This window comes from Neisseria flavescens, assembly GCF_001618065.1.
GTDB classification, from domain to species: Bacteria; Pseudomonadota; Gammaproteobacteria; order Burkholderiales; family Neisseriaceae; genus Neisseria; species Neisseria flavescens_A.
Genome location: NZ_LAEI01000041.1, coordinates 172,530 through 230,200, shown reverse-complemented (window position 1 = coordinate 230,200; position 57,671 = coordinate 172,530). Strand labels below are relative to the sequence as shown.

The following is a 57,671-nucleotide window of genomic DNA, read 5'->3' as shown; positions in this document are numbered from 1 at the left end:
AGGCTGTTAATCGTTTCCGATGCTGTTAAAGAACATTTCAGACGGCATGAAAAAAGGCCGTACTGAAAACAAAAGATGGCGCATTATACCTGATTCCCGTACAAACAGAAAACAAAACATGACTTCCGAAAAACCCGCCCTGCCCGCTTATCTGGACAACATCCGCATCATCCTCACGCGCACCAGCCATCCTGCCAATATCGGCTCCGCCGCGCGCGCCATGAAAACGATGGGCCTGCACAAACTGACCATCGTCGCCCCCAATCTGATGGCAACGCCGATGACGGAAAATCCTCCCGTATTTGATCCGGAGCATCCGCAATCGTTTAAATTACCGGAAGAAAGTTTCATCCTCGCATCCGGTGCGGCAGACGTTTTGGAAAATGCCACCATTGCCGCTTCTTTGGACGAAGCCCTTGCCGACACCACCATCGCCTGCGCCCTGACCAGCCGCCGCCGCGAAATCACCGCGCCGCTGCAAACCCCGCGCGATTTGGTGCCCGAATTACTGCAGGCCGCCAACCGCGGCGAGAAAGTGGCACTGGTCTTCGGTAACGAAACTTTCGGCTTGAGCATCGAAGAAGTCCAGGCCTGCAACCGACTGATGACCATCAACGGCAATCCCGACTATTTCTCGCTCAACCTCGCCCAAGCCGTGCAGGTCGTGTGCTACGAAATCTTCAGTCAAACCGATTCGCCCATGACCCATCTGCAACAGGAAGACCACGCCGCGACCCACGAGCAAATCAAAGGCATGGTTGCCCACATGGAAAGCGTGATGAACGACATCGGCTTTTTCAACCGCCGCAACGGCGAGCGCCTGATGCGCCGTATGCAGAGCCTGTTCGGACGCGCCAACACGCAAACCGAAGACATCGATATCCTGCGCGGTTTTTTCAATACCGTCAGCCACCGTATCCATAAAAAAGACTAATTAAGGCCGTCTGAAAACGTTTCCAGCTTTTCAGACGGCATGACTGATATTCGGATAAGCATGAATTACGCCCTAGACGCATTATGGTGGAAACTCACCAGCCAACCCGTCCGCGACCTCGCCTCGCTGCTGACTGCGCCGCCTTTGTGGCAAAGCGGCTACGAATTGAGCGTGCGCGAACTATTGGGGGAACACGGTTTCCGCTACCTTTTGGCATTGGATGCCGATCCCTCGCCGCTGACGGATTACCTTGCCCAACGCGCCCCATTCAGCCATCGTCTCGGCATTTATGCCGAAGAGCTGCTGGCATTTTGGTTTGCCAACGCGCCACACGCCGAACTGCACGCATACAATCTGCCCGTTTTTTCAGACGGCCAAACCTTAGGCGCAGCAGATTTTGTCGCTTCCCTCAACCAACAGCCCTACCATATCGAGCTGGCGTGTAAATACTACGGCGGAGACCAAGTGCAAAACCTACGCGGCCTCAACACTAAAGACACGCTGACGGACAAAGTTGCCAAACTGGTGCAGCAATCCCAGCTGCTGCATACGCCGCAAGGCAAAGCAGCCTTAACCGCACAAGGCCTGCCGGAAAATCTGCTTCCTGCTTCCATCGTGCGCGGCATCAGCTTTTTTCCGCAAGGTTTCCATGCTTTTGAGCCGCCACTTAATCCATACGGCTGGCGCGGCATCTATATTCAAGATTGGGCGGAATATGGGTTTGAACGCCAAGAATCGCGCTATCACCTGCTCGACCGCATGGCCTACCTCGCGCCTGCGCGTGTTGCCGAAACCGAAACATTGAACGAAACCGAAATCCGCCGTATCGACCAAGGCTTGATTGCCGTTTTGGAATTACGGCCGGACGGCTTTTGGCACGAAATCGAACGCATCATGAAGGCCGTCTGAAACCATTTACCAACTTTAAGAGAACCCATTACATTATGAACGCCGCACAACTCGACCATACCGCCAAAGTTTTGGCTGAAATGCTGACTTTCAAACAGCCTTCCGATGCCGTCCTCTCCGCCTATTTCCGCGAACACAAAAAGCTCGGCCGCCAAGACCGCCACGAAATTGCCGAAACCGCCTTTGCCGCGCTGCGACACTATCAAAAAATCAGTACCGCCCTGCGCCGTCCGCACGCGCAGCCGCGCAAAGCCGCACTTGCCGCACTGGTTCTCGGCAGAAGCACCAATATCAGCCAAATCAAAGACCTGCTTGATGAAGAAGAAACAGAGTTTCTCGGCAATTTGAAAGCCCGCAAAACCGAGTTTTCAGACGGCCTGAATACCGCCGCAGAATTGCCGCAATGGCTGGTGGAACAACTGCAACAGCATTGGAGCGAAGAAGAAATCCTCGCCTTCGGCCGCAGCATCAACCAACCTGCCCCGCTCGACATCCGCGTCAATACCTTGAAAGGCAAACGAGATAAAGTGCTGCCGCTGTTGCAAGCCGAAAGTGCCGATGCAGAGGCAACGCCTTATTCACCTTGGGGCATCCGCCTGAAAAACAAAATCGCGCTTAACAAACATGAGCTGTTTTTGGACGGCACGCTGGAAGTCCAAGACGAAGGCAGCCAGCTGCTTGCCTTATTGGTAGGCGCAAAACGTGGCGAAATCATTGTCGATTTCTGTGCCGGCGCCGGCGGTAAAACCTTGGCTGTCGGTGCGCAAATGGCCAATAAAGGCAGAATCTACGCCTTCGACATTGCCGAAAAACGCCTTGCCAACCTCAAACCGCGCATGACCCGCGCCGGACTGACCAACATCCACCCCGAACGTATCAGCAGCGAACACGATGCCCGTATCGCCCGACTGGCAGGCAAAGCCGACCGCGTGTTGGTGGACGCGCCCTGCTCCGGTTTGGGTACTTTACGCCGCAATCCCGACCTCAAATACCGCCAATCCGCCGAGACCGTGGCTAACCTTTTGAAACAGCAACACAGCATCCTCGATGCCGCCTCCAAACTGGTAAAACCGCAAGGCCGCTTGGTGTACGCCACCTGCAGCGTGTTACCGGAAGAAAACGAGCTGCAAGTCGAACGTTTCCTGTCCGAACATCCCGAATTTGAACTCGTCAACTGCGCCGAACTGCTGCAAAGCCTGAAGGTTGATTTGGATACCGGAAAATACCTGCGTCTCAACTCCGGAGAACACCAAACCGACGGCTTCTTTGCCGCTGTATTGCAGCGTAAGGATTAAGGTTGAAAAAGGCCGTCTGAAATCCTTTCAGACGGCCTTTTTGATAGATTTTTTACATTAAAATCATTAGATACGATAGTCGCGCTCTGCAATAATATACTTTAAGGCATGTATCTTGACCTTTTATCAGAATATTGTGAAAAGCTGGAAAAAATGCTCTATGCTTTGTAAATGTATGTGTTCTCGTTCAAAATTCGCCCGGTCATGCCTCAGGTGATACCCGATACGGACAACGATAATATATAAATTATTTGGTTAAAAATCATGTCGCATATTTATTCTTCCCCCACAAAGCCCCGTTTATTGTCATCGGCCATTGTCGTCGCCTGCTGTCTGCTGCCGTTTCAGACGGCCTCTGCATACAGCCTGCAAGACATCCTCAGGGACGCTTTAATCAACGACCCGATTGTGCGTGAAGCCAAAGCCACTCAAGAAGCAGCGCAAAGCACAACCAAAGCCACGCGTGCGCGCCATTATCCTGTCGTTACCCTGACCGGCACGAAAGTGCTGGCGCAACACAATAAATACAACAGCAACGATATGGATGACGGTATCGGTGTGCGCGGCAGCGTGAACATTTACTCATGGGGTGCGATTGAAGCCGCCGTCCGCCGCGACCGCAGCCGCGAAGAATACTATCAACACAAATACACCGAAAGCCAAGAGCAGCTGGGCAGCGATATTGGCCGCCTCTACCTGAGCGCATTGCGTGCAAAAGAAACCCTGCTCCTCAACGAGCAGACTTTGGCGCGCCACAACAACCTCTTAAAAGACTTGGATACCATCGTCAAATATGATGCCGGCCGCCGTTCCGAACTGATTGAAGCGCGCGCGCGCCAACTGCAAGTGGCAAACATCATCGCCCAACAACGCCGCACCATGGATTTGGCACTGAGCCGCCTGTCCCGCTATACCTCGCGCCAGCTGACTGCCAACGATTTGGAAGATCCGTTTAAAAACGACACGGCGAAATCCATCAGCGAACGCTTCAACAACCCCAACCGCAACAACAATCCGTCCTATCAGGCGCAATTGGCCGAGCGCGACAGCGTCCGTGCCGATTTGGACGCTTCCAAAGCCGAACGCCTGCCTGCCCTTAATTTAGAAGGCAGTGCAACGCGTAACACCAGACAGCTTTATTTAAACGTTGCATGGAATGTGTTGGATATTGCTGCACGACACAATGTAGAACGCAATGCCAAATCATTGATTGCCGCAGAAGCCAAGTCCGAACAAATCCTGCGCGACATGAACGAACGCATTCAAACATCCGCCATCGATATGCAGGAAAGCGAACAGCGTACCGCGCTGACGGCGCAACACATTGCCGCCCAAAAAGAAGTCATCAAAGTGTACGAATTGCAGTTTAAAATCGCCCGACGTACGCTGACCGACGTTTTGAGCGCATACAGCGAGTTATCCTCCATCGAGCAGGATTATGTTGCCGCCCGCAACGATTTCCGCGATGCGGCGCTCGACTATTTAAATACCCAGGCCAAGATCTCCGCCTGGGTCGGTTTGGCACAAAAATAAAGCCATATCCGCCGGTTAAACCAAAAACATTACGCGAAAAAATATGAAAGCCATCATTGAACACATTGTTTTAGTGACCCGCCTTTTGGGTGCGCCCGTATCCGAAGCCGCTTTGTCCGCCGAAGTCGTGCGCGACAAAAAGCTCAAGGTCAACTATCACTCGCTGGTCGAAGTCCTGCGCAGCCACGGCTTTGAAAACACCTTATCCAAACGCAATCTGGAAGACATCCCCTCGCTTGCCGTGCCGGTCATGATTATCCTGCACAACGAAGAAGCTGCGGTCATCACCCAAATCGAAGGCTCAGGACAAGAGCGCAAATACCATATCCGCCAGGTTGACGGTTTGGAACAAGAACTCAGTCATGAGCAGCTCTCCGGCCTGTATTTGGGCTACTGCTGGTTTATCAAACCAAAAATGGCTACCGATATGCGCTCGGAGCTGCCTGAATACCATTTGCCCAAAGCATGGTTTTGGAAAGTCATTTGGCGTTTCCGCAGCTACTACTACCAAGTCATCTTGGCCACCATCATCATCAACTTCCTTGCACTCGTCAGCTCCCTGTATGTGATGAACGTGTACGACCGCGTGATTCCCAACCAAGCCTATGAAACCTTGTGGGTTTTGAGCATCGGCGTGGTCTTGGCAATTTTGTTTGAGTTTGCCGCCAAGATGATTCGCGGTCATTTGACCGATATTGCCGGCAAAAAAGCCGACCTGATCATCAGCTCCGCCCTGTTCCGCCGCGTGATGGCATTACGTCTGGCAGACCGTCCAGCTTCTTCCGGTTCATACGCCAGCAACCTGCGCGAATTTGAAGCCGTGCGCGAGTTTATGACCAGTGCCAGCTTGTTGACTATTGTCGACTTGCCTTTCCTGTTGCTGTTTATCTTCGTGATTTCCATGGTCGGCGGCAAACTGGCACTTGTTCCCCTGACCATCATTCCGATTGTCGTGATTGTCGGTTTTGTCGTACAACGCCCGCTCTCTCGCCACATCAACGAATCGATGAAAGAAGGTTCGCAACGCTCCGGCCTTGCCGTTGAAGCCATCGAAGGCATCGAAACCCTGAAAACCAACAACGCCACATCTTGGGCGCAACAACGTTGGGATGAATACACCGCCAAAACTTCCGCTTCTTCCATCAAAGTCAAAGACACCAGCAACTTCATGGTCAACTTCGCCGTTGCTATGCAGCAGCTCAATACCGTCTTCTTGGTCGTTGTCGGTACCTATTTGATTCACGCCGACAACCATGCAGAACGCATCACCATGGGTGCATTGATTGCCTCCGTGATTCTGTCCGGCCGCGCCTTGGCGCCATTGGCACAAATCGCCGGTTTGGCCACCCGCTTCCAACAGGCCAAACTTGCCCTCAAAGGCGTAAACGACATCGTTACCCGCCCTATAGAGCGCAATCCGGAACGCAAATACATTACTTTGGACAATGTTCAAGGCAGTATTACCTTTGAAAACGTATCGTTCAAATATCAAGCCGACAACAACAGCGCCGTCGAAGATTTGCGCCTAACCATCAAACCGGGCGAAAAAGTCGGTATTTTGGGCCGTATCGGCAGCGGTAAAAGTACCATGCTCAAACTGGCCAGCGGTCTGTACGACACTGAAAAAGGCAACGTTACCCTTGACGGCGTCGATATGCGCCAGCTGGATCCCAACTTCCTGCGCGATCAAGTTCTGCTGTTAAGCCAATCGCCACGCCTGTTCCTTGGTACATTACGTGAAAATATGGACTTGGCGCGTACCGGCAGTTACTCTACCGACCAAGACTTACTGACTGCGCTCAACCGCTTCGGCCTCGACAAAATCATCCGCAACCATCCGCGTGGTTTGGATATGCCTCTGGGTGAAGACGGTTTGGGCTTGTCCGGCGGTCAAAAACAAATCATCGCCTTGGCGCGCATGACCTTGCGCAACCCGAAAGTCGTCTTGCTGGACGAGCCGACCACCAGCCTGGACCAAGCCACTGAGCGTATGGCGCTCAATGCCATTGCACAATGGGGCCGCAACCGCACCATGCTTTTGGTGACGCACCGTCCGCAAGTGCTGCAAATCGTCAACCGCATCATTGTGATGGACAATGGTAAAGTCGTGATGGACGGCCCGCGTGACTTGGTATTGCAAAAACTCATGCAAAACGAACAGGCCAAAGCAGCCAACGTCAAACAACAACAGCAACAAGCTGCTGCAGTCAAACAGCAGCAACAACAAGCTGCCGCCGCCCCTCAATCAGCAGCACAATAAAGCAAAAGGCCGTCTGAAACCTACTTACTCTTTCAGACGGCCTGCCCTAATGGTTAAAATCCACCAAACACAATAAAGATACACGATTATGAGCCGCGAAAACAACGTCAAATCCAAAGACCTACACCTCATCAACGACCTCAATGCCGCCCTTCAAAAAGAAAAACACAGCGGCCAATTTTGGGTCATCATCCTATTCTTCCTTTTCCTGGTTGTCTTCGTCGTCTGGGCATACAACAGTCCTGTCGAAGAAGTGACCCGCGGCAACGGCAATATCATTCCCAGCAGCCGTGAGCAAGTCATCCAAAGCCTCGACCCCGGCATCGTAACCGAAATCATGGTTAAAGAAGGCGACATGGTCGAGAAAGATCAGATTCTGATGAAACTCGACGACACGCGCAGCTCCGCCGTTTTACGAGAAAGCGAAGCCAAAGTCGAAAACCTCGAAGCCACCGTTGCCCGACTTAAAGCCGAGGCCTACGGCACCAAGCTCTCCTTCCCTGACAGCGTGGGCCCTGAGCTTCGCCGTCGCGAAATCGCCGCCTACAAAGCACGCCGTCAAGCCATGACCGACGCCGTCAGCGGCCTCTCCCAAAGCAAGGCCGCGCTTGACCGCGAAATCGCCATTACCGCACCTATGGTTGCCGAAGGCGTGGTTTCCGAAGTCGAACTTTTAAGAATGCGCCGTGATTCTGCAGATTTGGCCACCCAAATCTCCGAACGCCGCAACCGCTACAAAGCCGATGCCAACAACGAACTCTTGCAAGCCGAATCTGAGCTGGCGCAATCCAAAGAAAACGTTGCCATGCGTGCCGACCCGGTTGAACGCTCGCAAATCCGCGCGCCTATGCGCGGCATCGTCAAAGGCATAAAAGTCACCACCATCGGCGGCGTTGTGAACGCAGGCGAAGACATCATGCAAATCGTCCCGGTTGACGACAAACTGCTGGTCGAAGCCTATATCCGTCCGCAAGACATCGCCTTTATCCGCGCAGGCCAACCTGCATTGGTTAAAGTCAGCGCCTACGACTACTCCATCTACGGCGGTTTGGAAGGCAAAGTTACCCTCGTTGGTGCCGATACCGTCAGCAACTCCATGCAAAACCGTGCCAACGACCTGAAACTCGACCCGAACCAAGTCTATTACCGTGTTCTCGTCCAAACCGAAAACAACTCCCTGAAAGACAAAAACGGCAAACCTATGCCGATTATTCCGGGCATGGTTGCAACGGTGGACATCAAAACCGGTGAAAAAACCATCTTCCAATACCTGATCAAACCGATTACTCGTATGAAACAAGCGTTGAGCGAACGCTAGATAAAACGATAAAAGGCCGTCTGAACGTTTTCAGACGGCCTTTGGTTTATGTTTTAAATGCCTGTTTATCCGGCAGATAAATTACTTCTCCTTAAAAATAGCTCCGACAAACGTCCTTATATATTGCGTTCCATCAGGGGCGCATATTCTTAATTCTTGTAAAGCCCCTTAACTCTAGCCAGTGAAGGGGCTTAATCATGTTTATTTTCTATACCGTCAATCCCGAACCCTTATCTTTCCCGAAAGCATACATCTTGAAAGTGTTCAGGGATAAAGACAACGAATCCCAATGCATCAAAACAGTTTGTTTCCCTATCCGCAATCCGACTTTGAAACAAAAAACCGAAAACGAAGCGTATGAATGCGGCAGATTGTTTGTAAAAGAATTGATGGATAAGGAATGCAACCGTGAAAGCCTTGGAATATAAAGCCGTGGCGGTAGGCGCAGACATGGCGGCCGCGCCAGCGGACGGCAAGGCTGCGACAACCGCCGAAGGCTGCCCCCCTAGGCTAATAGGGGGGGAGCAAAATAAAACCCCTAATCCGAAGGGTGCGGAAAAATCGGATAACCAAGACTTTGAGTTTGAATATTTCAGCCATTTCGTATCCGATGGAAAAGGCAAATTCATCGAAATACCTTTAAGACGTGGCAGGGATGACGGCGCATTTATTGACCAAATCACTTTCACGATTCACGAAGACAGTTTACCGAAAGTAACAGGCAAAGGATTGGTTTCAGATACAGAATTTGTTGTGAAGTATAGCGAGCTTTTAGAAGAAATTTTAGGTTTTGGCATTACCCAAAAACTACCGTTTAAAGGCAAGTTTTTCTATAAAAGCTGTTACCAACTTGGTCCGGATAACGTCGAATATGGCAAGGTTCATTACGGCGGTCAGCGTGAAACAATGTTGGTTGAATTGAATGGTACAGGTTGTCAGGCTGCTATACCCGGTTGGGAAAACCGACTGTATGAGTTTTTAAGTAAGTGCATACGTCCAAAAATTACCCGTGTTGACGTCGCCCATGATTTCTTTAACGGCGAATACACACCCGATCAGGCATTACTTGATCATGATAACGGTCATTTTGACGTTCATAACATGAGGCCAAAAAGCGAATGTAGAGGTACTGCATGGCGCAATGATGATGGTAGCGGCAAAACCTTTTATGTAGGTAAACGCGGCAATTCAAAATTCACTCGCGTTTATGAGAAAGGAAAACAATTTGGCGATGTCAACAGTCCATGGGTCAGGTTTGAAACTGAATTTCGGGCAGGCGATATAGAAATTCCCTTAGATGTTTTGCTTTATTCCGGTTCGTATCTTGGCGGTGCTTATCCGATATGTACGGCGATATTCAAAACAGAAGCCAAGCGGATGGATGCCAAGACAGAAACAGTAAATTTATCTTTCGATCATAAACTGTTCCATGCGCGTAATCAGGTTGGAAAAATGGTTAATTTCCTCCGCGATATAGGCTGGGATGATACAAAAATTGTCGATGAACTTGTAAAAGGCATTGAAGGTTATCCCAAAGGTTTACAACCTGAACAATACGACTGTAGAGATCAGACACAAAAGATTCAGTATATACACGAAGAGCAAAAAGCAATTGATGATTTGAACATGCAAACATTACTTGATGATTTGCTTGATGAGAAAGAAACCGCATTCCCACAAGACAGGGAAAAACACACATTAAAGACATCGAACTCGAAGAGAAAATTATTTCAAATTTTTTAAACAAGTAAAGGAAATTCAAAATGTTTGAGCAAAGCCAAGTAATCACATATTCAGCAACCCTCTTGGGAGCAAAACAATTTAAAGGCGAAATCGACGGTAACAAAATCGATTCTTGCACAGTTTTGGTAGCCAGCCCAATGCCGGCAAACGGCAATGCCGTAGGTTTTACCGCAGCAAGCATGAAATTTGGCGATAGCCATAATTTCGACAAGCTGAAAAATCTCAAATTCCCATGCGCGGTTGATGTAACCGTTGCCATGGAATCAACAGGTAAAGGCCTTGTTCCTAAATTGCTTGATTTCCAAGTTAAAGGCGCAACGCCCAAAGCCTAAGAAAGGCTGAATCATGAGTAAGTATCAGCAAAAATTTATTGTTCAAGAACTTGAAAATCATGAATTCATCTATCCCGATCCATTCGGCGATATTGGTTTCACGCCTAACATTAAATCTGCCGGTCAATATGAAAGCTATGAAGATGCTTTCAATTCGGCGATTGAAGAAATCGGCGGAGAATTTTTAATTTTCAGTTTTTATACAAAAGAAGATTAAGTTTAAGAGGCTCGGCGGGCGGTCTCTAAAACCTTCACATAGCCCGCAAACACATTTTTTTAAACATTTCGTTAAGGAAAACATCATGAAATTGATGAACACTTGCCGTAAATACGGCGCAAAACTGGCCGTTGTTGCCGCTGCTCCTTTGGCTTTCGCTACTCAAGCATGGGCCGAAGTACCTGAAAGCGTTAAAACCGACTTGGCTACTGCAAAGACTGACGCATTATCCGTTGCGGCTATCGTACTGGGTATTATCGCTTCAATCTTCGCTATCCAGCTGATCCGCCGCGTATTGCGCTAATTTGTAGCATGTTTCAGACGACCCCTTAAAGGTCGTCTGAATACTAATTGACATGAGTATTTAATAATGGGCTACCAAGTCGGAAATAATTGTTACGCAACCCGTCAGGATGCCGAAAACGTCTATTTCAGTTTAGTGCCTCCCAAAATTGGCGATGATGGAAAGCTTTATCAGCTTAATTTTACAAAGTTTGGCTGGAAATATGGGGAACAGATTTTAAAAGCTGAATTGCCAGAATGTAACCCGATAGACAGCATGAAAGACGGTTCGTATATAGGCTGGTCAGTAGTTGCCATCATGGCAGCAGTTTGGGGTATCAGGTTGATATGGCAGAAATTGAGGTAGCACCATGATGGATTTTTATTTTTATCTTGGTGTGTTTGTTCCGGTCGTAGTGGGCTGGATGATTTTTAAATGACGTGGCTATATAATCTAACTTTCAGCAATCATTACGAAAGTTAGCATTATGAAACCGTTTATTACAGAAGCCCAATTGGCACTTTTTAAATATCAAGCAGGCGGAAAATATTTTAATTGCCCAATGTCGTATATAGCTCAGCAGGAATTTTTAGAGTTCTCAAGAAATAATTGTACTGAAGATTTAATTTTTTATTTTTCTCATTTTTGGAATCGTGAAATAAAAAAAGATATTTGGGAAATTTCTTTTTCTGATAATTCCTCGCTTTTAATTAGAAAAGTTTTTAAAAATGGGAAAATTATATTTCAATCAAAATCAACTGATTCGACTGATAATTCTGATTTTGATGTCATTTTTAGTTAAAAATTCTTACGCAGAATGGAAAGCTGGCCCTCCATTTCCCGGATCTAATGGAACTGTCCGTCCATTATATGATTCGTCTAAAGTTAATTTAAATCCTAATACTATGTATAAGACAGATACAGGTCATTATGGGTTTAAAACAACTATAAGCCAAACTATAGAACATGTTCCGACTGGTGCAACGCGCGCTGGCGTACCTACAATTTTTGAAGCCCAAGTATCCCGAAAAGCCGTCCTATCAGGCGCATTTAACTTGGTAAAAAGAGGCGCAGCATTAGGAACACGTTTAAGCGGTTGGGGTACTGCTGCATATTTTGCCTACGAAGCATATCAAGCTGTTAAATCACCACTAGATTCTGAAGGATATGAATATAAAAAAGAAAGTAATGAATTTTATAAATTATTTAATGATTCATTGTGTTATTCGAACTCAAGAACACATATTGATTCTTGCATAGGGGTTGATTCATCTGTTATTAAAGCTTTAGAAAAAAGTGGAGATTCTCAAAAATCTGCACGAAATCTATTAGAAATGCAAGTTTCTACCGAATTTCAAAAAATTCTTCCCAATATAATCGAAAAGACACCTGCATATAAAGGAGCTTTTTTTAAAACCTGTGAATTTTTCGATCCTGGCGTATCTTGTTTAATTAGTACAGGTACTAGATTTTATTATGCGCCCAAACATGGCTTTAGAAGCGAAGTTTTGACAGAAGAAAAATTCCTACAAATCGCTACCCCTTCAATAGATAGCAACCCTACGCCATTCGTAGAAGGCACAGGCAAACCTGAATATAAAGAAAAAGTATCAGTCCCTGCCGGAACAGTAGTAACCATTGGCCCTGTCACTCCCGAAAATGGCAAGCCTGTGCAAATTACCATTACTTTCGGCCAAGATTCAAATGGCAATACAACGGCAAATGTTGCAACAACACAGCGTCCTGATTTGACACCGGGCGGATCTGAAGCACCCAATACAAAGCCTGATCCAGATCCTGCGCCTAATCCTGATGGAAAGCCTGATAAAAAGCCGGATGATAAACCCGATTCCGATGATAAGCCTGATAAACGTCCAGATGATAAACCTGATCCGGATGATGATCCATCTAATAAAGACAAAAGAAAAGAAGATAAAAAAGATGACAAGAAAGAAGAATCCAAAGGGTTACTCTGTAATATTTTCCCTGACATATTAGCTTGTTCAGAAAAAGGCGATGTAGAGGAACAAGAAGAACCTTTCAAAATTCCTCATACAAATAACGATACAACATTTAGCCCTGATTTCTTCCTACCCGATAATGGTGTTTGCCCTGCTCCAAGAACTGCAACCTATTTGGGCATAACCATGGAATTTAAATATGACATGATTTGTAATTTTGCCGAAATGATCCGATTCCTTGTGATTGGTATCGCTGCGGTAGCAGCAGCATATATCATGTTTTCAAGTAGAAAGGATTAAAGCATGAAAGCTGCGTTTTTCGCCATATTACAAAGACTATTAACCTATATTGTTGCAAAAGTATTTATTGCCCTTGGCATTAGTTTTGTAACTTATACAGGTTTTACAGTTGGATTAGGTTTTATAAAAGATTACGTAAAAAATCAGTTCAACTCAATGCCATCAGACATACTTCAAATTGTCATGATGGCAGGTTTCGGCCATGCATTAGGCCTGATATTTGGTGCATTTGCATTTAACGTTGCCATGCAAAGTATTAGCAAACTGTCATTTATTCCAGGGGGAAAAGCTAAATGATTATTTTACAAACTGGAGTACCGGGTAGCGGAAAAACTAGCTCTGTCGTCAATATGCTGATGACAGACGAAAGCTACACACATTTTACTGATAAAGACGGTGTAAAGAAAAAACGCCCTCTCTTTGTTAACGGTATTCCTGAATTGAAGATAGAACATGAAGAACTTACAGATGAACAAATTAAAGAAAAGCCATTTCAAGATTTTCTCCCTTATGGCTCTCTTGTCATCATAGACGAAGCACAGCGTTTAATGGGGACTAGATCCGCCGCTTCAAAAGTACCTCCATTTATAGAAGCTTTGGCATTACATCGACACCATGGTTTAGATATCGTGTTAATAACGCAACATCCAAGTTTTCTTGATAGTTTCGTAAGAAAGCTTGTTCAAAGGCATATGCACGTTTCCATTAAGCCAGTGGGACGTAAGCTTTACGAATGGAATGAATGTGTAGATCAGCCTGATAGCAGTGTGAATATTGCTAGGGCAATCGAAAGAACGTTTGTAGTTCCTAAAAAGTCTTTCGGAATGTACAAATCTGCTGAAGTACACACCAAGCCTAAAAGACGTATCCCAAAAAGTCTTATATTTGTAGCCTTGTTTTTACCTTTATTAATTGGTTTTGCCGTTTATACCATCAATGGAATGAGTAAACGATTTAACCAAGAGGAAAAACAACAGACAGCGGCATTGACTTCATCAGATACAACGGATGAAGTCACAACACCGGAAAATAGTACACCGCCTCAACAGACTATGAATAGTAGTTTAAAGCCTGAAGATTTTGTACCTGTTTTAGCTGAAAAACCTGAAAGCAAGCCCATTTATAACAACGTCCGACAGGTCAAAACATTTGAGTACCCTGTTGGCTGTGTCGATGGCGGCAAAAGCGGATGTACCTGTTACTCAAGCCAGGGCACACAGCTGAAAGAAATCACAAAAGCCATGTGCAAAGACTATGTCAAAAACGGCTTGCCATTTAACCCATACAAGGACGAACAACAGGAAGCACAACAGCAACAGACCGCCTATGAGCCTGAAAAAGGGAAAGTGCTTACAATGGGCGGTAAAAGCCCTCAAAACCTGATGTATGACGGCTATGTTGAAGCAGGCGAAACAACAGGATTCCAAAACGGTGCAAAGGTCGGCAGTTAAGAGATATTTATTTAATTGTTGATGTAGCCTAAGCGGAATCAACGGTTAAATAAATATCAATGGGGTGCGGGAACACCCGCCTTTTTGATATTGGGTAAATTAAATTGAAACCTGTAAATCGTTTTAATTAAGACGGTTTACAGGTTTTTGTTTAAGCGCAAAACAAAAGCCTAGACGGTTTAGGCAGTAAAACGTCCAGAGTTAAAAACTGACGAAAAGATATGCCGAACCGTCTAATTACCTTAAAGATTGAATATCATCATAGCCGTTGAAGGCTGAATAAATAAGGAAAATGAAATGAACGTAATAGGGCTGGACATATCGAAAGATACCATAGACGCAACCTTGATTACAGTCAAAGGAGGACAAGACTATATAAAAATAGCCAACAATACAGAAGGATTTGAGAATCTGATTAATTGGATAAAAACAAAACGAATTAGAAAAATTGCCATAAGTATGGAAGCAACAGGCATTTATTACGAACAGGCGGCAGAATATTTGAATGCACTCTATACTGTCTACGTCATCAACCCTCTAAAAATAAAAGAATACGCAAAAAGTCAGTTTAGCCATACCAAAACAGACAAAGCAGATTCAAAACTTATCGCTGAATTTGCAAACCGACACTTAGACAAACTGACACCGTTTAGGCCGTCTGAAAATCCCATACTCTATAAGCTGGTTAATCTGCTGCAACAACTTAAAGAACAGCAAAAAGAAACACAAAACAGATTGCATACCGCAAAAGACATCTACATAAAATCAACCCATGAAGCAATCATAGAACTGCTTGAAGAAAAAATAGATCAGACATCAAAGCGGATAGAAGGCATGATAAAACAGAAAGAAAGTCTAAATATCGAATATCAAAACCTTCAAACCATACCGGCAATAGGAAAAGAAACCGCAGTGATTCTACTGAGACACCTGACAGATAAAAATTTTGAAACAGCGAATAAATTTGTAGCCTTTGCCGGTTTAAGTCCAAAAATTGAACAATCGGGGACAAGTGTCAATAAAAAAGGCAGATTGAGCCGATACGGACACCGACAATTAAAACGCGCCTTGTTTATGCCTGCTCTTGTTGCCTACCGCATGAATGCATTTCCTCAACTTGTCAGAAATTTAGAAGCGGCAAAAAAGCCTAAGATGATAATCATCGTTGCACTAATGCGGAAATTGGCAAAAATCGCCTTTTATATACACAAGACTAAAAAGCCGTTTGATAAAGCGCGACATCAGACTGTTTAACGAATTTATACAAAACAAAACGGCTGTAAAAACAGCCGTTCCTTGTCGTTTCCGTTGAAAATGCAATAACTAAATACCTATTAAAAACAGAAACATAAGAAATTAACTTATTTTAATAATTGACAGGTCAATATATCATCTTTTCGGATTGCCGCGCTCAACTTGATAGAGTTGCGCGTGCTGCTCCTGCGCAAAATTTCCTACCTGTCCGGCATGATGCTCCGCCAACTTTTGCGCCAATAACATGACCGCCAATTTTTTATTGGCATGCTGGCTGCGTTCGCTCTCAACCCGCACAGAAATGCCGCTTTCTTTATGGGTAGCGCGGACGGCACTTTCGGTTTTATTGACGTGTTGCCCACCCTTGCCGCCAGAACGGCAGGTTTGAAACTCGATTCCGTTTTCAGACGGCATTTCATACATCTGCGGCATATCGGGTAAACGGAAAACGCCTATATACCAATTTTTGCGTGGATGTTTCGGGCGGATAGGGCTGGGGCATATCCATTGGAGCGTTCCCTGCCAAGCTTGCGCCAAACTTTCGGCTTTCTGCCCTTCCAATTTGAGCGTCGCCGACAAAATACCGTGCTTATCAGAGGTTTCGGTAACAAGTTCGGCATCAATGCCTTTTGCTTGAGCTTCGGCAAGCAGCTTGCCCAAAACGAAACGGGCAAATATACGGCACTCTGCGGGCCCTTGCGCGGTGGAAATTTGTAGATAAATCGCTGGTGTATTCTGTTTCATCTTTACGCTCCACACTCGCCGCCGGTTTTATAAGTTAAAACAGGCTTGAACCGCGCGACCAATTCAATCAAACCAGCGTTTTTCATGGCAGTAATAACGCTGTCGATGCTTTTATAAGCCTGCGGCGCTTCTTCAAAAATCAGTGCCTTATCCTGACAAACGACTACGCTGCCAAATTCGGTCTGGCGCAGGCTGTCGGCAGTATATTTGTGCGACAGCCTGCCTTTACATTCGCCGCGCTGCCATTTCCGACCTGCGCCGTGAGCCAATGTGTTCAACGAAATTTGGCAGTCTTCGGCAGGTCGGACCAGATAGCTGTAATCGCCGCGCGAGCCGGGTATCATGACCAAGCCTTTATCGGTGGGCGTTGCGCCTTTTCGGTGCAGCCAACCGGTTGTGCCGTCAATCTCGGTTTGTTCCAAAAAATTATGATGGACATCGAGCAGGCATGTTCCTTCTGAGCGCCAACGGTCGAGCATTCTGGCTGCAATCAAACGGCGGTTAAGGCTGGCAAATTCCAGGGCTGCTTGGTGTTCGGCAAGATAGGCTGCCGCCGCTTCGCCCTCTTCCGCCAAACCTTGATGCCCAAAGGCGGCAATATGGAGTTGCAAAATCTGCTGACCCAATCCTCGCGAACCGCTATGCACCAACAGTTGCAGATGGTTTTCATCAAAATCTGTCGGAAGCAAATCGGTGCGATATACGGTATCAACGGTTTGCAACTCGGCAAAATGGTTGCCACCGCCAATCGTGCCTACGGCAAGGCCGTCTGAAAATTGGCGCATATCAACAGCGTCGCCTAATAAATCGACCTGTTCGTCTTTGTCCAACGGCATATCGATATTGCCCAGCTGTTTGGCGAGTTTGGCCGGTTTGAGTTTGGCTGCACGCAAATCGGTCTGCCAAAACGCCATACCGCAACCGATGTCGTTCCCAATCAGGGCAGGATAAAAATGACGGTCGCTGAAAAATGCCGCACCAACCGGATAACCGCGCCCTGCGTGTAAATCCGGCATTCCGGCAACGCGCAGCATATGCGGTAATCGGGCGGTGGTTTCGAGCTGAGCGACAGCGTTGCCTTCAATCCATGTATTTGAATCGGCAATAATTTGAACATGATGGGGATAATTGCCCATGTGTTTATGCTTTCTTTAAAACGGATAGAAACCGTCAACAGATGACAATAGGTATCCACCGTCTGCGAAATGTTCAGACGGCCTGGTTTCTAGCCGATAATCGTAGGGAAAGCAGCCCGAAGCGGGCGACATGGAATGCGAAAAGCGTTATCCGAAAGTCAGACCGACGCTTGGGCTGCAAAGAATGTGATTGAGCGGATTGAAGTATTGCATGTCATGGCTTGCTCCTTTCTTTGCATGAAAATATTAAAAACGTTCGGATTATAGAGTGTTCATTTCCAATCATGCAAACTTACTGACATTAATCTGCCAATAATGTTGCATAAATGGCAACTTATTGAGAACATAATTTAGGCCGTCTGAAAACTTTTCAGACGGCCTTTGATACCCAATAATCCTTACAAAACAACGGTCGGATAAGAGCCGACAACTTTCACGAAGGAAGCGCGTTCACCCAAAAGCTGCAAGGCTTTTTGGACATTTTCATCGCTTTGATGGCCTTCGATATCAATGAAGAACAGGTATTCCCACAAAACCGATTTGCTTGGACGGCTTTCAAATTTGGTCATGGAAATGCCCAACTCGGTGAAAGGTTGCAGCAAAGAAGTAACGGCACCGGCACGGTTGGGTGCGGAGACGACCAAAGAGGTTTTGTCGTTGCCGCTGCGGCCGGTTTCTTGATGACCCATCACCAAGAAGCGCGTGGTGTTGTTCGGTTCGTCTTCGATACACTCGGCGGCAAAGCTCAACTGATAAATTTCCGCGGCAATACGTCCGGCAATGGCGGCCACATTCGGGCTGTCAGATTCGGCAACCAGACGCGCTGCTTCTGCATTGCTGGCTACTGCGATACGTTCCGCATTGGGCAGGTTGCGGCCAAGCCAGTCGTTGCATTGTGCCAAGGCTTGGGCATGGGCGAAAACTTTGGTAATGCCGCCAATTTCGTGGCTGTCTTTACGCAACAGGTTGTGATGGATGCGGACAACCACTTCGCCGCAGGCTTTCAAAGCGGTTACAGCCAACAAGTCCAAAGTGCGCCCCACTGAGCCTTCGGTCGAATTTTCTACCGGCGCCACCAAATAATCGGCTTGGCGCGTTTCAACTTGTTTGAAGCAGTTGTCGATGGTGGTACACGCCATGGTGTGTGCGGCGTGGCCGAAATGTTTAATGGCGGCTTGCTGGGTAAATGTCCCCTTCGGGCCCAAATAGGCAATCGTCAGCGGACGCTCTACCGCCAAACATTCGCTCATAATCTCGCGAAACAGCCGGGTGACCGATTCGTCCGGCAAAGGGCCGCGGTTCAAATCCTGAATCCGGCGCAAAACGGCCACTTCCCGTTCAGGACGGTACACTGCGCCTGTCCCTTTCAATTCGCCGATAGCATGCGCATGACCAGCGCGCTCGTTGAGCAAACGGAGGATTTCCGCATCAATGCTGTCGATGGCATTGCGGTGCGGCAATAATTGTTCGTCTATGGATAAAGGCATAAGCTGTCTCGCAATTTTGTGAGGGATATTTTCATTTTAACATTAAAGGCCGTCTGAATTCCGTTTTCAGACGGCCTCAACACTATCTTTATCTAACTTTATCGTCTATCAGGTTTGCAAACGCCGCCAATTCCATCATAATTAAGCCTTTTGAACGACAAGGCCTATTCCATGCACTCAAACGGACTGTACACCCGTTTTCTGCCCGATGAAGAAGCAACCCTGAAACTGGGTGAAGAATGGAGCAAGCAGCTTTCCGCTCCGCTGACCATCTATCTTGAAGGCGGGCTGGGTGCAGGCAAAACCACGCTGACACGCGGGATTTTGCGCGGACTGGGGCATACGGGCGCAGTCAAAAGCCCGACTTACACCATTGTCGAATCTTATCCGCTGGATACATTCACCCTCCACCATTTCGACCTCTACCGCTTTACCATGCCCGAGGAATGGGAAGATGCCGGTTTGGACGAATTGTTTGCGCCCGACAGCATCTGCCTCATCGAATGGCCGCAGCAAGGTGGAGAATTCACGCCTCCGGCAGACATTACCATTACATTGACGTACACCGATAAGGGCAGAACCTGCACCTTTTCCGCCCACACAAACCAAGGCCGAAAAAGTTTAGAATCATGGTCAAATTAACTAGAAGACACATTCTCCGTCAAGGCACAGGACTATTTCTCACCCTCACGCCCGTTGGTGACGCATTGGCCAAACCGGCCTCTCCTGCGCAATTTCTTGCCGTCCGCATTTGGCCGGCGAACGCCTACACACGCGTTACCCTTGAGAGCAACCACTCGATGAAATACCAACATTTTATGTTGGACAACCCCAGCCGGTTGGTTGTGGATATTCAAGGAGCGGAAATCAACAGCGTCCTGCAAGGCATTTCCAGCAAAGTGCTGTCTAACGACCCTTTTATCCGCAGCATTCGTGCTGGTCAAAATACGCCCAATACCGTGCGTATCGTCATCGACCTCAAACAAAGCACCCATCCGCAAGTCTTTGCACTCGCCCCCGTCGGCAACTTCAGAAACCGCTTGGTTATCGACCTTTATCCGCACGGCGCAGATGCCAACGACCCGATGATGGCCTTGCTCAACGGCAATGTTCCCAAACAACGTCAAAATACCAATATCGCATACGACGCCCCTGCCCCTAAAAACAATCGCGGCAGCGGTGGCAACCGCCGTCCCGTGATTATGATCGACCCCGGTCACGGTGGCGAAGACCCCGGCGCAATCGGCCCGAGCGGCCTCAAAGAAAAAAACGTCGTACTCTCCATTGCCCGCGAAACCAAAAAACGCCTCGAAGCCTTGGGTTACAACGTATTTATGACACGCAACGAAGACATCTTTATCCCATTGGGCGTACGCGTTGCCAAAGGCCGTGCGCGCAATGCCGACGTATTCGTATCCATCCACGCCGATGCCTTTACCAGCCCGTCCGCTCGCGGTACCGGCGTATATATGCTCAATACCAAAGGCGCGACCAGCTCGGCGGCAAAATTCCTTGCCCAAACCCAAAACAACGCCGACGCCATCGGCGGCGTACAAACCAGCGGCAACCCTAATGTCGACAACGCTATTTTAGACATGACCCAAACCGCGACCCTGCGCGACAGCCGCAAGCTCGGCCATTCCGTCTTGACCGAATTGGGCAAACTCAACCAATTACACAAAGGCCGCGTTGACGAAGCCAACTTCGCTGTCCTCCGTGCGCCAGATGTTCCGTCTATTTTGGTGGAAACCGCCTTCCTCTCCAACCCTACCGAAGAGCGGCTGCTCGGCAGCGAATCATTCCGCCAACAATGCGCCCAAGCCATTGCCACCGGTATTCAAAAATACATCAATACCGCCGTTTTACGACGCGGATAATGGCTTTATGAAATAAAGGCCGTCTGAAAAATTTTCAGACGGCCTTATCTTTTCAAGCAATCTATTTAACCGCATTTCCCTATCGCAGCCGGATAGACGGACACCTTCGTCTGAGTCAATGCAAACAGGTTTTCCAACTGCATTTGCGCCTGACGATTGGCATGTTCCAAAATCTCAGCCTTACACGCGCTTTGCAATACCTGCCGTCTCGCCTCTTCCTGCACCGTCTTAAATACCGACTTATCCATAGGCAGCAAATTAAACGAGCCGGTCTGAATATCGTACACTTCGATATTTTCCAAATCCACGCTCAAGATTTCCACCGCCGGCAGGCTGATCAATACCTTGTCGTCCACAATATTAACATTGTCTGCGCCTAATTTGTCCAAATCCAAACCGGCCAACACCTTACCGCGCACAATAAAAATACCGCTTTGCGAATCCTGCCACAGCCTGCGCCAATCCCCTTTTTTCTCCGTACGGATAATCGTATCGATATAAAATGCCGTACTTTCCAAGCGGTTCATCTGCTTAATCTGCATCAAAACCCCCTCACGGGACAAAACCTGATGTTCTTCGTTCTGACCATGCAGGGCATAAAACCAGCCGCCTGCAGCCGTCAGCGCACACAACACCAGCACGACCAATCCGCGCCCAAACATTTTCATTTCAAACATCCCCCGTTAAAATAATCATCAAAACATTCCCCATATTCTCCCAAAACCATCAATTTCAAGCCATATTCAGGCCGTCTGAAACAATAAATTTCATTACCAAAAAGTAATAAAAAAATCCCCGCAAACAAAGTTTGCCTTTTGGTAAAGACAAGACTACAATCCATTACACACAATTCAACTTCATCCCATCATGAATACCACCGACCTGCGCCGCCACAACCTGCGGCAATGGATAACACAACACCACAACGGCCAGCAGACCAAGTTTGCCCAAGCCATCGCCATCAACCAAGGCGAGCTGTCCGCCCTGCTGAAAAATAAATCTTTCGGCGAGAAAAAAGCCCGAAAAATCGAGCAGGCAGCCAATATGCCTGACATGTGGCTGGATCAAGACCACCAAGACCGCCACGCCCCCACCATCAGCCAAGAAAGAAATACCATGTCCCACATCTCCACCATCCCCGAAATCTTAGCAGACATCAAAGCCGGCAAAATGGTCATCATCACCGATGCTGAAGACCGCGAAAACGAAGGCGACTTGCTGATGGCCGCCCAATTCGTTACCCCCGAAGCCATCAACTTCATGATCAAAAACGCACGCGGCCTGGTCTGCCTGCCGATGGACGGCGAAATGGTCGAAAAACTCGGCCTGCCCATGATGACCCAGAAAAACGGTGCACAATACGGCACCAACTTTACCGTCTCCATCGAAGCCGCCCACGGCATTACCACCGGCATTTCCGCCGCCGACCGCGCCCTGACCATTCAAACCGCCGTTTCCCCATCCGCCAAACCTGAAGACATCGTCCAACCCGGCCACATCTTCCCACTGCGCGCCCAAAAAGGCGGCGTACTCGTCCGCGCCGGACACACCGAAGCCGGCGTCGATCTGGCACAAATGAACGGACTCATCCCCGCCGCCGTCATCTGCGAAATCATCAACGACGACGGCACCATGGCGCGCATGCCCGAACTGATGAAGTTCGCCGAAGAACACAATCTCAAAATCGGCACCATTACCGACCTCATCGAATACCGCAGCCGTACCGAAAGCCTGCTCGAAGACATGGGCAACTCACCCGTACAAACCCCATGGGGCGAGTTCCAACAACACGTTTACGTCGACAAACTCTCCGGCGAAACCCACCTCGCCCTCGTCAAAGGCACACCTTCCGCCGACGAAGAAACCCTCGTCCGCGTCCACGAGCCCTTCAGCGTGATGGACTTCATCCAAGCCAATCCGCGCCATTCATGGTCACTGCCTAAAGCCCTTGAGCGCATCCAACAAGCCGAAAGCGGCGTAGTCATCCTCCTGCACCGTACCGAAGACGGCGCCACCCTGCTCGACCGCACCCTGCCCAAAGGCGCAAACCAAGCCTACAAATGGGACAGCAAAAGCTACGGCATAGGCGCACAAATCCTCGCCGGCCTCAACGTCAAAAAACTGCGCGTCCTCGGCCAGCCGTCATCCTTCACCGGCCTCACCGGCTTCGGCCTCGAAGTCGTCGGCTTTGAAGAAGCTGAAAAATAATCTTGCTTGATTAACTCTCAAAGCAAATGAAACAAAAGGCCGTCTGAAAGTTTTCAGACGGCCTTTTCATATCTCTATTTATCTGAATATTATCCAAACAAAATTATGATAAAAACAGCTATTTATTAGATTATTTCAATAATGATAAGAATAATCAATTATTATATAAATATTAATAATATTTAAAAATTTTATATTTTTTATATAAAAGAGTATTTTAACCTCTTATATTAAGTTCTTAACAAAGAGAAACTATGTCTGCTTTTACTCCCAAACCCAAAATAATCATTCTCAGCCTTGCCAGCGCATTCAGCACATTAACCGTTGCCAATGTCATCGAAACCTCAGCTCAACCCGAACAATACCAAGAATTGGATACCGTTGTTGTCAGTGGCAAACGTACCAACGACCAAAAAAGGCGCGGACGATGTGTATTCAAAAACGTCTCCAACGCCTATGTTGGCAAAGAATACCTCGAACGCTACCGCGTCCAATCCGCCGGCGACGTACTCAAAGGCCTAAACGGCGTGTACAACATGAACACCCGCACCGCCGGCGGCGCGATTACGCCCAATATACGCGGCATCACCGGCAAGGGCCGTATCCCCGTAACACTAGACGGCACGGAGCAGACGGTCGATGTCTGGCTCAACAACTACGGTGTGGGCGACCGCAACTACCTCGACCCCGCCCTGTTCCGCAGCATCGCAGTGGAAAAAAGCCCCGCCATGACGCGCGGCGTGAAATCAGGCGTGGGCGGTGCGATGTCCATCCGTACCATCGAACCCGCCGACATCATCCCCGAAGGCAAAAACTGGGGAATCGAAGTCAAAACCGAGTTTTCCGGCAACACCGTGGCGCAGAAAAACGACTTGCGCCAATTCTTAGGCCGCGACTACCGCACCCTCTCGCCTATAGGCGCAACGGCGGACGGGGTATCGGGTATGCCCGATGTATTGACCGGCTATACCGGCAAACCTTCCCCCACCGCCCTGTTGTTGGACGAAGGCATAGCGGGTACGAAGTATGCGGGTGGCAAAAGCCACACCAACTTCAAAGACGACAGGCAGTTGATGTTGTCCGCCGCCTTCAAAACCGACATTACAGACGGCCTTGCCGCATACAGCCACCGCCAAAAGGGCAACTACTACGCGGGTAAACGCGGCTATCAAAGCTACCTCAACAACCCCATTTACGGTGCGGATGCCTGTTACGACCAGTATCCTGACAAATCATGGCGGGAAAAAGACATGCTCTGCAAATCTTCCGCCAGCCTGGTGCCGAATATGGCCGTCCTGTTCCGGCCGGGCGAAGAAATTATGAACAGCCACACCGACACCAAAACCCTGCTGCTGAAAAACAACTGGTATCTGCCGGGCAACCAAAAAATCAGCCTGCAATATATGGACAACAAAATCGGCTTCGGCGAAATCAACCCCCTGATAACGGCATGGATACTCGGTTTCGCCGAACAATCCCTAGACGAACCTGCGCAGCAGGCACCAGGGATAGGGACGAAAATCGACAGCAAAACCTACAAAATCGGCTACGAATGGAAGCCGCAAAACAACAAATGGATAGACCTTCAAGCCGATATGTGGCGGGTGAAGACCGACAGCAACCGCCATCAGAGCGGCGGCCCCGTCGTCGGCGTCATTACGCCCGACTATGAGTACGACCTTTGGTATTGGTGCAACATACGCAAACAGCCCTCGCCTAACCTGCGGGGGGAAAGCTGCGAAAGCGCGATGGCGTCGAACACCTACGGCTCGGCGCGAACCCACGAAGAAGTGCTGCGCATGATAGAAGACACGCCCGACAAAATCGCCCGCAAGCTGGCAGAACACGATGAAAACAACCGTGCGATTACTGACCGCTGGATGGGGCATACGGGCGGCTACTACGCCATCACGCCCGCCGACAAAAATGTGCTGACCGACCAGACCAACCAAATCGGCAAGCTGATGAATCTGGCCGAACTGAAGCAAAAGCTGAATCAGGAACGCTACTACATCGAACATCCCGACCGCATCATCGTTCCCGGCGCGCGGCAGCGTACCGACGTCGTCCGCAACGGCTTCAACCTCAGCAACCGCTTCCGCCTTTCCGACAAACTCAGCCTCACCCTTGCCGCCGACTACCAGCGCGAAACGCTGGAAGAACGCACCGATACCGCCGACAGCAATGATTTGATGAATACTTTCGGCGTACTGACCCGCATGGCGGCCTTGGGCGGCCCGCAGTCGGCGAAAAAGCGCGAATGGGGCGCGAACCTGGTCTTCGATTGGAAACCGACTTCCCGCCTGAACATACAGGCGGGCGTGCGCTATCAGAACTTCAAAGGACGCAATATCGAACTGGCGCGGCAGCGTGCCGCACGCAACCCCTGGTATCAGTACGGCCTGGGTTCGGACAGCTATGTTACCGGCCTGATGATGCCGTATTTTGAATTGGCGGATGAAGAAGATATTGCCAACCAGCAGCGGATGTTGCAGCTTTATGATCCCGATAGGATCGGGGGTCAGGTTGCAGAATATCAAGCCCTTAACCGCCGTTTTAAGGAAAAAAATGGTTACGATTTTGATCCGCATGATACTCTCGTTGGTCAGGATACTCGGTTTTACGCCAAATCTGATGGAAATTTTGTTCAGTATGCGGACGGCAATAAAAATACCGATGTACTATATGTACTGCGCCGCAAACAGATCATTCCAATGAATGCAGGAAAATTTGCCCCCGACAAAGTACAAATTACGCCGGAAATGTACCGCGAGAGAGTAAACAACCCGCAAGGAAAACGCGGCAGCTACCGCCGTTATATTCCCGGATCACATATAGGCATAACACCCGGTTCGGTAAGCGAAACAACGGACCGTATGGCCAATGAAAACCAACTACCATCAAAAACCGGCAATGATCAAGCACTGGAATTCAATAGCGACCTAAACCGTACCGCTTGGATCCGGCATCAATTCAGCGAAGCCGAACGCTGGCGCATGCCGCAGGAGCAGCACGCGTATTCCTGGTCGCCCATGCTGTCGGTCAGCTACGATATTGCCGACAACCACCGCCTCTTCGCCCGCTATGCCCGCATGAGCCGCTTTCCCAGCCTCTACGAACTGACCGCCGCCACCGGCAGCGGCGGTCTGTACGGCAGCGAGACCGTGGCCGAATACAGCCTGAAGCCGGAAAAAAGCACCAACTGGGAAGTAGGCTACAATTTCAATTTCGCCCCGCATTTCGCCAAACTGCGCCAAGGCGACCTCCGCCTCACCTACTACAGCAATAAAATCAAAAACCAAATCGACACCTCGAATATGGACGGCGGCATGATCCAATACGACAAGGCAATCAGCAAGGGGGTAGAACTGCAAATCCGCCTAGACAATGGTCGCTTCTTCGCCTCCTTCGGCGGCACTTACCGTTTGAAACATATGGTATGCGACAAGGGCATCGCCTTCAAATTCGACTATTACCTGCAACGCGTACCCGAATGCCTTGAAGGCGGCTTCGGCCTCAGCCGCTTCTTCCAGTCCCTGCAGCCCAAATATTCGCTTACCCTTGATGTAGGCACGCGCTTCTTCAACGAAAAACTGGAATTGGGCATGCGCGCCATCCACCACAGCAAGGCGGAGCGGAAAAACTACGATAAGCTGATTGCCGACGGCGCGGGGCAGGTGTATGAGCGTAACGGCAAACCCTACGGCTGGCACGCCGCCACCCTGCTTGATGCCTATGCCCGCTACCGCATAGGGAAACATATAGACTTGAATTTCGGCGTTACCAACCTCGCCAACCGCTATTATCTAGACCCGATGTCCAGCACCCCTGTCCCGGCCCGGGCAGGACGGTTACCTTCGGCATCAAGGGCAGGTTTTAAGGCTTGACTGTATCCTATGCAGCCGATGGGCAGGAATCTGCCCGTCGGCTACAGCCTGTTACCGTTACTATAATATTTGTATTTCTTAGATGATAATGCAATGATATTAAAAATAAAATATTGACAAATGCAATCCGCACTTTATATTTGATAATGAGTTTTAATTAGATTTATATTTTTATTTATATTAATATGCGCCCTATCGGTAACACCCGATACACCTTGCCGCTCGAGACAAAACAGCGGTATCCATCATATTTTTCTTTAAAGGAAAAATCATGAAAGCATCGCAATTAACCCTCGCCGTCCTTCTGACCGCAGCCTTCGGCTCTGCTGCTCATGCGGCTAATGTGGAAGGTGGTTCAAGCAATCCAAACTTAATCGAACCCAAAACATCAGATTCTCTACCCTTCGGTGCAGGTGCGGCCGGTATCAAAGTCAGCACAGGCAACGGCCTGTCCAAATCCATCAACCTCCAAGCCGGCCCCGCGCAGCGCATCCGCAACAAATACGGCAATGCGCCCATCAACGGCGGTAATCAGAACGCCAATGTAAACGGCACGGCCAATCCGAAATATCTGCAACCCGGCGACATCAACCCGATTGCGGGCTGGTTCTCGAAAACCAAACTCGCCCAAGTGTGGTATGAAAAACGCGCCAACAACACCGAAGTGTTCAGCGTACGCCAAATGGCCGACCCAAAATTACCGATTGCGCCGAAATTCGGCGGCATGACTTTTGCCAAAGTGCCGACTGCGGCAACCAACGTCTTCTTCGGCGAATGGGCGCCGCGCAAAGGCAACAGCAATCAGATTGCCAACAGCACGGATTTGAATATGAACGACGGCAACCGCACGGTTTGGTTTGTGGGTGAGAATCCGACCAAAAACACCAGAAACTTGGCTGCGGCTACCTATAACGTTGTCGGTATCAACAAGCACACGCCGGGCAAAAACGATTTCTATACCGGTGAAATCAAAGCCACATTCGGTACGGGCGACAAAGGTTCTATGAGCGGCGCGCTGAAACGCGCAGGCGATAAGGATTTGAGCTTTAATGGTGTTGAAATTACCAACTCCGCTGGTACGTTTAAAAGCGGTGCGGGTAATCATGAAAAAATCCAAGGCCAATTCTACGGCAATGGCGCGGCAGCTATGGCGGGCTATGCCGAACGCGGCAACGGCAAAGGCGACGATGTAGCCTTCGGCGGCGCGAAAAAATAACCTTGCCCGCTTACGCGATTAGGGAATGCCGGTGTTTTCGGCGTTTGGCCGTACGTTCCCGCAATCAGGAAAACCGCCGTTTTTTAACAAAAGCCGCAGTAGGCATAAATATACTGCGGCTGACTTGTTTCCGAAGTGCCGTGCAAACCTGCATTGCCTTGCGGAATTTCTGTTTTTACTTCTTTCAGACGGCCTCCCCGCCCAAAGGACCCCATCCCATGAACCACCGCCTCTGCCTGCTTTTCCTGCCGCTCTGTACGGTCTGCCTTGCCGCCCCGTCCGACGATGCCGCAGACGAACGCCGCCGCCTGCTGGACGAGGGCAGCCGCCAAACGCAGCAATACCGCGAAAGCGGCTGGCTGGACACGGAACAGGCACGCGGTGAAGTGGGGGAAAACGACGGCTACATCATGATAGACGGTACAGTCTATCAAGTCGGCGATACGGCGGAAGAACTGGAAAGCGCGATTTACCACGCCCTCAACGCGCGGCAGTGGCACAAGGTGCGCCAGTTCGCTGCCCGCTACGCCAAACTGCCCCGGCACAAACCCGCGCTGATTCATTTGGCCGATGCGCTGCAAAAACGGGACGAAGGGGATTTCCACGCGGCGGGGAATAGTTTTCAGACGGCCTTGGAAGCCGAACCCGACAACCCCCGCCTGCTGCTCGAAGCGGGGCGATTTTATGCCGAAGACAACCAAAACAAAGAGTCCGCCGCCGCGTTTGAGAAAGTTCTGAAAACAGATATTCCTGCTGAAACCCGCCCCATCGTGGAAAACTATCTGTCCGAACTGGGCAAACGCCGCCGCTGGCACGGCCAAATCAGCCTCGGCTACGGCTACAATAGCAATGTAAACCAAGGCAACGGCATCAACCAATGCGTGTGGGAAATCTCAGGCATGTGCCTGATGGAGCGCACCCTGCCCGCACCAACGGATTCGACCTTCTCATCCTATAGCGCGACCTCCGAAAAAACCATCCCGCTCAAAGGGCATCACGGTGTACAGGTGCGCGGTGTGCTGTACGGCAACCGCTACACGGAAAAAGACAAAAGTTCGGCGGCCATGCCGGATTACGGCTATCACAACGGTTCGCTTTACGCGGGATACGCCTATGCCGACGCACGCTCCTCCTTTTCCCTGCTGCCCTATTTCGAATACGACTTCCGCAACCGCCACACCCACTACCGCGCATGGGGCACGGATGTCAACTGGTCACGCACACTCTCCCCACGCTGGCGTATTAACTCACATGCCGGAGCAAAAAAGACCGGATATAGTGGACAAAACAAAGATTATTTTGCCAACTATAAGCAATACGAACTGGGCGTAGGGGCAGAATTTTCTCTCACACCCCAAAGCGGCCTGTTCGCCAACTTTGATGCAACACGCAAAGCTTATCCCGAAAAATCTTCTTCCAGCAAGGAATATACGACACGGCTGGGCGCATATAGTTTTTTTTCAAGCGGTACTTACCTCAATACCATCCTGCTTCACCGCCTCAGTCTTTATGACGCGGCAAGTTTTGTCAGCGACAACAGACGGCGACGCGACAATCAATACATCATGATAGCCGCTGTAGGCTTTCCGCAGTGGAACCTTAAAGGTGTGTATCCTGAATTTCGTTTTAGACGCTCAATCTCCCATAGCAATACAGCACATTACCGCTACCATCAAAATGAATGGCTACTAAATTTTAAATACCGATTTTAAATTGAGTCATTTAGCAATACCCTAAAACAGCGATACAACCATACTGTTTTACTCCTTTCTATTTCATGCCGTCTGAAAAAAAGCCGATACACCTTCCTGATGTATCGGCTTTCGCTATCTGCTCAACGCTTAATTTCTGCCGGGCAATTCTTTTTCGCTCAATGGTTTAATGTACCAAATATCGCGGCAGTAGTCGGCGATGGAGCGGTCAGATGAGAAGAAGCCCATGTTGGCGATGTTAATCAAGGCTGATTTGCGCCATGCGGATACGTTGCGGTAGTGTTCGTCCGCTTTGTATTGCGTGTCGATGTAGCTGCGGAAATCGGCCATCAGCTGATAAAAGTCGCCGTATGGTTGCAACACGTCGTTGTAGCGGTTTGGCTCTTCCGGAGAGAAAGTACCTTGGCTGATTTGGTTGACGACGCGGCGCAGGTCGCTGTCTCGCTCGATATAGCTCAACGGGTCGTAACCGTTGCGGCGGATTTCTTCGACTTGTTCTACGGTGTTACCGAAGATAAAGCAGTTGTCCGCGCCGACTTTTTCCAAAATTTCGACGTTCGCTCCGTCCAGTGTACCCATGCAGATTGCGCCGTTGAGGGCAAATTTCATGTTGCTGGTACCGGATGCTTCTGTACCTGCCAGTGAAATTTGTTCGTGCAAATCGGCGGCTGGGATGATGATTTGGGCAAGGCTGACGCTGTAATTCGGGATGTAAACGACTTTAATCAGGTCGCGGATACGGGGGTCGTTGTTGATGACTTTGGCAACGTCGTTAATCAATCGGATGATTTTCTTCGCCATGTAATAGGCAGAAGCGGCTTTACCGGCAAAGATGAACACGCGCGGCTGCCAATCGAAATCCGGGTTTTCCAAGATTTTGTTGTAGCGGTCGACGATGTGCATCACGTTCAATGCTTGACGTTTGTACTCGTGGATACGTTTGATTTGGATGTCGAAAAGTGCATCGGTATTAACCTTGATGCCCAGCTCGGTTTCGATGTATTTGGCGAGGCGCTCTTTGGCGGCTTTTTTCACTTCGCCGAATTCTGCCTGTACGGAAGGATCGTCCACTTTGTCGTTGAGCTTGGTCAGGTTATCCAAATGCAGACGCCAGTCTTCGTCGCCTAGATGTTTGTCCAAAAATTTGGTCAAACCCGGATTGGCGATGTTGATCCAGCGGCGCGGGGTTACGCCGTTGGTTACGTTGGTAAAGCGTTCCGGGAACACTTTGGCAAAGTCGGCAAAGATGGATGTGGTCATCAAATCGGAGTGGATTTTGGCCACGCCGTTGACTTTGTGCGAACCGATCACGGCAAGCCATGCCATGCGGACGCGACGGCCGTGGGTTTCGTCAATAATGGATACGCGGCGGACAAAGTCGTCGTCGAAGTTGCCGATGGCGCGTAAGGCATTGAGGAAGTAGGCGTTGATTTCAAAGATGATGTCCAAGTGGCGTGGCAGCAGACGGCCCATCAGGTCAACCTGCCAAGTTTCCAAGGCTTCGCTCATCAATGTGTGGTTGGTGTAAGAGAAAATCTTACAACACATATTCCATGCTTCAGTCCATGCAATGCCCTCTTCGTCAATCAGGATGCGCATCAATTCTGGAATAGCGAGCACCGGATGGGTGTCGTTCAAGTGGATGGCGACTTCGTCTGCCAAAGTGTGGATGCTTGGGAAACGGCATTTGTGGCGGGCAACAATGTCTTGAACAGAAGCGGAAACCAAGAAGTATTCTTGTTTCAGGCGCAATTCGCGGCCGGAATCGGTAGAGTCGTTCGGATACAGAACGCGTGAGATGTTTTCGTCACTGTTTTGTGCGCGAACGGCAGAGGCATAATCGCCTCGGTTGAAGTCGGCAAGGTCAAACAGGTTGCCTGCGTGTGCGGTCCACAAACGCAATGGGTTGGCACATTCACCGCCATAGCCCGGAATGATTTCATCGTATGCCCAAGCGGAAATTTCTTCGCTCGGCTGCCATTCTTTTTTGTCGCCCAAGTTCAACACTTGACCGCCGAAACGGACGGAATATTGTTTGTTCGGACGGGCAAATTGCCATGCCAAATCTTGGTCGAGCCACAAATCAGGTTTTTCAACTTGTTGGCCATCCACGATTTCTTGTTTGAACATACCGTATTGGTAACGGATACCGTAGCCCATGGCCGGAATGCGCAGGGTTGCCAAAGAGTCGAGGAAGCAGGCGGCCAGACGGCCCAAACCGCCATTACCCAAACCCGGATCTTCTTCTTGTTCGCATACATCGGCAAATTCTTTGCCCAGTTGCTTGAAGGCTTCTTCAAACTCGGCATAAACGCCTTCGTTAATCAGCGCGTTGACAAACGAACGTCCAAGCAGGAATTCCATAGACAGGTAATAAACCATGCGTTTGCTGTTATCGATGTGGGCGCGGCGTGTTTTGAGGAAATCTTCCGCAATCAGGTCACGCGCGGCAAGCATGGCGGCGTTGAGCCATTGGTGTGAAGTTGCCTCCTTCGGATCTACGCCCAAGATGAAAATCAGCTTGTAAACGATGGACTTGCGGATGGTTTCGGCGTCCGGTTTAGGCATTACATAATCGTAACCGGAGATGGGGAGTTTTTTCTTAGCCATGGAAGCCTTTCTCTAGCGTGAGGCACTGGACAACGCGCCTGATGGTTTTATTAAAAACAACGAAACTCGGTTTTCAGACGGCCTGACAACGGCAACAGGCCGTCTGAAAGGAATGGTGCGTAGATTTGTTACAAACTAAGGAGATTATAGCGGAAAGATTCAAAAAAAAGGATATATTTTTCTTTATAAAACATTCAATTAACAATTAAACCATTCATCATCTTATCGGCATTTTCAATTTATACTACCAAGCTAAAAATGAACAAATATCGACAAAATATCAAAGAGTTAATCAATCAATAGTTTAATTCTCATTTAATTTGTTTTATGTAAAATCCAAATCCCCATATGCTCAACAACACATTTTCCTGATTCTTCGTAATTAAATTTCTCAGATGGTACGCAAGAAATTTCCCAATTGCCTTGAGGCAGGTTAAATAACTGACGACTACGTTTGGCATTGACCAACAGCAGCCATTTATCGTCCAAAACAATCTGAATCGCCTTGCTGCCCCTGTTGTGCCAACAATATTCCGTCATCGGGCTGCCATCAGCATTGAGCCATTGCACACGCTCTTTTTCCCACCAGCAATCATCTGTCAGCAACTTGATTTGACTTCGGACGCGTATCAGCTCTTGAGTGTAATTCTGCAACATATGGGACTCATTTTGCCAATCCAACCATGTAATCGGATTATCTTGGCAGTAGCTGTTGTTGTTGCCGTGCTGACTGTTGCCAAACTCATCGCCGGCCAAAAGCATGGGCGTACCGTTGGATAAAAATAAGGAGGCAAGCAGCGCTTTGGAAGTGTATTCGCGGTTGAGCAAAACTTCTTCATCATCAGTTTCGCCTTCTACGCCGTGGTTGTAGCTGATGTTTTCATTATGCCCGTCGCGGTTGTTTTCGCCGTTCGCTTCGTTGTGTTTCTCGTTGTAGCTGACCAAATCGCGCAGAGTGAAGCCGTCGTGTGCAGTGATGAAGTTGATGCTGGCGGATGGGTGGCGGCCGCTGTGGTTGAAAATATCGGACGACCCGGCCAAGCGTTCGGCAAATGCGCCCAAATTGCCGCTTTCCCATGACCAAAACGCGCGCATATCATCGCGGAAACGGCCGTTCCATTCGGCAAAAGGTTGCGGGAAATTGCCCAAGTGATAACCGCCCTCGCCGATGTCCCATGCTTCGACAATCAGCTTCAAACCAGCCAAAACCGGGTCTTGATACAGGACTTGGAAAAAACGGCCGTACGATTGGAAATCGGGCTCGCGTCCCAATACGGTTCCCAAATCGAAACGGAAGCCGTCGATATGAAACTCTTCCGCCCAATAGCGCAGGCTATCTGCCGCCCAACGGGTAACATCGCGCCGGACAATATTGAGCGTATTGCCGCAACCCGACCAGTTTTCATAATTGCCGTAAGGGGTGTGCCAATACCATAACGTGTTGTCGATACCGCGCTGACACAGCATCGGGCCTTTGTCGTCCTGCTCTGCCGTATGGTTGTACACGACATCTAAAATCACTTCCAAACCTGCCTGATGCAGGGCTTTGACCGCTTGTTTAAACTCCGCCGCCGCACGCTCGGGATTATCGGCATAAGACGGCTCAACAGCAAAATGGGAATAAGTGTTGTAGCCCCAATAATTGCTCAAGCCCATTTGCTGAAGATGGTATTCGTCCAGATGATAATGAATCGGCAGCAGCTCGACCGTCGTCACCCCCAACTCTTGCAGATAGGCCAAAACCCGTTTATCACTCAAGGCTTTATAAGTGCCTGCATATTTCAAATCGGGGAACTGCTTGGTAAACCCTTTGACATGGGCTTCATAAATAACGGTTTTGCCCCACGGTATTTCCGGTCTACAATCTTTGGCCCAATTAAATCGGCTGCGTCCGATCACGACGCTTTTCGGAGCAACGGCGGCATTGTCGCGTTCATCTTCCGGCCTGAACCATGCCATTTCTTCGGCGGTACGGTAACTTGGTTTGCCGTCAATTTTTTTGGAATACGGGTCAATCAGCAATTTGTTGGGATTAAAACATGAGCCGTATTCTGCGTTTTCACGTCCATACACGCGGAAACCGTATCGCTGTCCTGCCTTAACATCCGGCACAAATCCGTAAAATACCGAACCACGCCGCGAAGGCATCTCCAAACGGGTTTCTTTATCCTTATCAAACAGACACAATTCGACCTTTTCGGCATTGATGGAAAACAAGGTGAAATTCGCGCCCTTGCTTGTCAGGGTCGCGCCCATGGGATAAGGCTTGCCTTCCTCGATATGCCATGATTTGGCAGTCATAGAATGATTCCTTGGTATGTATTTGGTTTCGTGTCCAATATAAGGCCGTCTGAAAATCTTTCAGACGGCCTTGAGTCATATTGATATCACTATCTTTTAATTTTCAGCTGATTAGGCAGGCATGATACCCACCCTCAAAGTTGATTTACGCTTCTTCTTTGACTACCGCCTGATACAGGTACACGGTTGCCAACGGCGGTACGGTAACAGACAGGGAATTTGGTTTACCATGCGACCAAACTTCATCTGTCTCCACCGTTGCACCGGCAGAAACGCCGCTGCCTTTGTAATGCAGGTCGTCTGAATTGAGGATTTCGCGGTATTCGCCGGCAGAATTTACGCCAAATCGATAGCCTTCACGTACTACTGGCGTGAAGTTGCTGATGACGATAACGCGGTTGCCTTCACGGTCGCGGCGCTCGAAAACGAATACGGAATTGTCGCCGTCATCGGCAACCAGCCATTCAAATCCTTCAGGCCATTGGTCTAATTGGTAAAGCGGCGCGTTGTCTTTATAGACATGGTTCAATTCGCGCACAAAGTCTTGTACGCCTTTGTGCCAGCCGCCTTCTTGCTCCAGCAAGAACCAATCCAGTCCTTCGTTGTAGTTCCACTCGCGGCCTTGTGCAAACTCGCTGCCCATAAACAAGAGTTTTTTGCCGGGGAAGCCGTACATAAAGCCGTAGTAGGCACGCAGGTTGGCAAATTGTTGCCAGCAGTCGCCGGGCATACGTCCGAGCAGCGAGCGTTTGCCGTGCACAACTTCATCGTGAGAAAGCGGCAGGACAAAGTTTTCGCTGTACTGGTACATCATGCCGAAGGTCATTTTGTTGTGGTGGTATTTGCGGTTGATGGGGTCTTCCATCATGTAACGCAAAGTATCGTTCATCCAGCCCATATTCCATTTGAAGCTGAAGTTCAAACCTTCTTGGCGGGTCACATTGGCAAATGAAGTAGATTCTTCGGCAATTTCGGTCGCAGCCGGAACTTCTTCTTTCAACATGGTGTTGGTATCGCGCAGGAAAGCGATGGCTTCAAGGTTTTCATGGCCGCCGTATTGGTTCGGAATCCACTCGCCATCTTTGCGCGAATAGTTGCGGTAAATCATCGAAGCCACCGCGTCAACGCGGATACCGTCAAAGCCAAAACGTTCTATCCAATACAGGGCGTTGCCTTGCAGGAAGTTTTTCACTTCGTTTCTGCCGAAGTTGTAAATCAGGGTGTTCCAGTCTTGGTGGTAGCCTTCGCGCGGGTCGGCGTGTTCGTACAGCGCAGTGCCGTCAAACTTGGCCAGGCCGTGGTCGTCGGTTGGGAAATGGCCGACTACCCAGTCGAGGATAACGCTGATACCCTCGTCGTGTGCGGCTTTAATCAATGCGCGCAATTCTTCCGGCGAACCGAAACGGCTGGTCGGCGCATACAAACCGGTTGCCTGATAGCCCCATGAGCCGTCAAACGGATATTCGGACACGGGCAGGAACTCGATATGGGTAAAGCCCATGTCTTTGACGTATGCCACCAGTTCTTTGGCCAGCTCTTCATAAGTCAGCCAGAAATTGTTTTCCGGATTGCGTTTCCACGAACCCAAATGCACTTCATAAATGCTGATCGGCGCATCAATGGCATTGGCGCGAGCGCGGAAGGCCGGTTCTTCCACTTCGTCAGGCAAACCGCGCACGATAGATGCCGTGGTCGGACGCAGTTCCGCACCGAAAGCATACGGGTCGGCTTTTTCGCGCACATCGCCGTTGGCATCGCGGATTTCAAATTTGTAGAGGGCATTGAGTTTGACGGCAGGAATAAAGATGTCCCAAATGCCGTTGTCGCGGTGGAAACGCATCACATGGCGGCGACCGTCCCAGTTATTGAACTCGCCGATAACGGAAACGCGTTGCGCATTGGGCGCCCATACGGCAAAGCGTACGCCCTTCACGCCGTCCAACTCGGCAAAATGCGCGCCTAAAGTCTCATAAGGACGCAGGTGCTTGCCTTCGGCCAACAGCCAGGAATCCATGTCTTGCAACGCAGAGCTGAAATGATAAGGGTCTTCTTCAATCACTGGCTCGGTGTCTTCGGTGTAACGGATACGCAAAGCGTAATCGGGCGCATCATCGGGCAAGACGGCCACAAAGAAACCGCGTTCATCAATTTTTTCAGACGGCACGATGAGTTCGCCGCTGTGGCGGTTCACAATATCCACGCTTACTGCGCCGGGAATTAAAACGCGCACCACTTCATCGCCCTCTGCAAGGCGGTGTCGTCCCAGATAAGCGAACACATCGCTATGGGTGGCAAGAAACAGGCTTTCGACCGTATCGCGCTCGATTTGGTCAAGTTCATGATAAGTCTTGATTTGGCTGTTTGTTTTCATGCGTACCTCGTCAATAATGGCAAGTTGGCCGCCCATGAGGCGGTGTTGTAGGAAATCTTCCAAAGAAACCGGCATTTTTTGCGCCCAGTTCGGATAGCCTTCAGTTACACCCGGGACATTCAGATTGTCGATGACGCCCAGCAGGTTTTCCAACTGTACGGCGTAAAGTTTGCTGCGGCTCAATGCGCCGTATTTATGCAAAGCCGCCAGCAAGGTTTCATCGGCTTTTGCCGGCATTTGTACATCCGCACCCAGACAGCCGGTTTCTTTCAATTTGTCCAGCAAATCGGCTTTATCGTGTTCGCGCTCGTCCAAGGCCGTCTGAAAAGCGGCTGCATCTGGCAAAGTACCGAGTTTGAACATCGTATCCAAATCTTTGCCTATCCAATAACCTGCCAAAGGAGCGACATCGTGGGTACTGATGACCGTAATCGCCTGCTCGGGGTATTCTTCAGGTAATTGAAAACCGTTCCAGCCCTTGCTGAAATACATCACTTTGTAGGAGAACACTTGATAGCGGTGAAGCAGATAACGCGCTTGATCGGGCACCGTCCCCAAATCCTCGCCGATGATGACGCAACGGTTGCGCTGGCTTTCCAAAGCCAATATGGCAAAAGTCACTTCGGCATCGTAATGCACATATGCGCCGAAATCCGCTGTTTTATCGTTTAAAACCCACCACAAACGACACAATGACATCACATGGTCAATCCGCAACACGCCATACAGGCGCATGTTTTCGCGCAACAAATGGGCAAACTTTTCATAGCTCGTATGTTTCAACATCGACGGATTAAGCGGCGGCAAATTCCAATTCTGCCCTGTCGGCCCTAAAGGATCGGGCGGCGCACCGACCGATACGTCCATACAATAATCTTGACGGTTTAACCAAGTATCCGCGCTGCCTCGCGCCACGCCGACTGCCAAATCGCCGTAAATGCCGAGTTTGACACCGTATTCGGCAGCGGCTTGGTTGACTTCGTGCAACTGCTCCGCGCAAAGCCATTGCAGCCACATATAAAAACGGATTTCACGTTCATGGCTGCGCGCGAATTTTTCTACTGCTTCGCCATCAGGCTGATGAAATTCAGACGGCCATGACTGCCAACCCACTTGTCCGGGACGGCTGTAATACTGGTCCAAAGCCTCAAACAAACCGAAGCCCTGCAAAGCCTTGCCTTTTTCTAATACAAAAGCTTCAAATGCAGCGCGCTCATTTTCTGCGACTTCGCAGGTATCTTGTTCAAACGCGTTAAACGCCATGTGCAACGCATCACGCTTGCATGCCCAAACCGCCGTATAAGTCACCGTTTCCGTAACACGCAAAGCGGCAATGCGCTGACGGATTTTCGGTTGTGCCAGCCAATTTTTCAGTTGCTCGTTATAAGTAAACGCGCCGACTTTCTCGATATCCAAATAAATCGGATTGAGCCATTCGCGCGAAGAAGGGCTATAAGGGCTGGCAAAGGCAGGCTTACTGGTAAACAAGGCGTGCAAAGGGTTGATACCAACAAAATCCAGCTTTTTCTCCGCCGCGTATTTCATCAGGTTCAGCAAATCGGTAAAGTCGCCTATGCCCCAGTTGCGCTCGGAACGCAGGCTATACAAATGCATGGTCAAACCATTCATCCGACCGCCATTGGCAAGCAGTTTGGGTTGGTAAACCGATTCAGGTGCAACAATCAGGCGTACAAGGCGACATTTGCCGCCGGTCTCGGCCGACAAAGTGTAATAACCGCAAGCCAGTTGGGGCAGCTTAATCCAAAGCGTATCGTTGTCGCCCGGATATAAAGTCAAGGTCTGGCACTCATCCGCCTCATCAATCAATACGACCGCTTCCGCACCATGAAATTCAGACGGCATCTGTAAAGATTCTTCGCCGTTTTCATGCGCGACCATCGTATTCAGATAAAGGCCGTCTGAATCCGGTTTGCTTTTGTCCAGAACAGCAACGATCGATTCCAAAACTTCAGGTTTGGTCGCATGATATGTCCCGTTGATGTCGTGGTAACCTAAATCAATACCGGCCTCTACAGCCTGCTGCTCCAATATTTCACTCATTGCATTCTGCCTGTTTTACCAATATCTGAATCTTAATACAGATTCTGCCGCACCGTGATATGTAATTCATTGTAGTATCAAACAAACCCCATATTTCCCCGCTTGATTTGACCTGAGCCAAAATTTGCCGTTTATCCGTCTTATAAAAACTTAAAGGCCGTCTGAAAAGGAGAATTTCATTCCTTTTCAGACGGCCTTTATCATGCTTTAAGCCTGATTAGTGATGGTGGTGACCGTGCGGACCATGTACGTGACCGTGGGCAATTTCTTCCTCAGTCGCATCGCGCACGCCCTCAACAGTCGCTTTGAACAATACTTTCATACCGGCCAAAGGATGGTTGCCGTCCACCACGGCTTTGCCGTCGGCAACATCGGTTACACGATAAATCAATACATCTCCTGTTTCCGGATCATCGGCTTCAAACATCATGCCGACTTCAACTTCAACAGGGAACACACTTACATCTTCAATGCGCACCAACTCAGGATCTTGCTCGCCGAAAGCATCATCAGGGGACAAAGCCACTTCAACGGTATCGCCTACATTTTTACCGTGCAACGCTTCTTCCACCAAAGGGAAAATACCGTCATAACCCCCATGCAGGTAAGCAATCGGCTCTTCGGTTTTGTCCAACAGTTGGTTGTTGGCATCGTACATTTCATAATGCAGGGAAACTACGGAATTTTTAACAATAGACATCATGCCGTCCTTAATCAATATTTAAAAGTTACGCTACGGTTATTCTATCATAGTCGCAACCAAACAATCGGCTTGCTTTAATAAATACCTTGTGCAAATACGATAAAAAGATAAAAGCCTATATAAAAAAGCAAAATCAAATGATTTCAATACGCAGAAGTTGCTTTTTCACAACACAAAGTGATTAAATTACAAAAAACTTCCCCAAAGCAAAAACATTCCGAACCCTTAAAACCAATAACAAATAAAAATATACAACCCATTGAATACAATACATTTTTAAAATCTTCATTAATAATGAATATTTTCAGATGATTTTTCGCGCGCCAATATGATTTACATTATTTTCACTATTTTCGTATTGATTTTAGCCGGCAAACGGTTACGCAACGTTGCATTGACCTATCCCGTGGGGCATAATATTGAAAAATTCAGCAATGAATTTCTACTGTATAGGCCGTCTGACGGCTATTTTTAGTTTAAATCGATTTAAAAAAGGTTCTTAAAAATGAAAAAATCTCTGTTCGCTGCTGCTTTGTTGTCTTTAGCTTTGGCCGCTTGTGGCGGTGCTGATAAAGCTGCTGAAACTGCTGCTTCTGCCGCTTCTGCTGCTTCCGAAGCCGCTGCTTCTGCTACTGAAGCTGCTGCATCTGCTACTGAAGCTACCGCTTCTGCTGCTACTGAAGCTACTGAAGCTGCTGCTTCTGCTACTGAAGCTGCTGCTTCTGCTACTGAAGCCGCTGCTTCTGCTGCTTCTGAAGCTGCTAAATAATATTCTTTTGAATAATAAAAAAGCAGGATACCATTGCGTATCCTGCTTTTTTTACATTCCTTCATCTTCCCTTCCCAATATTTCCGTCTGACTGCCATGCACCTTCACGACCGTTTTGCTGAGTTTCTTTCCGCCTCTGAAATCATCGAAGCCACTCCGGCCTTGTTAAACGACCAACGCCGCCGCTTTGTTTCTTCGCCGGATATTGTCTTACAGCCGAACTCTGTCGAAAACGTGCAGAAAATCATGCGTTTCTGCTTTGAGAACCGTATCCGCGTCACCCCGCAGGGCGGCAATACCGGATTATGCGGCGCAACGGTAACCACCGAGGGAGTACTGCTCAACCTCTCCAAGCTCAACCGCATCCGCGATATCAATCTTGCCGACAACAGCATGACGGTTGAAGCCGGTGTGATTTTACAAAATGCCCAAAAAGCAGCAGACAAAGCAGGACGACTGTTTCCACTCAGCCTTGCCAGCGAAGGCTCTTGTCAAATCGGCGGCAATATCGCCTGTAATGCCGGTGGTTTGAATGTCTTGCGTTACGGCAGCATGCGTGATTTGGTATTGGGTTTGGAAGTCGTTTTGCCAAACGGCGAACTGGTTTCCCACCTTCAGCCCCTACACAAAAACACAACCGGCTACGACTTGCGCCATCTTTTTATCGGCAGCGAAGGAACATTGGGCATCATTACCGCCGCCACACTCAAACTCTTTGCCCAGCCCAAAACCAAAGCAACCGCATGGGTAGGTTTAGACGATATTGAATCCGCCGTCTCGCTTTTGACTGCGGTGCAAGGCCATTTTGCCGAACGCTTGACCAGCTTCGAGCTGATCAGCCGCTTTGCCCTCGATTTATCTTCGGAATTCAGCCAACTCAAAAAGCCTGCCGATGCGCAATGGCATATTTTGATTGAACTTGCAGATTCCGTTCCTGACGCAGGTTTGGATGAAAAGCTTGCCGAATTTCTCTATCAAAACGGATGGGAAAACAGCATCTTGGCACAATCCGAGCAAGAGCGCTCCGACTTATGGACCTTGCGTGAAAATATTTCCGCTTCCCAACGCAAACTCGGCACCAGCATCAAACACGACATCGCCGTCCCTATCGCCCAAGTGGCCTCCTTTGTCCGCCAATGCGCCCCTGCCCTGGAAACCTGCTTTCCCGGCATACAGATTGTCTGCTTCGGACATTTAGGCGACGGCAGCCTGCATTACAATACATTCCTACCCAACGTATTGAGCAACGAAGCCTACCAATACGAAGATGCCGTCAATACCATTGTTTATGAAAACATCCTTGCCTGCCACGGCACGATTGCCGCGGAACACGGCGTAGGCATCATCAAAAAACATTGGCTGCCCCGTGTGCGTACGCAGGCCGAAATCATGCTGATGCATGCCATCAAAAATCAGCTTGACCCTTATGGCATTATGAATCCGGACAAACTCCTGCCTTCTTTGGATTAACCAATACGAAAAGGCCGTCTGAAACATTTCAGACGGCCTTTTATCTTATCCAAACTATTTCAATGCCGTTTTCCAATCCAATCCGCCCAAGGACGGTACCTGTATCACTTCATTGGTATCCAAATTGACCGCTGTCAGCTCTCCGCCCCACAACGCGCCGGTATCCAAAGCGATAACCTGATCAGTATTAACATAGCCCAATGACGACCAATGTCCGAACACGGTAATATAATCCAAATTCTGCCTATCGGGCGCTTTAAACCAAGGGCGCAGGTAAAGCGGCATTTTTTTCAGAGTGGATTTATATTCGTAATCCAATTCGCCTTTGTACGTCAGCGCACGCATACGGGTAAAGACGTTGATAATCATGCGTAGGCGCTCATAGCCTGTCAAATCGTCCGTCCACTCGGTCGGCTTGTTGCCGTACATTTTGCCAAAAAATTTCCTGTATTTTTTACCTTGCAATTCATCCTCAGCTTCACGGGCAAGGCTTTCGGCCTTATCAACCGACCATTGCGGCAAAATACCGGCATGCACCATCACATGTCTGTCGCCGCGCACCAAAAGCGGCTGATGACGCAGCCAGTCAAGCATGGCATAACTATCGGAATGGGTCAAAATCGGCTCAACCGTATCACTGCGCTTGAGCGTTCCTTCACCGCAACCGACTGCCAAAAGATGTAAATCATGATTGCCCAAAACCATTTGCACGCTGCTGTCATGCTCTTTGGCAAATTTCAGGGTTTCCAAGGACTTCGGGCCACGATTGACAATATCGCCGACCAGCCAAAGGGTATCCGTACCATGATTAAAGCCGATTTTAGCAAGCAACAAAGTCAGCTCGTCAAAACAGCCTTGAATGTCTCCAATTGCGTAATGTGCCATTATTATTGTTTTCCGTTGTTCTTATTTTCAGACGGCCTCAAGCCCAGCCCAGGCCGTCTGAAAACAGAAATTATGCATTTAAAACCAATACTGCTTCTGCTTCAACCTGAACACCTTTAGGCAGGCTGGCCACGCCAACCGCCGCGCGCGCAGGGAAAGGTTGTTCGATAAATTCAGCCATCACTTCATTGAACACGGCAAAGTTGGCCAAATCGGTCAAATAAGCATTGAGTTTGACGATATCATTCAAAGAACCGCCTGCTGCTTCGGCTACGGCTTGCAGGTTTTTAAATACTTGCACTGCTTCGGCGCGGAAGTCGCCATCGCCGACCACGGTCATCGTAGCCGGATCCAAAGGAATCTGACCGCTCATATAAACCGTATCGCCTGCGCGGACTGCTTGGCTGTATGCACCAATCGCTGCAGGGGCTTTGTCGGTATGGATAATGGTTTTAGACATGATATTCTCCTCAAGTAGAAATGTCAGAATCAGGTGGAAGCTTCGAATTTTACTTTCAACAGAAATACGTTTCAATAAAAGCATTCAATTAATGCGTTTAGCCCGTCTTGTTCTTCCTCAATTTTAAACCTACAATCCCACACATTATTCATTTCAAAGCCGAAATTATCATGTTTTTGTCTTATCCCCAGCCAAAAACCTCAACGAAAAGACCCTTCCCCGTCAGCAGCTTTACCCTGCCCGACCTTCTGCCCGAAGCAGAAATCCTGATGCAGGAGTTGCGTCAGCTTGCCCCTCAACAAATCGCCGAACTGATGCATGTTTCCGATAAAATCGCCCTGCTCAATGCCGAACGCAATGCCGCATGGCACACGCCGTTTACGCCTGAAAACGCCAAACAAGCCGTATTTATGTTCAACGGTGACGTCTACGAAGGCATCGCCGCCGATACGCTCAAACCGGAACAAATCGACTACCTGCAACAACACGTCCGCCTGCTTTCCGGCTTATACGGCGTACTGCGCCCGCTCGACTTGATGCAGCCCTACCGCTTGGAAATGGGCACGACCTTTGTCAACACGCGCGGCAAAAACCTCTACGAATTTTGGGGCGATAAAATCACCGACCTGCTCAACCAAACGCTGAAGCAGGCCGATAGCGACGTTTTAATCAATCTCGCCTCACAAGAATATTTCAAATCCATCAACACCAAAAAACTCAACGCACGCCTGATTACGCCGATTTTTAAAGATGAGAAAAACGGCAAATACAAAATCATCAGCTTCTACGCCAAACGTGCGCGTGGTTTGATGGTGCGCTACGCGGCAGAACACGGCATTACCGATCCCGAAATGCTCAAAAATTTCGACTACGAGGGCTATTCATTCAATGAGGCAGCTTCAAACGAAGCCGAATGGGTATTCATGCGTGAAGAACAATCCAAATAAAAACAGAATCCTAGATATTTTTTCTAAAATACCTCTTGGCAAAGGCCGTAAGTTCCATTAATATTACGGCTTCAAGAATGGAAGCGTGGCAGAGCGGTTTAATGCAACGGTCTTGAAAACCGTCGAGGGTTGATAGCCCTCCGTGAGTTCAAATCTCACCGCTTCCGCCATTCTTGATATTTTTTATCTAGTGAAAATGAAATGCGAGACTTGATGATTCAAGTCTTTTTTATTTTCGAACCCAAAGAATCCCATAAAGGCCGTCTGAAACTTTCTATGACGCAGTTTCAGACGGCCTAATACCTTTAAAAATTCCCCCAAATTCCTAAAGTCCTACCCAGACATTTAGAGATTTGGGGGATTTTTGCAAATGTCCCCGCTTTTCTGATCATTGCCGTCAAGGGTATCAGCCTACCTATCACCAATGCGGAATTTTTGCTCAACCATGCGTGGCTTTTCCTATGCCGACGCGATCGTGCATTTTGCCTCAGAGCCGTGTGCCGCCGTATCGTTTGCGGTAGGGTTTGCTGCATATTCTGAGCTGTTGCCACAAAGTACCGCCCTTGCTTTTATCTTGGAGGAGGTTGCGGCAAACGGTGTCGTGATGGAGTGTCATTCGATGATGGTGTGGTGGTAGGACAGGTCTTGAATGTGGTATCGTTCTTCTTGGGTCAGTTGCGTGTAGTTCATGGTAATCTTTCTTGTAGGAAAGACCGTATGCTGCATACCGAACTTTTCCGTTATGTAAAGTTTGCCTTTCAAATCCGAATCTGCTGGCCTCTATTTATCATTATTTCATCGCTACAAGGATATTTAAATGAAACGGGAAACCATTGCCCTGCATGCAGGCTATCAATCCGAACCGACTACCAAATCCGCTGCTGTTCCCATTTACCAAACCACTTCCTACACTTTCGACAACACGCAACACGGCGCAGACTTGTTCAACCTTGATGTAGCGGGCAATATCTACACCCGTATGATGAATCCGACCACTGCCGTTTTGGAAGAACGCGTTGCCCGTTTGGAAGGCGGTATCGCCGCATTGGCTGTCGCCAGCGGTATGGCTGCGATTACCTATGCTGTTCAAACCTTGGTTGAAGCAGGCGACAACATCATTGCAACCAAAACCCTCTACGGCGGCACATACAATTTCTTTGCCCACAGCCTACCGCGCCAAGGCATAGAAGTACGCTTTATCGATCCGGCCAAGCCCGAAGAAATCGCCGCCAATACCGACAGCCGCACCAAACTGGTGTATTGCGAATCTATCGGCAATCCCGCCATCAATGTCGTTGATATTCCAGCATTCGCACAAGCCGCGCACGCTCAAGGGCTGCCACTAATGGTAGACAACACCGTTGCTACGCCTACATTGTTCCGCCCGATAGAACACGGAGCCGACATTGTTATCCAATCCCTGACCAAATACATCGGCGGCCACGGCACAACGATTGGCGGTGCCATTATCGACGGCGGCAAATTCCAATGGGCAGGTAATCCGCGTTTTGAAAAAAACCTCAATCAGCCTGATCCGTCTTACCACGGTGTAAACTACTGCGAACATTTTGGTGCGGCAGCCTATATCGCCCGCGCCCGCGTCGTCCCATTGCGTAATACCGGTGCCGCCCTGTCTCCGCACAGCGCATTTTTACTGCTTCAAGGTTTGGAAACCCTCGCCCTGCGTATGGAACGTCATTGCGAAAACGCCCTAAAAGTAGCCGAATTCTTAAAGAAACATCCGCAGGTTGAATGGGTGAACTATCCTGCCCTGCCCGATAGTCCGTATAAAGCCTTGATTGACCGCGACTATGGCGGCAAAGCCTCAGGTTTGCTGAGTTTCGGTATTAAAGGCGGTCGTGAAGCCGGTGCGAAGTTTATTGACGCACTGCAACTCTTCCTGCGCTTGGTGAATATCGGCGATGCCAAATCGCTGGCTACCCATCCCGCTACAACGACCCACCGCCAGCTTGACGATGCAGAACTCGCCGCAGCAGGCGTTAGCCCCGACATGGTACGCCTGAGCGTGGGTATCGAGCATATCGATGATTTGCTTGCCGACTTGGCGCAGGCATTGGATGCCGCACAGACATAGGCAATAGCAGCGCTAATTAGATGAAAAAAGCCTCCGCTTAAAAAGGCCGTCTGAAAATCTCTTTTCAGACGGCCTTTTCCTTTTCTATAAATCAAATGCGGCGTTAATCAAACGTTTGGTGTAATCGTTTTGCGGATGGTGGAAAATCTGATCCGCGCTGCCGTACTCAACCATTTCGCCCTGCTTCATCACAATCACATTGTCGCTGACAGCGCGCACGACAGACAAATCATGACTGATGAACATATAAGTCAGACCGTATTTCTTCTGCAAATCGCGCAAAAGTTCGACCACTTTGGATTGCACGGAGCGGTCAAGTGCAGAGGTCGGCTCGTCCAAAAGAATGAATTTCGGGCGCAGGATAACGGCGCGTGCAATAGCGATACGCTGACGCTGGCCGCCGGAAAATTCGTGCGGATAACGGTTGAGCGCATCAAGCGGCAGGGATACTTCCTTCATGACTTCCAAAACGCGCTGGATACGTTCTTTTTTGGTCATTTCAGGATGATGAACCGTCAAACCTTCGCCAATAATTTCGCCAACGGTCAGGCGCGGTGAAAGCGAACCGAACGGATCTTGGAACACAATTTGCCGTTGCGATTTCAGACGGCGTGCTTCTTCGGCGGTATAGTTTTTCAGGTCTTTGCCTTCAAAGGAAATATGGCCGGTATAAGGCAGCATCTGCATGACGGCTTTGCCCAGCGTGGATTTGCCGGAACCGGACTCGCCGACGATGCCCAATGTTTCGCCTTCTTTAATTTTGAGGCTGATGCCTTTGACGGCGTCAAAAGTTTTGAGCGGCTTGCCGAAAAAGTTTTGCTTCAATACGAAAGAAACATTGACATTATCGGCATCGATTAACACACCGGCGTTGTTTTCTTCCGGCTCTTTCATGCCTTTTGGAATGGCATTGATGAGTTCGGCGGTATATTCGTGTTTCGGATGGGCAAATACTTCTTTGATTTTGCCGCGCTCGACAATTTCGCCGTTACGCATGACGCAGACGGTTTTGGAATAGTGTTCCGCCAAACCCAAATCGTGGGTAATGAAGATAATCGCCATGCCCATTTGCTGTTGCAAATCATGGAGCAAATCGAGAATCTCGGCTTGAATGGTCACATCCAAAGCCGTGGTCGGTTCGTCGGCAATCAGTAGGTCAGGTTCATTAATGAGCGCCATGGCAATCATAATGCGTTGCAGCTGACCGCCGGAAAACTCGTGCGGATATTGTTTCATGCGGCGCTCGGCTTCTTTGATGCCCACACGTTCCAGCAATGCCAATGCCTTCTGCCCTGCTTCTTTTTTGCCGAGCTTTTTATTGTGCACACGCGCCGCTTCAATCAGCTGCGCACCGATACGCATAAACGGATTGAGCGAAGTCATCGGCTCTTGGAAAATCACGCTGATGCGGTTGCCGCGCAAATCGCGCAGGGTTTTCTCATCGGCATCCAAAATGGAAATGCCGTCAAAAGTAATGCGCGAATCTTTGCCATAACGGGCAAATTTCTCAGGTAACAGGCGCATAACGGACATGGAGGTTACAGATTTGCCCGAGCCGGATTCGCCGACCAAAGCCAATGTTTCGCCCTCTGCCACTTTAAAGCTGACATTACGCACGGCATGAACGGTTTTCTCATGCAGTTCGAAATCGATGTCCAGATTTTCTACAACCAGTAACTGTTTTGTCATTTTAATTATCCTTTTGGTTGTGGTTTAGCGGTCTTTCGGGTCGAGCGCATCGCGCAGGCCGTCGCCGATAAAGTTGAAACAGAACAAAGTGGTTACCAAGAAGAAACTTGGCACGAGCAGCTGCCAAGGTGCGGCTTCCATCGAAATTGCGCCTTCTTGCAGCATCGAACCCCAACTGGTCATCGGCTCTTGCACACCCAAGCCCAAGAAGCTCAAAAAGGATTCAAACATAATCATGCCTGGCACCAGCAAAGAGGCATACACCATCACCACGCCCAAAACATTCGGAATAATGTGGCGCGTTACGATTTTACGTTTTGCCACGCCACTTACACGCGCCGCTTCGACAAACTCTTTATGCTTCAAGCTCAAGGTTTGACCGCGCACGATACGCGCCACGTCCAGCCAAGACACCAAACCCACGGCGGCAAAAATCAAAAGCAGGTTGCGGCCGAAGAACGTAGTCAGCAGAATCACGAAAAACATAAATGGAAACGCGTTCAAAATTTCCAAAAAGCGCATCATCAGCGAATCGAGCTTACCACCGATAAAACCGGCAATCGCGCCATAAAGCGTACCGATGACAACGGCCACCAATGCGCCGGCCACACCGACCAGCAAGGAAATACGTCCGCCGGTTGCTGCACGCGACAGCAAATCGCGGCCGAGCAAATCCGTACCCAAATAGTGATGAGTAGAAAAGGATGGTGGAATCTGCATATTGTCCCAGTCGGTAAAGTCGTAGGTGTAGCGGACAATCCATGGTGCCACAATCACAAAAATGCTGATCAGCAACAGGATAATAATGCTGTACACCGCCGCTTTGTTCTGTTTAAAACGCCGCCATGCGTCGCTCCACAGGCTTTTGCCGTGCACTTGGGCGTATTCTGCTGCCTCTGCGAGGGCCTGAGTCTGCTTCTTTTTAAATAACATAATGTTCTCTCTCGCTTTTTATTCTTTCTTCAGGCCGTCTGAACGTTTCAGACGGCCTTTGCGCAAATGGGATTAATAACGGATTTTCGGGTCAATAATGGCATACAGAATATCGAGGATGGCGTTGAACAAAATGGTCATAATGCCGACCAAAATCGTCAAACCCAAAATCATGCCGTAGTCGCGGTTGAGCGCGCCGTTGACAAACAATTGTCCGACACCGGGAATACCGAACACGTTTTCAATCACAATGGAGCCGGTGATGATGCCGACGAATGCCGGGCCTAAGAAAGAAACAATCGGCAACATGGCGGGACGCAGCGCATGGCGCAGGATGATGCGGCTCATGGGCAGGCCTTTGGCGCGTGCCGTGCGGATAAAGGGGCTGTTCAATACTTCGATCATCGCGCCGCGCGTAATCCGCGCAATACTGGACACATAACCGATGGACAAGGTAACGACGGGTAAAATTAAGTTCATCAGTGCGCCATCGTTCCAGCCGCCTGCAGGCAGCCATTGCAGTCTGACGGCAAACACCAACACCAATACTGGCGCCATCACAAAACTGGGAACGACGATACCGGTCATTGCACCACTCATCAGCGAATAATCCAGCCAGCTGTTTTGTTTTAAAGCGGCAATGATGCCGATAAACATGCCGAAGATGGCGGCAATTAAAAAGGCGTAGAAGCCGAGTTCTGCCGATACCGGCAGGGATTGGGCAAGCAACTCATTAACGCTGAAATCTTTATATTTGAACGACGGCCCCAAATCCCCCTGCGCCAACTGCTTGAGGTAGTGGAAATATTGGAGGTACATCGGATCATTGAGGTGGTATTTGGCTTCGATGTTGGCCATGACCGCAGGCGGCAAATTGCGTTCGCCTGTGAACGGGCTGCCCGGTGCAAGCCGCATCAGAAAAAACGATACGGTAATCAACACCAGCATGGTCGGGATGGAAGCACATATCCGTTTGATGATGAATTTCAACATAATCAGGCTGTCCTGTCTGAACATACCGGACTCGTGAAAACAAAGCTGACCTGAAGCGGAAATCGGATGAATGGCAGCAGGCATCTGTAACGTCGCCGCGCCGGTTTCTCTCTCTATTCCGACCGGGTTATTGTTTTTATTCGGAGTCGGGTAAGGTTTTTTTAGTTTTTAGATAATTGTTGTTATAAGGCCGTCTGAAACTTTGTATCCGCCGTTTCAGACGGCCTTTCAAGTTAACGCGCCAAAGGTTCGGTACGTTCAATCAGCCATGCTTTGGCCGCGCCTTCTGTCAAAGGCTCAAGACGGCGGCGCACTTCGGCATGATATTGGTTCAGCCATTCGATTTCGCTGCCGGTCATCAGTTTGGTATCAATCAGGCGCGTATCGATTGGGCAGAGGGTAACGGTCTCGAAATACAGGAATTTGCCGAACTCGGTTTCCTCAGGGTTTTCAACCGGACGGTTGATTACCAAACTTTCGATACGGATACCCCATTTTCCTGGACGGTAAAGACCTGGCTCATTGGAAGTCAGCATACCTGACTTCATCGCGTGATGCGGTTGCGGCACGGCGGCAACGGCAATGCTTTGCGGACCTTCATGCACATTGAGGAAATAGCCCACACCATGGCCGGTACCGTGACCGTAATCGCATTGCGCCTGCCAGAGCGATTTGCGGCAGATGGCATCAATCATCGGGCCTTTGATGTTTTCAGGGAAAATGGTCTCCGCCAGAGAAATATGCGCCTTCAACACCAAAGTGTAGTCGCGCTTCATGGCCGCACTCGGATTGCCGACAGGCACCACGCGCGTGATGTCGGTCGTACCGCCCCAGTATTGGCCGCCAGAATCAATCAGCAACATACCGTCGCCTTTGATTTTGCTGTTGTTTTCCGGTGTCGCGCTGTAATGAGGCAAGGCAGCATTGGCATTGTAGCCGGCGATGGTGTCGAAACTTGGCGAAATAAAGCCGGGACGTTGGCTGCGGTGTTTATAGAGCATGCCGTCGATGTCCAGCTCGCTCAATTCGCCGCCGTCTGCCAAGATTTGTTCAAACTCGGCAAAGAAGCCGCACAATGCCGCGCCGTCTTCCGCCATGGTATTGCGGATATGGGCGATGTCGGCATCGGATTTAACCGATTTGAAGAATGTGCTTGGGTGGATGGCTTCAATCAAACGGACGTCTTCAGGCAGGCGGCGCAAGGTACCGACAGCAGTTTTGTTCGGATCAATCAGCAATGCGCCCTTAACGCCTGCCAAATAGTCCGCCGCTTGCGCATAAGGCAAGACTTCAAAGCCTGCCGCTTTCAAGGCTTCGGCGGATTCGGCTTTCAGACGGCCTGCATCGGTAAACAATACGGCTTTGTCTTGGCTGATAAACAGATGGGACAAGAACACGGGGTTGAATGGCACATCATCGCCGCGCAGATTGGTAATCCAAGCGATGTCGTCCAAAGAAGAAACCAAATGCGCATCTGCGCCCTGCTCCTTCATGGCCGCACGGATACGGGCCAGTTTTTCGGCCGCGGTTTCAGAAACGTAATCGGGATGGTGAACGTAGATTTCCGGAGTCGGCAATGCAGGACGGTCGTCCCACACTTCGTCCAACAAGGTTTCAGGATATTCGAGGCGGATGTTTTTGGCGGCAAGTGCCTGTTTCAAACCGCGCTCGCCGCTGAGTGCGAACATATCGGCAGGCGCGCCGACGACTGCACCCTCGGGCAGATTTTGTGCCAACCACTCGGTATAAGGCGCATCAACGCCCATTTTTTGCAGCTCGATGCCGTTTGGAGAAAGCTGTTGGCCGGCCTGTTCCCAATAGCGGCTGTCCGTCCACACGCCTGCCTTATCGGCGGTCACCACCAAAGTGCCTGCCGAACCGGTAAAGCCGGAAAAATCGCGGCGTGCCTGCCAATGCTCGGGCAGGTATTCGGAAAGGTGCGGATCGGCGGAAGGAATGACAAACGCGTCCACGCCATGTTTTTTCATGGCTTCGCGTAAAGCGGACAAACGTTGTTGTACAGATTTCATGTGTTATGTCTCCTGTTGTTTCAGACGGCCTCTGTCATCAAAGCCGTCTGAAAACTTGTGCTGTCTATAATCAATCTATTTTTTCGGTGCGAACGACCAGCTCTTGACCGTGTAGTTCCGCAAAGGATCTTTGTCGGAATAGCCGATAACATCGGGTTTGACCATACGCACTTCAACCTGATGATACAGCGGAATCAGTGCAGCGTCTTCTTGAAGCTGCTTCTCCGCATCGGCATAGAGCTGGCTGCGCGCTTCCTTGCTGACGCCATCTTTCAGCGTATTGTTCATAAATGTGTCAAACGCCGCGCTTTTGTAGCGGAATGCATTGTTTGAGTTGTTGGATTTCAAGATATTGAGCATGCCCGCCGGATCGTTAAAATCAGAACACCAGCCGCTGAACGAAACCTTGAAATTGCCTTGCGCGCGCGTATCCAAATAAGTTTTCCATTCCTCGTTGGACAAAGTCGGACGGATAAACGGAATGGCGGCTTTCCACACCGACTGCACGGCAGTAATTTGTTTTTTGGACGCTTCGCTGGTGCTGTACAAAATATCGAACTCAAGCGGATGGTCATCGTTGTAGCCTGCTTCGTTCAACAGTTTGCGTGCGGTTTCGATGCGTTTTTCAGGCGTCCACTCTTTCCACTCCGGATAAACAGGAATCACGCCCTGCATTTGCGGCGGCGTCAATTGGAACGCAGGCGTATCGCCACGGCCGCCTACTTTGACGACGATGTCGCGGCGCGTCAGCATATTGAGCGCCTTGCGGACGCGCGGATCGTTAAACGGCGCCGCTTCGTGGTTTGGCTCCAAATACCAGCTGCACAAAGAAGTCGTACGTCTTACTTGTCCCGGAAACTCAATATCCGCCACTTTGACCTGATCGCTGGGAATACCGTAAGTCACATCAATTTCATTGGCGCGATAACGGTTGTACTCGCCGCTGCCTGACAAGAAAACCGCCTTCGGAATGGCTACTTTGTCTTTATCGTAATAATTGGGATTGCGTTCCATATTAATGTGGCTGTTGACTTTCCAATCCTTTAACAGATAAGCGCCACTGGAAACATAATGACCGGGCTGCGTCCACTTATTGCCGTATTTTTCGACAGTGGCGCGGTGCACCGGAAACGTGAATTGCTGAATCAGCATATCGGGGAAATAAGGCACGGGCGCAATCAGCGTAAATTGCAGGGTCTTCGCGTCCAATGCCTTGACGCCCAATGTCTCAGGCTTGGCTTTACCGTTTAATATATCTTCCGCATTTTCCACTTGGGCATCGAACAAATAGCTGCCGAAAGGTGCGCCGGTGGCCGGATCGGCAAGACGGCGGAAACTATACACGAAATCTTCGGCAGTAATCGGATCGCCATTGCTCCATTTGGCATCACGCAGATGGAAGGTCCAAATACGCTCGCCCTCGCTCTCCCATTTTTCCGCCAAAGCAGGAATGGTTTTGCCTTCGGCGTCCGTACCGACCAAACCATCCATCAACTGACGGATAATCGCACCAGCCGCCATATCGCCGCTCATCTGAGGATCCAGCGTACCCGGCTCGACGCCGTTGCTGACCACTACGCGCTCATAATCGGTACGTTTAAACTCAGGGGCAGGCTTGACATCGCGGCTGCACGCCGACAACGCAAATACGGCAGCCAATGATGCAGCCAACAGCGGATAGGTTTTTCCGGCCATATTTCATTCCTTCTTTTGGGTATTCTTCTTTTTCAGACGGCCTGATTATTCAAACTACACCAGACTACATTTATTTAGAACTTTTCCAGTGCAGTTAAATCATCTATTTCAAGTCATAAAAATAGTGTTTTAAACCACATATTCCATCGAAATAATAATAGCCGTCTAAGATTGTTGGCAAATTAACACAAAAATACGTAACTGAAAACTATTTTTCAATTTATCCTACGATAAGTTACAAATGTATTGATTTTTTATGTTTTGTCAAATAAGATTATCCGAACTCTTTCGCCATAATCAAGAAAAAGACATAAAAAGGAGAATCAAATGAAGAAGTTATCTTACTTTATTGCCACTGCCCTCATAGGCTCTTCCCTAAGTGCCGCCCACGCCGAACCTAAAATGAGCGGCACCATCTACATCATGACCGAGGTCGAACACAACAATAAAACCGGTGTAACCAATACAACCATTTCCGATAAAAGTTCCAGTCTTTATCTCTCCGATGAAGTACGACTCAACAACGACTTATGGTTGAAATGGCAACTTGGCTCCTTTATTTACTTCGATTCCGACCGCTGGGGCGGCTGGGGTACTGCCGACTCATACGTCGCACTCAACAGCTACAAAAACCTTGGCACCGTCAAAATGGGTTACATCAGTACGCCCATGAACAGCATTTATCTGAACCCGTTCGACACCAACAGCCCGATTTTGGAGTTCGGCAAAATTTCCCGCTTCGGCCAACGCCGTGTTTCCATGGCTTATGAGTCACCTTGGAAAAACGGTTTCCAATTCAAATTCAACGTTTCCCCCGGTTCCAATGCCGCGCGCAACAACAATGACTGGAATCCGGACAAAAAACGTGACGGCGACTGGGTCTTCGGCTGGGGTGTAGACTACTACCACCCCAACAACGGCTTTAACGCGCACTACGCTGCCGAATACGCACCCAACGACTCCCCAACCGAAACCAAAGACTTCCAAGCCCATGCATTCATGGCCGGATACAGCAAAGACAAAATCTCCGTCGATGCCGCGTTCCAATACGCCAAAAACACTTGCGACGGCTTCAGCTGCTGGGGCGTATGGAAAGATGCGGCGGGCAACGTAGCCGGTTCTTACGACAAAGAAATCAACAACACCAAAGAATTTATGGTGTCCGGCTCATACAAAGTGGGCAATTTCAAACCTCAAATCGGCTTTGCCTACGGTAAAAGCTCTGTCGGCGAAGACTACAAACACGTCGCCGTCAGCACCGATTACAGCTTCTCCAAACGGACAACCGCCACACTCGGCGCCGGCTGGTTGAAAGAAAACGTCAATCCGAAATACGATGAAGATTTGCCGAAAAAATCTTCTTACGCCGTGGGCATGGTATTCAAACACCGCTATTAATGCCTGACAGATTAAAGGCCGTCTGAAACAATTTGTTCAGACGGCCTTTTCTACATCCTATAATTAAACTTGCAGCCCACCTTAAAAATCATTACATTGCCCACACTCAAGCAACAAAAACGTCATCATGAACGCCCACCACACCCTCATCATCTCCGTTTTTATCGTCGCCAGCTGCGGCCTCGCTTACGAGCTCATCATCGCCGCGCTCGCAAGCTATCTTTTGGGCGACAGTATTTTGCAGTTTTCCTCCGTCATCGGGCTTTATCTGTTTTCAATGGGTATCGGTGCCCACCTGACCCAATACATCAAAGATAAAGACGTGTTGCACCGCTTTATCGAAATCGAACTTTTGGTCGGCATCATCGGCGGCATTTCCGCGCTGGCATTATTTGTAGCCTTCGGTTTATCCGCAGCCCCGTTCCGCACCCTGCTCTACGCTTTTGTACTGATTGTCGGCATGGTTGTCGGCATGGAAATTCCTTTAGTCATGCGCGTGTTAAACCAAAAAGGTGCGGAATTTAAAGAACTCGTTTCCAAAGTATTGACCTTCGACTACTTGGGCGCACTTGCCGTCTCGTTATTATTTCCGCTTCTGCTCGCCCCCAAACTCGGCATGGCGCGTTCCGCCTTATTGTTTGGCATCTTCAACGCCGCCGTCGCCTATCTGACCGCCCGCGTATTCAAATCCGAATTACCCCGCTATCACGCCATCCGTACGCGTGCGTTTATCGTATTGACCGCGCTCATTACGCTCTTCGTCTACGCCGACCGTATTTCCTTTAAAGCCGAACAAAGCTATTTCGGCGATCCCGTCGTCTATCAAAGCCATTCGCCCTACCAACGGCTGGTCGTGACACGCTGGAAAGACGACACCCGCCTCTACATCAACGGCAACCTGCAATTCTCCTCACGCGACGAAGCCCGTTACCATGAAGCACTCGTTCTGCCTGCCATGCAGATGGTTCCCAATGCCGAACGCGTCCTGATTCTCGGCGGCGGCGACGGATTGGCGGCGCGCGAAGTCTTGAAATATCCGCAGGTCAAAAATGTTACTTTGGTCGATCTCGACCCCGACATGACCGCCACTTTTAAAACCTCCGCCACCTTAAGCGCACTCAACCAAAGCTCGCTGTCCCATCCCAAAATGCACGTTGTCAACGACGATGCCGCCAAATGGCTGGAAGGGTCGTCTGAAAAATTCGACGTTATCATCATCGACCTGCCCGACCCGTCCAATTTCTCGCTGGGCAAACTTTACTCCGTCCCCATGTACCGCCTCGTTGCCCGCCATCTTGAGCCGCAAGGTAAGATTGTTGTGCAATCGACTTCGCCTTATTTCGCACCCAATGCCTACTGGTCGGTCGTTGCCACCCTCGAAGCGGCCAAGTTGAATACCGCACCATATCATGTCTACGTCCCCTCATTTGGCGAATGGGGATTTGTGTTGGCAGGGTTTGACCAAAACTTCCCCATTCCGCAAAAATTCGACGTACCCACCCGCTATCTCAATGCCCAGACCGTCGCCGAAATGTTCCGTTTTCCGCCCGATATGGCAAGGCGTAAGGTTGAAGCAAATTATTTGAACAACCAAATTCTCGTCAGTTATTTTGAAAGCGATTGGAACAATGTGATGCGATAGAATATCTAAAGGCCGTCTGAAACATCAGTCTTCTTTTATCTCCGTTCAGACAGCCTCATTACCCGTTTACCCTTTTTCACACAGCATTTGCTTGAAAAAATAGGTTTATCTTTATCTAGATAGAACACAATCGACACTATCCGTTGAATGAAGGAACAAACACTTATGCAGTATTTTGGAATCGGTTTTTTGGTTTTAATCTTTTTGGAAATCATGTCCATCGTCTGGGTTGCCGACTGGATAGGTGGCGGCTGGACGCTGTTTGTGATGACCGTCAGCTTTATCAGCGGTATCTTTATGCTGCGCCATACCGGCATTTCCGGCCTTTTGCTCGCAGGCGCAGCCGTCCGCAGCGGCCAAAACATTTCCCTCTATCAAATGCTGTGGCCGATTCGCTATACTGCCGCCGCGGTTTTCCTGCTCAGTCCCGGTTTTATTTCAACCGCCGTTGCCCTGCTCTTGCTGATTCCGTTTAAAGGCAACGCGACCGTTTCTTCTACGCAGTCTTTCCAAAGCCGCCAGACTTACAGCTCCGCCAAAGATGATGAAGACATTATCGAAG

At 49.2% G+C, this 57,671-nt stretch carries 43 protein-coding genes, 1 tRNA gene and 3 pseudogenes (1 of these 47 only partly in view); 31 read left to right on the top strand and 16 right to left on the bottom strand.

Going from position 1 to position 57,671, the window contains the following annotated elements:
- The first annotated feature begins 118 nt into the window (after positions 1-118).
- The 17 genes and pseudogenes from TW89_RS06440 (at position 119) to TW89_RS06360 (ending at position 15,790) form a co-directional block, all read left to right on the top strand.
- On the top strand, positions 119-934 hold the full coding sequence (locus tag TW89_RS06440) for an RNA methyltransferase (protein WP_049335615.1): 816 nt from the start codon (positions 119-121) through the stop codon (positions 932-934).
- 39 nt (positions 935-973) lie between these two features.
- Positions 974-1,843 (top strand): DUF1853 family protein, encoded by an 870-nt coding sequence (locus TW89_RS06435; protein ID WP_128580902.1) that lies wholly within the window; start codon positions 974-976, stop codon positions 1,841-1,843.
- Between the two features lie 35 nt (positions 1,844-1,878).
- Positions 1,879-3,138 (top strand): RsmB/NOP family class I SAM-dependent RNA methyltransferase, encoded by a 1,260-nt coding sequence (locus tag TW89_RS06430; protein ID WP_128580918.1) that lies wholly within the window; start codon positions 1,879-1,881, stop codon positions 3,136-3,138.
- Between the two features lie 303 nt (positions 3,139-3,441).
- Entirely contained in the window at positions 3,442-4,671 is a 1,230-nt protein-coding gene (locus tag TW89_RS06425; RefSeq protein ID WP_128580901.1) for a TolC family protein, read from the top strand.
- A 43-nt stretch (positions 4,672-4,714) separates the two neighbouring features.
- A complete protein-coding gene (locus TW89_RS06420; RefSeq protein ID WP_128580900.1) occupies positions 4,715-6,931 on the top strand; it encodes a type I secretion system permease/ATPase in 2,217 nt (738 codons plus the stop codon).
- Positions 6,932-7,019: 88 nt separating this feature from the next.
- Positions 7,020-8,249, top strand: a complete 1,230-nt coding sequence (locus TW89_RS06415) for an HlyD family type I secretion periplasmic adaptor subunit (protein ID WP_070607767.1) — start codon at positions 7,020-7,022, stop codon at positions 8,247-8,249.
- Positions 8,250-8,446: 197 nt separating this feature from the next.
- The gene (locus TW89_RS06410) at positions 8,447-8,677 is read left to right on the top strand and encodes a hypothetical protein (RefSeq protein WP_108700225.1); all 231 of its coding nucleotides are present in this window, start codon (positions 8,447-8,449) and stop codon (positions 8,675-8,677) included.
- 22 nt (positions 8,678-8,699) lie between these two features.
- Positions 8,700-10,000, top strand: a pseudogene (locus TW89_RS06405) (replication initiation factor domain-containing protein).
- Between the two features lie 12 nt (positions 10,001-10,012).
- A complete protein-coding gene (locus tag TW89_RS06400) occupies positions 10,013-10,324 on the top strand; it encodes a hypothetical protein (RefSeq protein ID WP_128580898.1) in 312 nt (103 codons plus the stop codon).
- A gap of 13 nt (positions 10,325-10,337) precedes the next feature.
- On the top strand, positions 10,338-10,541 hold the full coding sequence (locus TW89_RS06395; protein ID WP_063075624.1) for a hypothetical protein: 204 nt from the start codon (positions 10,338-10,340) through the stop codon (positions 10,539-10,541).
- An 85-nt stretch (positions 10,542-10,626) separates the two neighbouring features.
- Positions 10,627-10,845, top strand: a complete 219-nt coding sequence (locus tag TW89_RS06390; RefSeq protein WP_070836707.1) for a major capsid protein — start codon at positions 10,627-10,629, stop codon at positions 10,843-10,845.
- Positions 10,846-10,911: 66 nt separating this feature from the next.
- Complete coding sequence (locus TW89_RS06385; RefSeq protein ID WP_036472918.1) at positions 10,912-11,190, top strand: hypothetical protein; 279 nt, start codon at positions 10,912-10,914, stop codon at positions 11,188-11,190.
- 121 nt (positions 11,191-11,311) lie between these two features.
- Positions 11,312-11,626, top strand: coding sequence for a DUF1132 family protein (locus tag TW89_RS06380; RefSeq protein ID WP_108700221.1), 315 nt, complete (start codon positions 11,312-11,314; stop codon positions 11,624-11,626).
- Positions 11,553-13,085 carry an IgG-binding virulence factor TspB family protein gene (locus TW89_RS06375; protein WP_128580897.1) on the top strand — a complete coding sequence of 511 codons (1,533 nt, stop codon included), beginning with the start codon at positions 11,553-11,555 and terminating at the stop codon, positions 13,083-13,085. Before TW89_RS06380 ends, TW89_RS06375 begins: the two co-directional genes overlap by 74 nt.
- Positions 13,086-13,088: 3 nt before the next feature.
- A complete protein-coding gene (locus TW89_RS06370; RefSeq protein ID WP_049337051.1) occupies positions 13,089-13,382 on the top strand; it encodes a DUF2523 domain-containing protein in 294 nt (97 codons plus the stop codon).
- Positions 13,379-14,536 (top strand): zonular occludens toxin family protein, encoded by a 1,158-nt coding sequence (locus TW89_RS06365; RefSeq protein ID WP_128580896.1) that lies wholly within the window; start codon positions 13,379-13,381, stop codon positions 14,534-14,536. The genes TW89_RS06370 and TW89_RS06365 overlap by 4 nt, the downstream gene beginning before the upstream one ends.
- Positions 14,537-14,833: 297 nt before the next feature.
- Positions 14,834-15,790, top strand: a complete 957-nt coding sequence (locus tag TW89_RS06360; RefSeq protein ID WP_128580895.1) for an IS110 family transposase — start codon at positions 14,834-14,836, stop codon at positions 15,788-15,790.
- 135 nt (positions 15,791-15,925) lie between these two features.
- On the opposite strand, the gene prfH is transcribed toward TW89_RS06360, so the two are convergent.
- From prfH to pheA, 3 genes are all read right to left on the bottom strand, one after another.
- Positions 15,926-16,534, bottom strand: coding sequence for a peptide chain release factor H (gene prfH / locus TW89_RS06355; protein WP_128580894.1), 609 nt, complete (start codon positions 16,532-16,534; stop codon positions 15,926-15,928).
- 2 nt (positions 16,535-16,536) lie between these two features.
- Positions 16,537-17,670 (bottom strand): RNA ligase RtcB family protein, encoded by a 1,134-nt coding sequence (locus TW89_RS06350; RefSeq protein ID WP_128580893.1) that lies wholly within the window; start codon positions 17,668-17,670, stop codon positions 16,537-16,539.
- A 398-nt stretch (positions 17,671-18,068) separates the two neighbouring features.
- Complete coding sequence (gene pheA / locus TW89_RS06345; protein WP_049323519.1) at positions 18,069-19,157, bottom strand: prephenate dehydratase; 1,089 nt, start codon at positions 19,155-19,157, stop codon at positions 18,069-18,071.
- Between the two features lie 171 nt (positions 19,158-19,328).
- Between pheA and tsaE the strand changes: the two genes are divergently transcribed.
- Together tsaE and TW89_RS06335 are read left to right on the top strand one after the other, a co-directional pair.
- Entirely contained in the window at positions 19,329-19,799 is a 471-nt protein-coding gene (tsaE, locus tag TW89_RS06340) for a tRNA (adenosine(37)-N6)-threonylcarbamoyltransferase complex ATPase subunit type 1 TsaE (RefSeq protein WP_063076419.1), read from the top strand.
- Positions 19,787-21,034, top strand: coding sequence for an N-acetylmuramoyl-L-alanine amidase (locus TW89_RS06335; RefSeq protein ID WP_128580892.1), 1,248 nt, complete (start codon positions 19,787-19,789; stop codon positions 21,032-21,034). The genes tsaE and TW89_RS06335 overlap by 13 nt, the downstream gene beginning before the upstream one ends.
- A gap of 65 nt (positions 21,035-21,099) precedes the next feature.
- Here TW89_RS06335 and TW89_RS06330 read toward each other — a convergent pair whose 3' ends face one another.
- On the bottom strand, positions 21,100-21,711 hold the full coding sequence (locus tag TW89_RS06330; RefSeq protein ID WP_128580891.1) for a DUF4230 domain-containing protein: 612 nt from the start codon (positions 21,709-21,711) through the stop codon (positions 21,100-21,102).
- A gap of 190 nt (positions 21,712-21,901) precedes the next feature.
- Here TW89_RS06330 and ribBA point away from each other — a divergent pair, with 190 nt between their 5' ends.
- The 4 genes from ribBA to TW89_RS06310 all read left to right on the top strand — a co-directional run bounded on the left by ribBA (position 21,902) and on the right by TW89_RS06310 (position 30,057).
- Positions 21,902-23,242 (top strand): bifunctional 3,4-dihydroxy-2-butanone-4-phosphate synthase/GTP cyclohydrolase II, encoded by a 1,341-nt coding sequence (ribBA, locus tag TW89_RS06325; protein ID WP_128580890.1) that lies wholly within the window; start codon positions 21,902-21,904, stop codon positions 23,240-23,242.
- Positions 23,243-23,496: 254 nt separating this feature from the next.
- Positions 23,497-27,129: a TonB-dependent receptor TdfG gene (gene tdfG / locus TW89_RS06320; protein WP_283114668.1), complete on the top strand. Its 3,633-nt coding sequence runs from the start codon at positions 23,497-23,499 to the stop codon at positions 27,127-27,129.
- Positions 27,130-27,400: 271 nt separating this feature from the next.
- On the top strand, positions 27,401-28,345 hold the full coding sequence (locus TW89_RS06315; protein ID WP_128580889.1) for a Slam-dependent surface lipoprotein: 945 nt from the start codon (positions 27,401-27,403) through the stop codon (positions 28,343-28,345).
- 218 nt (positions 28,346-28,563) lie between these two features.
- Positions 28,564-30,057, top strand: coding sequence for a surface lipoprotein assembly modifier (locus TW89_RS06310; protein WP_128580888.1), 1,494 nt, complete (start codon positions 28,564-28,566; stop codon positions 30,055-30,057).
- Positions 30,058-30,186: 129 nt separating this feature from the next.
- Here TW89_RS06310 and TW89_RS06305 read toward each other — a convergent pair whose 3' ends face one another.
- The 4 genes from TW89_RS06305 to TW89_RS06290 form a co-directional block, all read right to left on the bottom strand.
- Positions 30,187-32,667 (bottom strand): glycogen/starch/alpha-glucan phosphorylase, encoded by a 2,481-nt coding sequence (locus TW89_RS06305; RefSeq protein ID WP_128580887.1) that lies wholly within the window; start codon positions 32,665-32,667, stop codon positions 30,187-30,189.
- A gap of 315 nt (positions 32,668-32,982) precedes the next feature.
- Positions 32,983-34,968, bottom strand: coding sequence for a glycogen debranching protein GlgX (gene glgX / locus TW89_RS06300; protein WP_128580886.1), 1,986 nt, complete (start codon positions 34,966-34,968; stop codon positions 32,983-32,985).
- Between the two features lie 145 nt (positions 34,969-35,113).
- Complete coding sequence (gene glgB, locus TW89_RS06295; protein ID WP_128580885.1) at positions 35,114-39,400, bottom strand: 1,4-alpha-glucan branching protein GlgB; 4,287 nt, start codon at positions 39,398-39,400, stop codon at positions 35,114-35,116.
- Between the two features lie 217 nt (positions 39,401-39,617).
- Positions 39,618-40,100, bottom strand: a complete 483-nt coding sequence (locus TW89_RS06290) for an FKBP-type peptidyl-prolyl cis-trans isomerase (protein WP_003683125.1) — start codon at positions 40,098-40,100, stop codon at positions 39,618-39,620.
- A gap of 508 nt (positions 40,101-40,608) precedes the next feature.
- Between TW89_RS06290 and TW89_RS06285 the strand changes: the two genes are divergently transcribed.
- A complete protein-coding gene (locus TW89_RS06285) occupies positions 40,609-40,872 on the top strand; it encodes a hypothetical protein (RefSeq protein ID WP_049333183.1) in 264 nt (87 codons plus the stop codon).
- Positions 40,873-40,968: 96 nt separating this feature from the next.
- Positions 40,969-42,342, top strand: coding sequence for an FAD-binding oxidoreductase (locus tag TW89_RS06280; protein WP_128580917.1), 1,374 nt, complete (start codon positions 40,969-40,971; stop codon positions 42,340-42,342).
- Between the two features lie 54 nt (positions 42,343-42,396).
- Here TW89_RS06280 and TW89_RS06275 read toward each other — a convergent pair whose 3' ends face one another.
- Both TW89_RS06275 and TW89_RS06270 read right to left on the bottom strand, forming a co-directional pair.
- A complete protein-coding gene (locus TW89_RS06275; protein WP_128580884.1) occupies positions 42,397-43,227 on the bottom strand; it encodes a symmetrical bis(5'-nucleosyl)-tetraphosphatase in 831 nt (276 codons plus the stop codon).
- Between the two features lie 70 nt (positions 43,228-43,297).
- A complete protein-coding gene (locus tag TW89_RS06270; RefSeq protein WP_036472307.1) occupies positions 43,298-43,687 on the bottom strand; it encodes a RidA family protein in 390 nt (129 codons plus the stop codon).
- 175 nt (positions 43,688-43,862) lie between these two features.
- Between TW89_RS06270 and yaaA the strand changes: the two are divergent.
- Positions 43,863-44,634, top strand: a pseudogene (gene yaaA / locus TW89_RS06265) (peroxide stress protein YaaA); the annotation flags it as partial.
- Between the two features lie 79 nt (positions 44,635-44,713).
- Positions 44,714-44,804 (top strand) — tRNA-Ser (locus TW89_RS06260).
- 244 nt (positions 44,805-45,048) lie between these two features.
- Here the strand turns inward: TW89_RS06260 and TW89_RS12035 are convergent.
- Positions 45,049-45,259: pseudogene (locus tag TW89_RS12035) on the bottom strand (IS30 family transposase); the annotation flags it as partial.
- A 192-nt stretch (positions 45,260-45,451) separates the two neighbouring features.
- Here TW89_RS12035 and TW89_RS06255 point away from each other — a divergent pair.
- Positions 45,452-46,729, top strand: coding sequence for an O-acetylhomoserine aminocarboxypropyltransferase/cysteine synthase family protein (locus TW89_RS06255; RefSeq protein ID WP_128580882.1), 1,278 nt, complete (start codon positions 45,452-45,454; stop codon positions 46,727-46,729).
- 84 nt (positions 46,730-46,813) lie between these two features.
- On the opposite strand, the gene TW89_RS06250 is transcribed toward TW89_RS06255, so the two are convergent.
- The 5 genes from TW89_RS06250 to TW89_RS06230 all read right to left on the bottom strand — a co-directional run bounded on the left by TW89_RS06250 (position 46,814) and on the right by TW89_RS06230 (position 54,069).
- Entirely contained in the window at positions 46,814-48,418 is a 1,605-nt protein-coding gene (locus TW89_RS06250; protein WP_128580881.1) for an ABC transporter ATP-binding protein, read from the bottom strand.
- Between the two features lie 24 nt (positions 48,419-48,442).
- Positions 48,443-49,351 carry an oligopeptide ABC transporter permease OppC gene (oppC, locus tag TW89_RS06245; protein WP_003683112.1) on the bottom strand — a complete coding sequence of 303 codons (909 nt, stop codon included), beginning with the start codon at positions 49,349-49,351 and terminating at the stop codon, positions 48,443-48,445.
- Between the two features lie 72 nt (positions 49,352-49,423).
- On the bottom strand, positions 49,424-50,344 hold the full coding sequence (gene oppB, locus TW89_RS06240; RefSeq protein ID WP_036472303.1) for an oligopeptide ABC transporter permease OppB: 921 nt from the start codon (positions 50,342-50,344) through the stop codon (positions 49,424-49,426).
- Between the two features lie 233 nt (positions 50,345-50,577).
- A complete protein-coding gene (locus TW89_RS06235) occupies positions 50,578-52,374 on the bottom strand; it encodes an aminopeptidase P family protein (RefSeq protein WP_128580880.1) in 1,797 nt (598 codons plus the stop codon).
- A 75-nt stretch (positions 52,375-52,449) separates the two neighbouring features.
- Positions 52,450-54,069 (bottom strand): ABC transporter substrate-binding protein, encoded by a 1,620-nt coding sequence (locus TW89_RS06230; RefSeq protein WP_128580879.1) that lies wholly within the window; start codon positions 54,067-54,069, stop codon positions 52,450-52,452.
- 327 nt (positions 54,070-54,396) lie between these two features.
- On the opposite strand from TW89_RS06230, the gene TW89_RS06225 reads away from it, so the two are divergent.
- The 3 genes from TW89_RS06225 to TW89_RS06215 all read left to right on the top strand — a co-directional run.
- Entirely contained in the window at positions 54,397-55,467 is a 1,071-nt protein-coding gene (locus TW89_RS06225; RefSeq protein ID WP_063068243.1) for a porin, read from the top strand.
- A gap of 124 nt (positions 55,468-55,591) precedes the next feature.
- Positions 55,592-57,109: a polyamine aminopropyltransferase gene (locus TW89_RS06220; protein ID WP_349251554.1), complete on the top strand. Its 1,518-nt coding sequence runs from the start codon at positions 55,592-55,594 to the stop codon at positions 57,107-57,109.
- 165 nt (positions 57,110-57,274) lie between these two features.
- On the top strand, positions 57,275-57,671 hold the 5' portion of the coding sequence (locus tag TW89_RS06215; RefSeq protein WP_164836705.1) for an FxsA family protein. 71 nt of this gene lie beyond the right edge of the window; 397 of the gene's 468 nt are visible here — the first part of the coding sequence; it begins with the start codon at positions 57,275-57,277; its stop codon lies off the right edge, out of view.

Bases quoted from the DNA above. Each gene is read 5' to 3' on its own strand.
- TW89_RS06440 (WP_049335615.1), top strand. From the start codon at position 119: ATGACTTCCGAAAAACCCGCCCTGCCCGCTTATCTGGACAACATCCGC.
- TW89_RS06435 (WP_128580902.1), top strand. From the start codon at position 974: ATGACTGATATTCGGATAAGCATGAATTACGCCCTAGACGCATTATGG.
- TW89_RS06430 (WP_128580918.1), top strand. From the start codon at position 1,879: ATGAACGCCGCACAACTCGACCATACCGCCAAAGTTTTGGCTGAAATG.
- TW89_RS06420 (WP_128580900.1), top strand. From the start codon at position 4,715: ATGAAAGCCATCATTGAACACATTGTTTTAGTGACCCGCCTTTTGGGT.
- TW89_RS06415 (WP_070607767.1), top strand. From the start codon at position 7,020: ATGAGCCGCGAAAACAACGTCAAATCCAAAGACCTACACCTCATCAAC.
- TW89_RS06410 (WP_108700225.1), top strand. From the start codon at position 8,447: ATGTTTATTTTCTATACCGTCAATCCCGAACCCTTATCTTTCCCGAAA.
- TW89_RS06400 (WP_128580898.1), top strand. From the start codon at position 10,013: ATGTTTGAGCAAAGCCAAGTAATCACATATTCAGCAACCCTCTTGGGA.
- TW89_RS06395 (WP_063075624.1), top strand. From the start codon at position 10,338: ATGAGTAAGTATCAGCAAAAATTTATTGTTCAAGAACTTGAAAATCAT.
- TW89_RS06390 (WP_070836707.1), top strand. From the start codon at position 10,627: ATGAAATTGATGAACACTTGCCGTAAATACGGCGCAAAACTGGCCGTT.
- TW89_RS06385 (WP_036472918.1), top strand. From the start codon at position 10,912: ATGGGCTACCAAGTCGGAAATAATTGTTACGCAACCCGTCAGGATGCC.
- TW89_RS06380 (WP_108700221.1), top strand. From the start codon at position 11,312: ATGAAACCGTTTATTACAGAAGCCCAATTGGCACTTTTTAAATATCAA.
- TW89_RS06375 (WP_128580897.1), top strand. From the start codon at position 11,553: ATGGGAAAATTATATTTCAATCAAAATCAACTGATTCGACTGATAATT.
- TW89_RS06370 (WP_049337051.1), top strand. From the start codon at position 13,089: ATGAAAGCTGCGTTTTTCGCCATATTACAAAGACTATTAACCTATATT.
- TW89_RS06365 (WP_128580896.1), top strand. From the start codon at position 13,379: ATGATTATTTTACAAACTGGAGTACCGGGTAGCGGAAAAACTAGCTCT.
- TW89_RS06360 (WP_128580895.1), top strand. From the start codon at position 14,834: ATGAACGTAATAGGGCTGGACATATCGAAAGATACCATAGACGCAACC.
- prfH (WP_128580894.1), bottom strand. From the start codon at position 16,534: ATGAAACAGAATACACCAGCGATTTATCTACAAATTTCCACCGCGCAA.
- TW89_RS06350 (WP_128580893.1), bottom strand. From the start codon at position 17,670: ATGGGCAATTATCCCCATCATGTTCAAATTATTGCCGATTCAAATACA.
- pheA (WP_049323519.1), bottom strand. From the start codon at position 19,157: ATGCCTTTATCCATAGACGAACAATTATTGCCGCACCGCAATGCCATC.
- tsaE (WP_063076419.1), top strand. From the start codon at position 19,329: ATGCACTCAAACGGACTGTACACCCGTTTTCTGCCCGATGAAGAAGCA.
- TW89_RS06335 (WP_128580892.1), top strand. From the start codon at position 19,787: ATGGTCAAATTAACTAGAAGACACATTCTCCGTCAAGGCACAGGACTA.
- TW89_RS06330 (WP_128580891.1), bottom strand. From the start codon at position 21,711: ATGTTTGAAATGAAAATGTTTGGGCGCGGATTGGTCGTGCTGGTGTTG.
- ribBA (WP_128580890.1), top strand. From the start codon at position 21,902: ATGAATACCACCGACCTGCGCCGCCACAACCTGCGGCAATGGATAACA.
- tdfG (WP_283114668.1), top strand. From the start codon at position 23,497: ATGTCTGCTTTTACTCCCAAACCCAAAATAATCATTCTCAGCCTTGCC.
- TW89_RS06315 (WP_128580889.1), top strand. From the start codon at position 27,401: ATGAAAGCATCGCAATTAACCCTCGCCGTCCTTCTGACCGCAGCCTTC.
- TW89_RS06310 (WP_128580888.1), top strand. From the start codon at position 28,564: ATGAACCACCGCCTCTGCCTGCTTTTCCTGCCGCTCTGTACGGTCTGC.
- TW89_RS06305 (WP_128580887.1), bottom strand. From the start codon at position 32,667: ATGGCTAAGAAAAAACTCCCCATCTCCGGTTACGATTATGTAATGCCT.
- glgX (WP_128580886.1), bottom strand. From the start codon at position 34,968: ATGACTGCCAAATCATGGCATATCGAGGAAGGCAAGCCTTATCCCATG.
- glgB (WP_128580885.1), bottom strand. From the start codon at position 39,400: ATGAGTGAAATATTGGAGCAGCAGGCTGTAGAGGCCGGTATTGATTTA.
- TW89_RS06290 (WP_003683125.1), bottom strand. From the start codon at position 40,100: ATGTCTATTGTTAAAAATTCCGTAGTTTCCCTGCATTATGAAATGTAC.
- TW89_RS06285 (WP_049333183.1), top strand. From the start codon at position 40,609: ATGAAAAAATCTCTGTTCGCTGCTGCTTTGTTGTCTTTAGCTTTGGCC.
- TW89_RS06280 (WP_128580917.1), top strand. From the start codon at position 40,969: ATGCACCTTCACGACCGTTTTGCTGAGTTTCTTTCCGCCTCTGAAATC.
- TW89_RS06275 (WP_128580884.1), bottom strand. From the start codon at position 43,227: ATGGCACATTACGCAATTGGAGACATTCAAGGCTGTTTTGACGAGCTG.
- TW89_RS06270 (WP_036472307.1), bottom strand. From the start codon at position 43,687: ATGTCTAAAACCATTATCCATACCGACAAAGCCCCTGCAGCGATTGGT.
- TW89_RS06255 (WP_128580882.1), top strand. From the start codon at position 45,452: ATGAAACGGGAAACCATTGCCCTGCATGCAGGCTATCAATCCGAACCG.
- TW89_RS06250 (WP_128580881.1), bottom strand. From the start codon at position 48,418: ATGACAAAACAGTTACTGGTTGTAGAAAATCTGGACATCGATTTCGAA.
- oppC (WP_003683112.1), bottom strand. From the start codon at position 49,351: ATGTTATTTAAAAAGAAGCAGACTCAGGCCCTCGCAGAGGCAGCAGAA.
- oppB (WP_036472303.1), bottom strand. From the start codon at position 50,344: ATGTTGAAATTCATCATCAAACGGATATGTGCTTCCATCCCGACCATG.
- TW89_RS06235 (WP_128580880.1), bottom strand. From the start codon at position 52,374: ATGAAATCTGTACAACAACGTTTGTCCGCTTTACGCGAAGCCATGAAA.
- TW89_RS06230 (WP_128580879.1), bottom strand. From the start codon at position 54,069: ATGGCCGGAAAAACCTATCCGCTGTTGGCTGCATCATTGGCTGCCGTA.
- TW89_RS06225 (WP_063068243.1), top strand. From the start codon at position 54,397: ATGAAGAAGTTATCTTACTTTATTGCCACTGCCCTCATAGGCTCTTCC.